46 protein-coding genes and 3 pseudogenes (1 of these 49 only partly in view) are annotated in these 56,696 nt (G+C 74.3%); 24 read left to right on the top strand and 25 right to left on the bottom strand.

The genetic code is table 11. From position 1 onward, the window contains the following. The 4 genes from KSNIM_RS03490 to KSNIM_RS03475 form a co-directional block, all read right to left on the bottom strand. A protein-coding gene (locus tag KSNIM_RS03490) for a hypothetical protein (RefSeq protein WP_263101725.1) crosses the window boundary here: on the bottom strand, positions 1-1,357 show its 5' portion. 65 nt of this gene lie to the left of the window's left edge; only the first 1,357 of its 1,422 coding nucleotides appear in the window; its start codon is at positions 1,355-1,357; its stop codon lies beyond the left edge, outside the window. Beyond that, a complete protein-coding gene (locus KSNIM_RS03485; RefSeq protein ID WP_263101724.1) occupies positions 1,324-1,821 on the bottom strand; it encodes a hypothetical protein in 498 nt (165 codons plus the stop codon). The genes KSNIM_RS03490 and KSNIM_RS03485 overlap by 34 nt, the downstream gene beginning before the upstream one ends. A 118-nt stretch (positions 1,822-1,939) precedes the next feature. Further along, a complete protein-coding gene (locus tag KSNIM_RS03480; RefSeq protein ID WP_263101723.1) occupies positions 1,940-3,577 on the bottom strand; it encodes an amidohydrolase in 1,638 nt (545 codons plus the stop codon). A 92-nt stretch (positions 3,578-3,669) separates the two neighbouring features. Next, positions 3,670-5,124 carry an APC family permease gene (locus KSNIM_RS03475; RefSeq protein ID WP_263107817.1) on the bottom strand — a complete coding sequence of 485 codons (1,455 nt, stop codon included), beginning with the start codon at positions 5,122-5,124 and terminating at the stop codon, positions 3,670-3,672. Positions 5,125-5,309: 185 nt separating this feature from the next. Between KSNIM_RS03475 and KSNIM_RS03470 the strand changes: the two genes are divergently transcribed. Next, positions 5,310-6,017, top strand: a complete 708-nt coding sequence (locus tag KSNIM_RS03470; protein ID WP_263101722.1) for a TetR/AcrR family transcriptional regulator — start codon at positions 5,310-5,312, stop codon at positions 6,015-6,017. Here the strand turns inward: KSNIM_RS03470 and KSNIM_RS03465 are convergent. From KSNIM_RS03465 to KSNIM_RS03455, 3 genes are all read right to left on the bottom strand, one after another. After that, on the bottom strand, positions 5,951-6,781 hold the full coding sequence (locus KSNIM_RS03465; RefSeq protein WP_263101721.1) for a class I SAM-dependent methyltransferase: 831 nt from the start codon (positions 6,779-6,781) through the stop codon (positions 5,951-5,953). The genes KSNIM_RS03470 and KSNIM_RS03465 overlap by 67 nt on opposite strands. A gap of 259 nt (positions 6,782-7,040) precedes the next feature. Next, on the bottom strand, positions 7,041-7,694 hold the full coding sequence (locus KSNIM_RS03460) for an HAD family hydrolase (protein ID WP_263101720.1): 654 nt from the start codon (positions 7,692-7,694) through the stop codon (positions 7,041-7,043). A 141-nt stretch (positions 7,695-7,835) separates the two neighbouring features. After that, positions 7,836-8,507, bottom strand: a complete 672-nt coding sequence (locus KSNIM_RS03455) for an enoyl-CoA hydratase-related protein (protein WP_263101719.1) — start codon at positions 8,505-8,507, stop codon at positions 7,836-7,838. Between the two features lie 178 nt (positions 8,508-8,685). Between KSNIM_RS03455 and KSNIM_RS03450 the strand changes: the two genes are divergently transcribed. Then, positions 8,686-9,345, top strand: a complete 660-nt coding sequence (locus KSNIM_RS03450) for an ankyrin repeat domain-containing protein (RefSeq protein ID WP_263101718.1) — start codon at positions 8,686-8,688, stop codon at positions 9,343-9,345. A gap of 15 nt (positions 9,346-9,360) precedes the next feature. On the opposite strand, the gene KSNIM_RS03445 is transcribed toward KSNIM_RS03450, so the two are convergent. Further along, on the bottom strand, positions 9,361-10,248 hold the full coding sequence (locus tag KSNIM_RS03445; RefSeq protein WP_263101717.1) for a LysR family transcriptional regulator: 888 nt from the start codon (positions 10,246-10,248) through the stop codon (positions 9,361-9,363). A 127-nt stretch (positions 10,249-10,375) separates the two neighbouring features. On the opposite strand from KSNIM_RS03445, the gene KSNIM_RS03440 reads away from it, so the two are divergent. After that, positions 10,376-10,780, top strand: a complete 405-nt coding sequence (locus tag KSNIM_RS03440) for a YybH family protein (RefSeq protein ID WP_263101716.1) — start codon at positions 10,376-10,378, stop codon at positions 10,778-10,780. Between the two features lie 382 nt (positions 10,781-11,162). After that, positions 11,163-11,687: a hypothetical protein gene (locus KSNIM_RS03435; RefSeq protein WP_411543650.1), complete on the top strand. Its 525-nt coding sequence runs from the start codon at positions 11,163-11,165 to the stop codon at positions 11,685-11,687. A gap of 21 nt (positions 11,688-11,708) precedes the next feature. Here the strand turns inward: KSNIM_RS03435 and KSNIM_RS03430 are convergent, their stop codons facing one another. Next, on the bottom strand, positions 11,709-13,040 hold the full coding sequence (locus tag KSNIM_RS03430; RefSeq protein WP_263101715.1) for a diacylglycerol/lipid kinase family protein: 1,332 nt from the start codon (positions 13,038-13,040) through the stop codon (positions 11,709-11,711). Positions 13,041-13,340: 300 nt separating this feature from the next. Here KSNIM_RS03430 and KSNIM_RS03425 point away from each other — a divergent pair, with 300 nt between their 5' ends. The 3 genes from KSNIM_RS03425 to KSNIM_RS03415 all read left to right on the top strand — a co-directional run bounded on the left by KSNIM_RS03425 (position 13,341) and on the right by KSNIM_RS03415 (position 19,035). Beyond that, positions 13,341-15,560 carry an NADP-dependent isocitrate dehydrogenase gene (locus KSNIM_RS03425; RefSeq protein ID WP_263101714.1) on the top strand — a complete coding sequence of 740 codons (2,220 nt, stop codon included), beginning with the start codon at positions 13,341-13,343 and terminating at the stop codon, positions 15,558-15,560. A 454-nt stretch (positions 15,561-16,014) separates the two neighbouring features. Beyond that, the gene (locus KSNIM_RS03420) at positions 16,015-16,653 is read left to right on the top strand and encodes a TetR/AcrR family transcriptional regulator (protein WP_263101713.1); all 639 of its coding nucleotides are present in this window, start codon (positions 16,015-16,017) and stop codon (positions 16,651-16,653) included. Between the two features lie 132 nt (positions 16,654-16,785). Continuing rightward, positions 16,786-19,035: a molybdopterin oxidoreductase family protein gene (locus tag KSNIM_RS03415; protein ID WP_263101712.1), complete on the top strand. Its 2,250-nt coding sequence runs from the start codon at positions 16,786-16,788 to the stop codon at positions 19,033-19,035. Here KSNIM_RS03415 and KSNIM_RS03410 read toward each other — a convergent pair. After that, positions 19,023-19,607 carry a Uma2 family endonuclease gene (locus KSNIM_RS03410; RefSeq protein ID WP_263101711.1) on the bottom strand — a complete coding sequence of 195 codons (585 nt, stop codon included), beginning with the start codon at positions 19,605-19,607 and terminating at the stop codon, positions 19,023-19,025. The two genes, KSNIM_RS03415 and KSNIM_RS03410, sit on opposite strands and share 13 nt — an antisense overlap. 131 nt (positions 19,608-19,738) lie before the next feature. Between KSNIM_RS03410 and KSNIM_RS03405 the strand changes: the two genes are divergently transcribed. Continuing rightward, positions 19,739-21,397, top strand: coding sequence for a serine/threonine-protein kinase (locus KSNIM_RS03405; RefSeq protein ID WP_263101710.1), 1,659 nt, complete (start codon positions 19,739-19,741; stop codon positions 21,395-21,397). Positions 21,398-21,488: 91 nt separating this feature from the next. Here KSNIM_RS03405 and KSNIM_RS03400 read toward each other — a convergent pair whose 3' ends face one another. Then, entirely contained in the window at positions 21,489-21,704 is a 216-nt protein-coding gene (locus KSNIM_RS03400) for a heavy-metal-associated domain-containing protein (RefSeq protein WP_263101709.1), read from the bottom strand. A 500-nt stretch (positions 21,705-22,204) separates the two neighbouring features. Between KSNIM_RS03400 and KSNIM_RS03395 the strand changes: the two genes are divergently transcribed. Then, positions 22,205-22,981, top strand: a complete 777-nt coding sequence (locus tag KSNIM_RS03395; RefSeq protein WP_263101708.1) for a DUF6193 family natural product biosynthesis protein — start codon at positions 22,205-22,207, stop codon at positions 22,979-22,981. A gap of 524 nt (positions 22,982-23,505) precedes the next feature. Here KSNIM_RS03395 and meaB read toward each other — a convergent pair. The 3 genes from meaB to mutA are packed head-to-tail and all read right to left on the bottom strand — an operon-like array spanning position 23,506 to position 28,585. Beyond that, on the bottom strand, positions 23,506-24,495 hold the full coding sequence (gene meaB / locus KSNIM_RS03390; RefSeq protein ID WP_263101707.1) for a methylmalonyl Co-A mutase-associated GTPase MeaB: 990 nt from the start codon (positions 24,493-24,495) through the stop codon (positions 23,506-23,508). An 11-nt stretch (positions 24,496-24,506) separates the two neighbouring features. Continuing rightward, entirely contained in the window at positions 24,507-26,705 is a 2,199-nt protein-coding gene (gene scpA, locus KSNIM_RS03385; protein ID WP_263101706.1) for a methylmalonyl-CoA mutase, read from the bottom strand. After that, positions 26,702-28,585 carry a methylmalonyl-CoA mutase small subunit gene (gene mutA, locus KSNIM_RS03380; protein WP_263101705.1) on the bottom strand — a complete coding sequence of 628 codons (1,884 nt, stop codon included), beginning with the start codon at positions 28,583-28,585 and terminating at the stop codon, positions 26,702-26,704. Before mutA ends, scpA begins: the two co-directional genes overlap by 4 nt. 454 nt (positions 28,586-29,039) lie before the next feature. Here mutA and KSNIM_RS03375 point away from each other — a divergent pair. From KSNIM_RS03375 to KSNIM_RS03350, 6 genes and pseudogenes are all read left to right on the top strand, one after another. After that, positions 29,040-29,588 (top strand): annotated as a pseudogene (locus KSNIM_RS03375) (hypothetical protein); the annotation flags it as partial. A 118-nt stretch (positions 29,589-29,706) separates the two neighbouring features. Next, the gene (locus tag KSNIM_RS03370) at positions 29,707-30,216 is read left to right on the top strand and encodes a hypothetical protein (protein WP_263107815.1); all 510 of its coding nucleotides are present in this window, start codon (positions 29,707-29,709) and stop codon (positions 30,214-30,216) included. 87 nt (positions 30,217-30,303) lie between these two features. Beyond that, on the top strand, positions 30,304-30,903 hold the full coding sequence (locus KSNIM_RS03365; RefSeq protein WP_263101704.1) for a superoxide dismutase: 600 nt from the start codon (positions 30,304-30,306) through the stop codon (positions 30,901-30,903). Positions 30,904-31,117: 214 nt separating this feature from the next. Next, positions 31,118-33,673 (top strand): sensor histidine kinase, encoded by a 2,556-nt coding sequence (locus KSNIM_RS03360; RefSeq protein WP_263101702.1) that lies wholly within the window; start codon positions 31,118-31,120, stop codon positions 33,671-33,673. Between the two features lie 76 nt (positions 33,674-33,749). After that, entirely contained in the window at positions 33,750-34,433 is a 684-nt protein-coding gene (locus KSNIM_RS03355) for a response regulator (protein WP_263101701.1), read from the top strand. Positions 34,434-34,628: 195 nt separating this feature from the next. Next, entirely contained in the window at positions 34,629-34,829 is a 201-nt protein-coding gene (locus KSNIM_RS03350; protein WP_263101700.1) for a hypothetical protein, read from the top strand. Between the two features lie 13 nt (positions 34,830-34,842). On the opposite strand, the gene KSNIM_RS03345 is transcribed toward KSNIM_RS03350, so the two are convergent. Further along, positions 34,843-35,832, bottom strand: a complete 990-nt coding sequence (locus tag KSNIM_RS03345) for a TetR/AcrR family transcriptional regulator (RefSeq protein WP_263101699.1) — start codon at positions 35,830-35,832, stop codon at positions 34,843-34,845. Between the two features lie 180 nt (positions 35,833-36,012). On the opposite strand from KSNIM_RS03345, the gene KSNIM_RS03340 reads away from it, so the two are divergent. Together KSNIM_RS03340 and KSNIM_RS03335 are read left to right on the top strand one after the other, a co-directional pair. Then, the gene (locus KSNIM_RS03340) at positions 36,013-37,221 is read left to right on the top strand and encodes an FAD-dependent monooxygenase (RefSeq protein ID WP_263101698.1); all 1,209 of its coding nucleotides are present in this window, start codon (positions 36,013-36,015) and stop codon (positions 37,219-37,221) included. 283 nt (positions 37,222-37,504) lie between these two features. Continuing rightward, the gene (locus tag KSNIM_RS03335; RefSeq protein ID WP_263101697.1) at positions 37,505-38,512 is read left to right on the top strand and encodes a YdcF family protein; all 1,008 of its coding nucleotides are present in this window, start codon (positions 37,505-37,507) and stop codon (positions 38,510-38,512) included. 31 nt (positions 38,513-38,543) lie between these two features. Here the strand turns inward: KSNIM_RS03335 and KSNIM_RS03330 are convergent, their stop codons facing one another. Further along, complete coding sequence (locus tag KSNIM_RS03330; protein WP_263101696.1) at positions 38,544-38,987, bottom strand: nitroreductase family deazaflavin-dependent oxidoreductase; 444 nt, start codon at positions 38,985-38,987, stop codon at positions 38,544-38,546. 209 nt (positions 38,988-39,196) lie between these two features. Here KSNIM_RS03330 and KSNIM_RS03325 point away from each other — a divergent pair, with 209 nt between their 5' ends. Continuing rightward, on the top strand, positions 39,197-39,976 hold the full coding sequence (locus KSNIM_RS03325) for a polysaccharide deacetylase family protein (protein WP_263101695.1): 780 nt from the start codon (positions 39,197-39,199) through the stop codon (positions 39,974-39,976). A 91-nt stretch (positions 39,977-40,067) separates the two neighbouring features. Beyond that, positions 40,068-40,832: an SOS response-associated peptidase gene (locus KSNIM_RS03320; RefSeq protein ID WP_263101694.1), complete on the top strand. Its 765-nt coding sequence runs from the start codon at positions 40,068-40,070 to the stop codon at positions 40,830-40,832. A 21-nt stretch (positions 40,833-40,853) separates the two neighbouring features. On the opposite strand, the gene KSNIM_RS03315 is transcribed toward KSNIM_RS03320, so the two are convergent. The 3 genes from KSNIM_RS03315 to KSNIM_RS03305 form a co-directional block, all read right to left on the bottom strand. Continuing rightward, complete coding sequence (locus KSNIM_RS03315; protein ID WP_263101693.1) at positions 40,854-43,256, bottom strand: excinuclease ABC subunit UvrA; 2,403 nt, start codon at positions 43,254-43,256, stop codon at positions 40,854-40,856. 160 nt (positions 43,257-43,416) lie between these two features. After that, complete coding sequence (locus KSNIM_RS03310) at positions 43,417-43,827, bottom strand: VOC family protein (protein WP_263101692.1); 411 nt, start codon at positions 43,825-43,827, stop codon at positions 43,417-43,419. Positions 43,828-44,108: 281 nt separating this feature from the next. Beyond that, a complete protein-coding gene (locus tag KSNIM_RS03305) occupies positions 44,109-45,095 on the bottom strand; it encodes a winged helix-turn-helix domain-containing protein (protein WP_263107814.1) in 987 nt (328 codons plus the stop codon). A gap of 83 nt (positions 45,096-45,178) precedes the next feature. Between KSNIM_RS03305 and KSNIM_RS03300 the strand changes: the two genes are divergently transcribed. The 3 genes from KSNIM_RS03300 to gap all read left to right on the top strand — a co-directional run bounded on the left by KSNIM_RS03300 (position 45,179) and on the right by gap (position 48,379). After that, the gene (locus KSNIM_RS03300; RefSeq protein ID WP_263101691.1) at positions 45,179-46,087 is read left to right on the top strand and encodes an aldo/keto reductase; all 909 of its coding nucleotides are present in this window, start codon (positions 45,179-45,181) and stop codon (positions 46,085-46,087) included. 116 nt (positions 46,088-46,203) lie between these two features. After that, positions 46,204-47,151 (top strand): GlxA family transcriptional regulator, encoded by a 948-nt coding sequence (locus KSNIM_RS03295; protein ID WP_263101690.1) that lies wholly within the window; start codon positions 46,204-46,206, stop codon positions 47,149-47,151. Between the two features lie 229 nt (positions 47,152-47,380). Further along, positions 47,381-48,379, top strand: coding sequence for a type I glyceraldehyde-3-phosphate dehydrogenase (gene gap, locus KSNIM_RS03290; protein ID WP_263101689.1), 999 nt, complete (start codon positions 47,381-47,383; stop codon positions 48,377-48,379). A gap of 97 nt (positions 48,380-48,476) precedes the next feature. Here gap and KSNIM_RS03285 read toward each other — a convergent pair whose 3' ends face one another. The 3 genes and pseudogenes from KSNIM_RS03285 to KSNIM_RS03275 form a co-directional block, all read right to left on the bottom strand. Continuing rightward, positions 48,477-48,878: a PPOX class F420-dependent oxidoreductase gene (locus KSNIM_RS03285; protein ID WP_263101688.1), complete on the bottom strand. Its 402-nt coding sequence runs from the start codon at positions 48,876-48,878 to the stop codon at positions 48,477-48,479. A 127-nt stretch (positions 48,879-49,005) separates the two neighbouring features. After that, positions 49,006-49,239, bottom strand: a pseudogene (locus KSNIM_RS03280) (hypothetical protein); the annotation flags it as partial. Next, positions 49,226-49,501 (bottom strand): DUF6400 family protein, encoded by a 276-nt coding sequence (locus tag KSNIM_RS03275; RefSeq protein ID WP_263101687.1) that lies wholly within the window; start codon positions 49,499-49,501, stop codon positions 49,226-49,228. The pseudogene KSNIM_RS03280 and the gene KSNIM_RS03275, both read right to left, overlap by 14 nt. Positions 49,502-49,822: 321 nt before the next feature. Here KSNIM_RS03275 and KSNIM_RS03270 point away from each other — a divergent pair, with 321 nt between their 5' ends. Further along, positions 49,823-50,878: a serine hydrolase domain-containing protein gene (locus KSNIM_RS03270; protein ID WP_263101686.1), complete on the top strand. Its 1,056-nt coding sequence runs from the start codon at positions 49,823-49,825 to the stop codon at positions 50,876-50,878. Here KSNIM_RS03270 and KSNIM_RS03265 read toward each other — a convergent pair. The 3 genes and pseudogenes from KSNIM_RS03265 to KSNIM_RS03255 form a co-directional block, all read right to left on the bottom strand. Continuing rightward, positions 50,872-52,110 carry a branched-chain amino acid ABC transporter substrate-binding protein gene (locus tag KSNIM_RS03265; protein ID WP_411543840.1) on the bottom strand — a complete coding sequence of 413 codons (1,239 nt, stop codon included), beginning with the start codon at positions 52,108-52,110 and terminating at the stop codon, positions 50,872-50,874. The genes KSNIM_RS03270 and KSNIM_RS03265 overlap by 7 nt on opposite strands. 516 nt (positions 52,111-52,626) lie before the next feature. Continuing rightward, positions 52,627-53,403 (bottom strand): annotated as a pseudogene (locus KSNIM_RS03260) (serine/threonine-protein kinase); the annotation flags it as partial. A 100-nt stretch (positions 53,404-53,503) separates the two neighbouring features. Further along, the gene (locus KSNIM_RS03255; protein ID WP_263101685.1) at positions 53,504-54,244 is read right to left on the bottom strand and encodes a TetR/AcrR family transcriptional regulator; all 741 of its coding nucleotides are present in this window, start codon (positions 54,242-54,244) and stop codon (positions 53,504-53,506) included. A 130-nt stretch (positions 54,245-54,374) separates the two neighbouring features. Here KSNIM_RS03255 and KSNIM_RS03250 point away from each other — a divergent pair, with 130 nt between their 5' ends. Continuing rightward, positions 54,375-56,660: an MMPL family transporter gene (locus KSNIM_RS03250; RefSeq protein WP_263101684.1), complete on the top strand. Its 2,286-nt coding sequence runs from the start codon at positions 54,375-54,377 to the stop codon at positions 56,658-56,660. The last annotated feature ends 36 nt before the right edge of the window (positions 56,661-56,696 follow it).

Here is a 56,696-nt window from a genome sequence, read left to right as displayed (position 1 = left end):
CGGCCTTGACGCCCAGTTTGTCGGTGGTGCCGCCGGCCCAGGCCCCGGCGTGCAGGGCGACGGCCTTCTTCCGCACCGTCGTCTCGACGGCGAGCGGCTGCAGCAGGTACCGGCCGGCGTCCCAGCGGAGCAGCCCGATGCACGCGCCGGAGGTCGCGACGGCCTCCGGGGTGAGCGGGCCCGCCGCCGGGATGCGGTCGGTGTCGACGGCGAGCGGCTGCCCGGCGAGGTCGAAGACCGTGCCGTCCTCGTCCTGACGGACGGTGTAGCCCTCCAGCAGCACCGGCACCGCGATGCCCGCCGGGTGCCGGTCCAGCGGCGCGGTCGCGGCGGCCTCCGCCGTGGCCAGCACGACTCGCGCGGTGGCGAAGGCGTCGGCGGGCTCGCCCGGGCGGGCGTGCCCGTCGTTCCAGAGCAGGTCGCCCGCGGCGGTGGCCGGCATGTCGGCGAGCTCCATCGAGCGGCCCTCGCCGACGGCGGCGAGCAGCGCCGAGTGCGGGCGGAGCAGCTGCCAGACGCCCGCCCCGACGACCGTGTCCGGCTTGGGTACGGAGACGGAGGCGCGCACCAGCCGGGGCGTGCCGCCGCCGGCGGGCTCCAGGACGGCGTGCACCTGGGCCTGGACGGCCGTCGCGTGCTCCTGCAGGTCGATGCCCAGCGGCAGCAGACGGCCCGTCACGCCCGTGGCGGGCGGTACGGCGGCCGCGCCCGGCACGGTGAGCACCAGGGCCCGCGACCACAGGTCGGCCCAGCGGCGCAGCGGCACCCGCTCCAGGGTGGCGCCGGGGCAGGAGGCGGCGAGTTCGGCGGCGAAGCCGTCCAGCAGGGTGGCGAGGCGGCGCAGCGCCGGGTCGGGCAGCATCGCGGTGACCACCGGCGCGGCGCCGGCGACGAGTTCGTGGTCGATGCCCTGCCAGCCGGCCCGGGCGAGGTCGGTGAGCCAGGCGCGGGCGGCGGCGAGCAGGTTGGCGGCCTGCGGGGTGCCGGGCCCGGTGGGCGGAGCGGCGGCGCGGCCGCGGCCGGTCGCCTCGTCGATCCGGGCGGTGAGCGCGTCGTGGACGGAGCCGAGCAGGGCGCAGCGGGCGGCGGCCAGGGCGGTGAGGTGGTCCTCGTCCCCGACACCGGCGGCGGTCTTCTCGGCGGCCTCTGCGGCCCGGGCGGCGAGCGGCGAGCCGGCGACGGCCCCGGCCAGGGCGAGCAGCCCGGCGGCCTGGGCGGGCTGCGGCCGCAGCACTCCGGCGGCGAGCACGCGGTCGAAGGCGTCGACGGCGGCGAGCGCCTCGTCGAGGCCGTCGACCGGATCGGTGAGCAGGTCGGCGCGCATCAGGCCACCGCCGCCCGGGTCGGCGGGAACCACTGCATCTCCGGCAGCGGCGCGGTGGTCGGCGCGAGCTCCAGGTACGCCAGGTGGCGCAGGAAGCGGCTGAACACCTGCGCGGCGGCCGCCCGGTCGGCGGCCGGGGGCCGGGTGGCCCGCATCGCACCGGCGATGGCCGCCGCGTCGTCGGCGGTCTCGACCCGCAGGTAGCGGGCGACCCGCTCGGCGCCGTACTGCAGCACCGCCTCGGTGACCAGGGCGCCGATGTGGTTGCAGAACGAGCCGCGGGCGCCGCCGCAGGGCCTGTTGTTGTTGGTGCTGCAGGCGAACGCGAAGTCGCCGGCGGCGACGGACGACACGTAGACCCGCTCGATGTCGGAGCCGCTGGACACCACGCCCTGCAGCCGGCCGTCGGCCAGTTCGACGAACGGGACCTTGGCGAGCTTGCGCGGCCGCGCGGGCGGCACCACGCGCGCCGTGCTCGACTCCTCCCAGGCAGACAATGCACCTTCTCCTTGCGTCCGGGGGTGTGCCGCGCCGGATCGGCGGGACGCTGAGAAAGGTAGTGGCGATCACTGACAGCCCCCGGTGCGCCGGCCGCGCGCACCGGGGCGGCCGGGGTCAGCCGGCCAGGTGGACGAGTTCCCCGCCGACGTAGGTCCGTTCGACCCGGGCGTCGGCGATCTCCGCGGGCGGCGCGGTGAGGATGTCCCGGTCCAGGACGACCAGGTCGGCGAGGTGGCCGGGGCGCAGGCTGCCGGCGTCGTCATGGCCGTTCACGTGGGCCGAGCCGGCGGTGTACGCGGCGAGGGCGGTGGCCACATCGAGGCGCTGCTCGGGCAGGAAGACCCGGCCGTCGGTGGCGCCGGGTTCGACGCGGTTCACGGCGACGTGCAGTCCGGCGATCGGGTCGGGGCTGCTGACCGGCCAGTCGCTGCCCGCGGCGAGGGTGGCGCCGGCGCGCAGCAGCGAGCCGAACGGGTACTGCCAGGCTGCGCGTTCGGGGCCGAGGAAGGGGATGGTGAGGTCGTCCATCTGCGGCTCGTGGGCGGCCCACAGCGGCTGGATGTTGGCGATCGCGCCGAGCCGGGCGAAGCGCGGGACGTCGTCGGGGTGGACGACCTGGAGGTGGGCGAGGTGGTGCCGGTTGCCGCGCCGGCCGTTGGCGGCGACGGCGGCCTCGACCGCGTCCAGCGCCTCGCGCACGGCGCGGTCGCCGAGGGCGTGGAAGTGCACCTGGAAGTCCAGGGCGTCGAGGGCGGTGACGTGCTCGCGCAGCCGCTGGGGGTCGACGAAGCTGATCCCGCTGTTCGCGGTGGCGCAGCCGCACCGGTCGAGGTAGGGGCTGGTCATGGCGGCGGTGAAGTTCTCCGCGATGCCGTCCTGCATGATCTTGACCGCGCGGGCATGGAACCGCCCGTGGCTCAACTCCCGGCGTCGTGCGACCAGTTCGGGGATCTGTTCGGCGCCGCGTTCGCGGTCCCACCAGAGGGCGCCGGTGACCCGGGCGGTGAGCGTGCCGTCGAGGGCGGCCGTCCGGTAGGCGTCCGAGACGTCGGGCTGTCCGTTGAAGACACCGAGCAGGGCGTCCTGCCAGCCGGTGATGCCGAGCGAGTGCAGCAGCCGCTGGGCGCGCAGCAGGCCGGCCAGCCGGTCGGCCGCGGTGCTCGGCGGGACGAGGCGGGAGACCAGGCCGGTCGCGCCCTCCTGCAGCACGCCGCTGGGGGTGCCGTCGGGCTCGCGTTCGATCCGGCCGTCGGCCGGGTCCGGGGTGTCGGCGGTGAGCCCGGCGAGCTCCAGGGCGCGGGTGTTGGCCCAGGCGCCGTGGTGGTCGCGGTTCAGCAGGAAGACCGGACGGTCCGCGCAGACGGCGTCGAGCAGCTGCCGGCTCGGCAGGCCGCCCTCGAAGCTCTCCATCGACCAGCCGCTGCCGGTGATCCACTCCCGGTCGGGGTGGGCCGCCCCGAACTCGCGGACACGGCGCAGGTATTCGTCGACGCCGGTGGTGCCGGACAGGTCGCACTCGGCGAGCTCGGCGCCGCCGTACACCGCGTGGACGTGCGCGTCCTGGAAGCCGGGGATCAGCAACCTGCCGTGCAGGTCGACGACGTGGGTGCGCGGTCCGATCAGCTCGCGGACCTCGTCGTGGCCGACGGCGGTGATCCGTCCGGCGGTGACGGCGAGGCCGGTGGCCCGGCTGCGGGCCGGGTCGTTGGTGTGGACGGGGCCGTTCGTGAAGACCAGATCGGCCTGGGCCATGGGTGGTGCTCCAGTGCTCGGGCGGCGGTGGCGCCGCGGATCGGTGGGTTCGTCGGGCCCGGGCCCAGCGGTGGGCGGGCCCGGGCCGGGGATCAGACGGTCGGTTCGAGGGCCGGCTCGGCGGAGCGGGCCGGGGATCTGCGGTCGAAGTACGGGGATCGGCGCACCCAGCGGGCCCAGGCCGCCGCCAGCAGGCCGGAGCCGGCCATCAGCGCGGGCACCAGCAGCTGGAACCAGCCGTTGTCGGCGCTGAGTTCGAAGTGATCGGCGGAGGACCAGAAGGTCCACACCAGGTACCCGCCGACGGCGAGCAGGACGAGCGCGCCGAGCAGCGGCGCCACCACCGCCCGCAGCCCCTCCCACGGCGCGGTGCGCAGCAGGCCGCGGAAGCGCACCGCGGCGGCGAGCGCGGTGAGCGCGTAGTAGAAGGCGACCAGGATGCCGCTGGCGTTGACCGCGGCCGAGATCAGGTCGCCGACGGTGGGGATCGCCAGTGAGAGCAGGGCGAGCACGGTGGCAGCCGCGGCGATCAGCACGGTGCCGACGGCGGGGGTGCCGTGCCGGGGGTGCAGCCGCATCCACACCGGGCCGAGGGTGCCGTCCCGTCCCATCGCGAACATGCCGCGGGCGGTGGGGATGATGCCGGCCTGCAGCGAGGCCGCGGCGGAGAACAGCAGCGCCACCAGCGGCAGCGCGGCCAGCGGCTGGTCGGCGAGCTTCGCACCGAAGTACGTCAGCCCCTGGGCACCGTTGTCGGCGAGCTCGGAGAGCGGCAGTACGCGCTGGAAGGCCGTCCCGGCAAGCAGGAAGAGCAGCATGATGACGGTCAGTGCGATGAATCCGCCGCGGGAGGCGTCCCGCGGGTCGCGGACCTCCTCGCCGATGCTGAACACCGACTCGAAGCCCCAGTAGCAGAAGACCGCGAGCACCATGCCCTGGGCCAGCGCGGAGAGCGAGGGGATCGTGAAAGGGTTGTACCAGTCGAGCGAGAACGGCTGGTCGCCGGCGAACAGGCCGTAGCCGCAGAAGACCAGCAGCACCGCGTACTCGAAGACCAGCAGGTACTTCTGCAGCCGGGCGGAGAGGTCCAGCCCGCGGACCGCGACGGCGGTGGCGGCGCCGAGCACGGCCAGGCCGATGGCCGTGGTCTGCAGCGTGGAGTCCGGGTCGAGGGTCAGACCGCCGAGCCGGTGCAGGCCCGCCAGGCCGAGCAGTTGCAGCACCGCCGAGCCGGTCACGGCGGTGGTGTAGGCGAGGAAGACGACCGTGCCCACGATGCCGACCCAGCCGGACAGGAAGCCCAGCCACGGGTTGAGGGTGCGGCCGACCCAGCTGTAGCTGTTGCCCGCGTTCGGCTCGACCCGGTTGAGTCGGCCGTAGCCGCCCGCGATGGCGAGCACCGGCAGGAAGGCCAGCAGCATCAGTGCCGGCAGGTGCAGGCCGACCACGCCCGCCATCAGGCCGAGACCGATGCCGATGCTGGTGGTCGCCGCGGTCGTCGAGGCGGCGATGACGACGCCGCCCTCGATGCCGACCGACTTGCGCATCGTCGTCAGGGGGGCGGCCGCGGCGGCGGAGTCCGCGGTGCGGCCGGGGGGCTTGAGCGGTGATGCCAAGGGAGTACCGCCTCGCTGTGGGGGAGTGGCCGGCGGGGAGGGAGGGCGCCGGTGGCTGGGAATGAAACCGTCGGGCCGCTTCACACGTCAATGCTGTTGTCATAAGCTCACCGGCCATGACCGAACGCGTGGTACCGGAAGACCTCCGCCGGCGCAGGCGCCCGACCAGGCAGGGCACCGTGCTGTCGGAGCGGACGATCGTCGAGACGGCCCTGCACCTCGTCGCCCAGCAGGGTGCCCGGGCACTCACCGTGCGCAAGCTCGGCGCCGCCCTCGGCGCCGACCCCAGCGCGATCTACCGCTACTTCCACAGCGCCGACGACCTGCTGCTCGCACTCACCGACGAGATGATCGGCCGCGCCCAGGAGGGCTTCCGGGCCACCGGCGACTGGCGGGCCGACCTGCAGGAGATCGGCCTGCGCATCCACGCCTGCTACCAGGCCCACCCGCAGGCCGCCCTGCTCGCCGCCCACCGCACCACCGGCCGCGAGCACGAGGTCCGGGTGGTCGAGGCGATCCTCGGAGTGCTGCGCGCGGCCGGCCTGCCGGACGGCGAGGCGGTGCGGATCTACCACGCCTTCGTCGACCAGGCGCTCGGGTTCGCCGCCCTGGACGCCGCCGCACTCGCCCTCCCGGCGGCGGCCCAGGCCGCCGACCTCGCGGTCTGGCGGGCCAGCTACGGAACCCTGTCTCCGGACACCCACCCCAACATCGCGGCGACCGCACGGCTGCTCGCCGTCGACATGCGGCGCAGCGGCTACCCCGTCGCGCTCGAACTCCTCCTCGACGCGATCGCCGCCCGGGTCGCCGCCGCCGACGGGTGAGATCCGTCCCCCTCGCCCGCCTGTGCCACTCGCGCTTCCCGGCGGAACAGCGCCGTCCACAGGAACGCCTCGCCGAACAGCGCCGACCCGGCCGGTTCGTCGTTCATCCGGCGCAGCTCGACCTCCGTCAGGTCCGAGAAGATCCCGCGCAGCGACTCCGCGCTGTAGGCGAGCCCGCCCTGCAGCCGCCCCTCCCGGTAGAGGTCCGCGTCGGAGAGTTCCGAGCCCATCGCACCGGTGGCGAAGCAGGTCAGCGCGAGGTGGCCGCCGGGTGCCAACACCCGGTCGAGGAGCGCCAGATAGCTGACGCGGCGGTGCGGCGGCAGGTGGTGGAAGCAGCCCGAGTCGACGACCAGGTCGTACGGGCCGGTCAGCTCCGTGCCGGCGAGCCGGAACGCGTCGCCGCAGAGGAGGCGCACTTCGACGCCCACCTCCCGAGCCCGGTCCCCGGCCCAGGCGAGAGCCGTCGGCGAGAGGTCCACCGCGTCCACCTCGAACCCCCGGGACGCCAGGAAGAGAGCATTGCGCCCCGGACCGCACCCGAGGTCCAGCGCCCGGCCGGGACGGATCAGACCGCGGTCGATGTGACCGGCCAGGCCCTCGTCGGGCTTGGCCACGAAGAACGGGACGGGCTTCGACCGGTCGGCGTAGAAGCGGTCCCAGTAGCCCGCCCCGTCACCGGTGGCCCAGCGGCCGTCCCGGCTGGCGAACAGCCCGTCAAGAAGCTCGAAGACGTCATCGACAGTGCGTACGGTCCGGTCCATCCGGCCCCCCTTCCGACGGACCGTCAGACTATGACGGGAAGCGGTAAACGGCCAGGTGGGGGCCGGGTCGCCGGTCCCTTGTGGGCGCCCCTGAGGGGTCGTGCAAGCCCTGGCCGGGGCGACACTCCGGTCGGTGTCCCCGCGGTGGCTCCCGGCCCTGTGACGGGCCCGTCAAGGGGGTTTTCAGGGACGGGTAGGACGAGCTTTCTTCATGAATTTTCCGGCGGCCCGGGCGGCTTCACCAAGAGGTGGCGCCGGCTCAGGCCACGTGGTCGAGGACCTGCCGCAGCTCGCGGATCAGCGCGGTAGCCCCGGCGGCCGCGAGGCGGTCGGCCGGCATCAGTGCGGTGTAGCCCAGGACGTCCATCCCGGCGGCCCGCGCGGCGAGGACGCCGTTGGGGCTGTCCTCGACGACCAGGCAGTCCCGGGGCGCCACATCCATCGCCCGTGCGGCGTGCAGGAAGAGGTCCGGGGCGGGCTTGCCGATGCCGGCGACGTCCTCGGCGCTGAAGACCACCGGCGCGGGCAGGTACGTGCGCAGGCCCGACCGGTCCAGGGTGAGGTCGATCCAAGCGTGGTCGGAGGACGAGGCCAGGCAGTAGCCCAGTCCGCGCCGTCCGAGCTCGGCGAGGACCTCGGCCGCGCCGGGCGTGGCGTCGACGCCCTGCTGGAACGCGGCGAAGACGCGGTCGTGGCAGCGGGCGGTGAAGTCCTCGGGCAGGGTGCCGCCGTAGCGGTCGGCGACGACGGCGTGCACATTGCGCCCGGCATTGCCGAGGAAGTGGTGGAAGGACTCCTCGAGCGTGGTCGGGTACCCGAGCTCGGTCAGGTAGCCCGAGAGCACGCGGTGCGCCGTGTGCTCGCTGTCGACGAGCGTCCCGTCGTTGTCGAAGATCACCATCTGGTAGGCCATCCCGGCAGGCTACCCGGCGTGTTGCGGCCGCTGCCGTCCCTTTCCGCCCGCCACAACGCCGATCGGTCACCGGCAGCAGGACCCGGATCCGCCGTGCCCGAGCCGCCGGGGGGTGTTCGGGCACGGCGGCGGGGCGCGGGTTCAGCCGAGGGGGATGTCCTTCTCACGGAGGGCGGCCAGGGCGGGGCCGTACATCCGGGTCTTGATGGTGCCGACGGTCGGGCCGGCCTTGGTGGTGTGGGCGGCGGCGAGTTCGAGGGCGGTGCGGCGGAGGGTGTCCTCGTCGGAGACGCGGTCGACGATGCCGGCGGTGAGGGCGTCGTGGCCGCCGTAGCGGCGGGCGGTGACCATGGCCTCGTGGGCGGCCTGCGGGTGGAGCCGGGCCTGGATGAGCGCCGACATGCCCGCCGTGAACGGGATGTTGATCTCGGCCTCGGGCAGGCACCAGTAGCCCCGGTCCCCGCGCATCACCCGGAAGTCGTGCGCCAGCGAGAACATCGCCCCGGCCGCGTAGGTGTGCCCCTGCAGCGCGGCGACGGTGACCACGGGCAGGGTCAGCATCCGGGCCAGCAGTTCCTGGACGGAGGACACGTACTCGACTGCCCGGTCGGTGTTGGCGAACAGCCAGTCCAGGTCGAGGCCGTTGGACCAGAACTTGCCGGTGGCCGTGGTCACCAGGGCGCGCGGGCCCTCGGCCTTCTCCACCTCGTCCAGCAGGCCGTTGACGGCGGCGACCCAGTCGGGGTGGAAGCGGTTCTCGGTGTCGCCGAGGTCGAGGACGAAGACGTCGTCCTGGCGGTCCAGTGCGGGCATGGCATCTCCTTCGGGACGGCTGTGGCGGACCGAGCCGCGCGGGGTCACCGCCGTGCGCCACCGGGCGGTCGATGCCGGCGCGCGGGGCCGGACCGAAAGCTACCGGCGGGTAACTACGGTGTGGGGGATAGTACCCGGCGGCCGACCCGCTGTCTGCCCCCGCGGCTACGATGATCGAATGGCGATCCGTGAGAACTCGGCCTGGGACGGCGTGACCACCCGTGACGTTTACGGCGCCGAGGCGGTCGCCGAACGCGACGCGCTCGCCGACGCCGCCCGGGACGGCTCATGGAGCCGGGTGTTCGAACTGCTCGACGAGCAGCCGGAGTGGGCCAACGCCACCCGCATCGGCGGCCCCAGCGGCTTCGCCCCGCTCCACCAAGCGGCCTGGCACGGCGCCCCGGTCGTCACGGCCACCCGGCTGCTCGTCGCCGGTGCCTGGCGCACCCTGCGCACCTCCGACGGCCGGCGGGCCTCGGACATCGCGGCGTCCCGCGGCCACACCCACCTGCTGGACGTGCTGCGGCCCGTCGTGCGTCACCCGCTGCCGCCGGCCCTGCTGGCCGCCCTGGAGGGCCACCTGCACACCCTCGTCCGCGAGGACGGCCACGGGCTGGTCGAGAAGCACCGGCTCGCCCTGCCGCAGCTCGAGGTGCTCACCGAACTTACCGTCCCGCACATGGGCTTCCGGATCCCCGGCATGTACGGCGGCTTCAACTACCGGCTGGAGGGCGAGTCCCTCATCGTCGAGAGCTGGAGCCGGGTGGTGGGCGGATCGGGCCGCCGGCACCGCGTCACCGCGGACGGCGCGACGCTGATCGCCGAGGGCTTCGTGTAGCCGTCCGGGGGCGGTTCAGGCCGGGCCGGCCGCGAACGCCCGGCGGCACCGGCGGACGGCCTCGCGGACGGCGGGGCCGTGCGCCGGGCGCCACACCAGTGCGAGCAGGGCCGGCTCGGTGGCGTCCTCGATCGCCAGGGCGGTCAGCCGGTCCGCGTACGCCGCGGCCATCGACGCGCTGAACACGGCCACCCCGAGCCCCCGCGCGGCGAGGTCGGCCACGGCGTCCGCCGCCCCGGCCTCCAGCGCGATCACGGGCCGGACCCCGGCGGCGGCGCACGCCCCGTCCAGCACCGTGCGGATGCCGGTGCCGCGGGGCATGCAGACCAGTGGATGCTCCGCCAGGGCGGCCAGCGCGACCCGGCCCCGGCCGGCCAGCGGATGGCCCGCCGGGACGGCCGCGACCAGCGGCTCGCTGACGATCGTCAGCGCCTCCAGGCCCTCGGGCGCGGCAGTGGCCGTGCCGACCAGGGCGAGGTCGACGGCGCCGCTGCGCACCGCCTCCGCGAGCCGGTCCGAGTTGTCCTCCAGCAGGGAGATCTCCACCCCCGGGTGGGCCCGGTGGAAGGCGGCGAGCGCCTCGAAGAGCGGAGTGACCGTGCAGCCGAGGACCATCCCCACCGTGAGCCGCCCGCGGATCAGCCCGGTCACCTCGCCCACCGCCTCCCGGACGGCCGCTGCCGAGGCCAGCGCGGCCCGGGCGTGCTCCAGGGCGGCCTTGCCCGCCACGGTGAGCGTCGCGGCCCGCGCGGAACGGTCGAAGAGCTCCGCGCCGAGCGCCCGCTCCAGCTGCCGGATCTGGGCGCTGACCCCGGACTGGCTGATGTGCACCCGCTCCGCCGCACGGGTGAAACTCTGCTCCTCCGCCACCGCGACGAAGTACTCCAGCTGCCGCAATTCCATGACTGCTGATTCTAGTTCCCAGCAGATCCAGCTGTTGGACTTCTGATCGCCGCGGGGCGAGGCTGGAAGCACCGGGCCGGAGGACGGTCGCGGAATCCAGCAACGGACCGATCGCCGGGAGGGCGTCATGCCGGAGAGCGAGCAGCAGCGGACCGGCTCCGCGGAGTACGAGAAGTACGGGAAGGCCCTGAAGCCCGAGGACATCACCCGCCTGTTCGTGGAGCGCTCCAACGCGGGCGACGCGGCCGGGGTCGCTGCGCTGTACACGGAGGATGCCGTGATGGCCTATCCGCCGGGCCGGTTCACGGTTGGCCGGGAGGCGATCCGGGCATTGTGGGAGAAGGTTCTGGCGAACCGCCCGCACTTCGAGCCGGAGGCGCCGCTGCCGACCCTGGTCAGCGGGGACGTCGCGATGACCTCGACCCCGCCGCGGGACGGCGCGGGCGCCCGCGCCCAGGTGGTGCTCCGCCAGCCGGACGGGAGCTGGCTGCGCGTCCTCGACCAGCCGGAGTTCGTCGCCCTGGCCGGCTGAGCGGCCCGCCACCGCGGTCTGTTCCGGTGATCGGCCGCGACCCTCTGTCAGAAGTGTTGACCGTCCGTCACAGTAGTGCTCTGATCGGCGCAACACTCCCGGGAGGATGCAATGGACCTGAAGGACACCTGGTGGGCCTGGACGCTGGCGCTCATCGGACTCGTGGTACTGGCAATTCTCGGTTCGACGAGCTGACCCCGGCGGCCCGGCGCCGAGCGGGGCGGCGCCGGCCCACGACCGCACGCGTCCCGCACGTCGGACGGACGTGGCACACCTCGCGCACCGGAACCCCGCACACCGCACGCCCCGGCCGTCGCCCGGGCCGTCCGGCCGACGGCGTCGCTCACCGGAATGTCCGGTTCGGGCCCCTATGTTGGGTCGGGTGACCAGTACTCCCGCCCCGACCGGGCGGCCCGTGCACAAGGAGCGGCTCCACGCCGGACGGACGGACTACGCCGGGGCGGTGTACGGCTCGCTGCTCGCCGCGTCCGTCGTCGCCACCGCCGGTACGGCGGGCGAGTTCCCGCGGCTCCAGCTGATCGGACTGCTGCTGATCACCGGCGTGGTGTTCTGGGCGGCCCACGTCTACGCGCAGGTCGCCGGCGAGCGGATCGTCGGCCAGGCCATCGACCTCCGGGAGCTGCGGCGGGTCGCCGGGCACGAGTGGTCCATCGTGGAGGCCGCCGTGCTGCCCGCGGTGGCGGTGGCGGTCAGTCCGCTGTTCGGTCTCGACCTCGCCGGGACGGCCTGGCTCGCGCTGGCGGTGGCGGTGGCGCAGCAGGTCACCTGGGCGACGCTCGGTGCTGTCCGCGCGGGCGCGTCCCGCCGGATGGCCGTCGGCGAGGGCGTGGCGAACCTGCTGCTCGGTCTGGTCATCGTCGCGGCCAAGGCGGCCCTCGGGCACTGACCGGACAACGGGGGCCGGGGGTCAGGCGACGGTGTCCCGCGGCGGGAAGGCGATCTCCCGCAGGCGCCGCCAGTCCAGCGGCGGCCGGGCGCTCGGCACCCCGGGCCGGTGCCGCGGCACCCGCACCCGCAGCGCGGCGGGGCGGATCCGGCAGACCACCGGTGTCGGCAGGACGAGCGCCTCGCCGTCCACACCGACCGGGATCTCGGGGGCGTCGGCGTCGATCACCACCTCGCGCGCGGCGAGCGCCGTCAGCCCGGTCGCGCTGCCGCCGCGCAGCAGTCCGACCGCCTGGGCCGCGTTGTCCACCTTGACCCCGAGCACCCCGAGCGCCCCGGTGTCGAGACGCGGCCGGCGGCCCAGCCCGCCCGCGTCGCCCGGCGCGTACGGGTTGTTGCTGACCAGGACGGCCTGCGGGGCGTCCACCTCGGTGCCCGCGGCGCGCAGCGCCAGCCGCGGGCCGCGCTGGTGGGTCAGCAGGTCGGGCAGCATCTCGAGGATGGTGCGCACCTTGTCGTCCCGGTACGCCGGGCTCTGCACCACGGCCGCGTACGTGCCGAAGGACGCGTTGTTGACGAAGACCCGGTCGCCGATCGTGCCGAGGTCGATCCGCAGCTCCACGCCGTCGGTGAGGGCGTCCAGGCAGGTGCCCGGGTCGGTGCGGTCCAGGCCGAGGTCCATCGCGAAGTGGTTGCGCGTCCCGGCGGAGATCACCAGGAAGGGCACACCGTGCTCGGCGGCCACGCCCGCGACCAGTGCCTGGGTGCCGTCGCCGCCCGCGACCCCGAGCAGGTCGGCGCCACGGGTCACCGCGGCCCGGGCCAGCTCGGCGACGTCCTGGTGGTGCTCCGGGTCGAGCAGGACGACCTCCGCGCCGAGCGCCCGGGCCCGTGCGGCCAGCCCGAACCGCTCGACCTTGCCGCCGCCGGACCGCGGATTCATGATCAGGAACGGTCGGGCGGGCGCCGGTGTGCGGTGTTCGACCGGCTTGCTGGTGCCGTGCGAGAGGGCGGACCGGCCGGCGGCCACCGCGACCGCCCACAGGGCCAGTACGAGCAGCACGGCCCAGAGCAGGTCGACCAGGGCGTACCCGACGAGGACGGCGGCCACCGCGCCCGCGGCCAGGCCGATCGCCAGCAGGCGCCGGGTGCCGCGGTGGGTGAGCGCCCACCAGAGGCCGGCGACGGCCACGGCGAGCGCGGCCAGACCGGCGATCATCAGCGCCAGCGACTTCAGCCCGCCGACGATCAGCAGCACCACCGCAGCGCCTCCCGCGGCGGCGAAGGCGAGGCGCGCCGCCCACTGCCGCCGGGTGCCGTCCCCCTGCCCGAACGCGTCCGGTGATCCCGTCATGACCCGATGATGGCACCGCCCGGCGCCGGAAGGGCGCACTCCGCCCCGGCGGCGCCGCGCCGACGCGCGTGCGGCCACGCCAGCCGGGGCGCGCGGCGGGGCCGAACTGCGGCGGCATCCGGACCGCGGCGCGGCCACGGCGCGGTCGGCGCGGAACGGTCATAGGGTGGCGGCGGATTCCTCGTGCGGCCGGCCGCCTCCGGCGCCGCGGGACAACTCGATGCGGGGGGCGGTGTCGGATAGGGTCCCGGACGAGATATCTTGACGTCGAGACGTTGTACACGTGAAGCGGAGTACCCGGTGACTGACTCGACCATCATCTACACGCACACTGACGAGGCCCCGGCCCTGGCAACGTATTCCTTCCTGCCCGTGGTCCAGGCGTACGCCTCGACGGCGGGCGTCAAGGTGGAGACGCGCGACATCTCCCTCGCCGGGCGCATCATCGCGAGCTTCCCGGAGCGTCTCGAGGAGGGCCAGCGCATCGCCGACGCCCTCGCCGAGCTCGGCGAGCTGGCCAAGACCCCCAGTGCCAACATCATCAAGCTGCCGAACATCTCGGCGTCCATCCCGCAGCTCAAGGCCGCGATCGCCGAGCTGCAGGCCCAGGGCTACGCCCTGCCGGACTACCCGGACGACCCGAAGACCGACGAGGAGCGTGAGACCCGCGCCCGGTACGACAAGGTCAAGGGCAGCGCCGTCAACCCCGTCCTGCGCGAGGGCAACTCGGACCGCCGCGCCCCCGCCTCGGTGAAGAACTACGCCAAGGCCCACCCGCACCGCATGGGCGCCTGGAGCTCCGACTCCAAGACCAACGTCGCCACCATGGGCGTCGACGACTTCCGCTCCACCGAGAAGTCCGCGGTCGTCGCCGAGGCCGGCAGCCTCCGCATCGAGCTGCACGGCGACGACGGCTCCACCGCCGTGCTGCGCGAGAAGGTGCCGGTGCTGGCCGGCGAGGTCGTCGACGCCTCGGTGATGCGCGTCGCCGCGCTCCGCGAGTTCCTGACCGCGCAGGTCGCCCGTGCCAAGGCCGAGGGCGTGCTGTTCTCGGTGCACCTCAAGGCCACCATGATGAAGGTCTCCGACCCGATCGTCTTCGGCCACGTCGTCCGCGCGTTCTTCCCGAACACCTTCGCGCAGTACGGTGCCGACCTCGCCGCGGCCGGCCTGACCCCGAACGACGGCCTCGGCGGCATCTTCAAGGGCCTGGAGTCGCTGGCCAACGGTGCCGAGATCAAGGCTTCCTTCGACGCCGAGATGGCCGAGGGCCCGGCCCTGGCCATGGTCGACTCCGACCGCGGCATCACCAACCTGCACGTGCCGTCCGACGTCATCGTCGACGCCTCGATGCCGGCCATGATCCGCACCTCGGGCCACATGTGGGGCCCGGACGGCCAGGAGGCCGACACCCTCGCCGTGCTGCCGGACAGCAGCTACGCGGGCGTCTACCAGGTCGTCATCGACGACTGCCGCGCCCGCGGAGCCTTCGACCCGTCGACCATGGGCTCGGTGCCCAACGTCGGCCTGATGGCGCAGAAGGCCGAGGAGTACGGCAGCCACGACAAGACCTTCGAGATCGCCACCACCGGCACCGTGCGCGTCGTCGACGCCTCCGGCGCCGTGGTGCTGGAGCAGGCCGTCGGCGCCGGCGACATCTTCCGGATGTGCCAGACCAAGGACCTGCCGATCCGCGACTGGGTCAAGCTCGCCGTCACCCGCGCCCGCGCCACCGGCGTCCCGGCCGTCTTCTGGCTGGACGAGGGCCGCGCCCACGACGCGCAGCTGATCGCCAAGGTGAAGGCGTACCTGCCGGAGCACGACACCGAGGGCCTGCAGATCGAGATCCTCTCGCCGGTCGAGGCCACCGCGTTCTCGCTGGAGCGCATCCGCCGCGGCGAGGACACCATCTCGGTGACCGGCAACGTGCTGCGCGACTACCTGACCGACCTCTTCCCGATCCTGGAGCTGGGCACCAGCGCCAAGATGCTGTCGGTCGTCCCGCTGATGAACGGCGGCGGCCTCTTCGAGACCGGCGCCGGCGGCTCCGCCCCGAAGCACGTCCAGCAGCTGGTCAAGGAGAACTACCTGCGCTGGGACAGCCTCGGCGAGTTCCTCGCCCTGGCCGTCAGCTTCGAGCACCTCGCCACCACCACCGGCAACGCCCGCGCCCAGGTGCTCGCCGACACCCTGGACCGCGCCACCGGCACCTTCCTCAACGAGGACAAGTCGCCGAGCCGCCGCCTCGGCGGCATCGACAACCGCGGCAGCCACTTCTACCTGGCCCTGTACTGGGCCCAGGAGCTCGCCCAGCAGACCGCCGACGCCGAGCTCGCCCAGGCGTTCGCCGGCCTCGCCAAGACGCTGTCCGAGCAGGAGCAGACGATCGTCGACGAGCTGATCGCCGTCCAGGGCTCGCCGGCCGACATCGGTGGCTACTACCGGCCCGACACCACCAAGGCCGCGGCCGTGATGCGCCCGTCGAAGACCTTCAACGACGCCATCGCCGCCCTCGGCTGAACCACCCCGCACTCCCAGGAGTGACCGAAGGCCCCGCCGTTCCGACGGCGGGGCCTTCGCCGTGGAGGCGGTCGGCGCGCACGGGGACGGGCCCGGAGGCGTCCGCACCGGCGAGTGGTCCGCGACCGAGTGGCCGCACGTCCGAGGAGAGCAGTGCTGCAGCGAGTCGGCCCGCGCACGGCGGTACCGAGCTCATCCCCCGTCCCGAGAGGAACCCGGCGGCGCTCGAGGCCGCCCCGGCCGTGGTCGCCGCCGACCGCCTGCCCGACATGATCGACGGTCAGACCCGGGCCCTGGCGGAGGCCGTCGAGGCGGGAGGCGTCGAACCGATCCGTTCGTTGGTGTCCCACCGGCGATCGACGCCCACCGCCGGGAGAGCGGACCGAGGCCGTAGAGTCGTCGGCGCAGGCCGCGCCGGTGGCAGCGGCGCCGAACCCACCCGCGGAGGCACCCGGTGAGCACCCCACGGACGCCGCAGCGCACCCGCTCGTCCCACGACCGGGCGGCGACCGAGGAGGCCCTGCGCACCGCAGCCCTGGACCTCCTGCAGCAGCAGGGCGTGCTCGCCGGCCTCAACCTCCGCGAGGTGGCGGACGAGGCCGGCGTCAACCGCGGCCTCGTCTACCAGTACTTCGGCTCCCGCCGCGACCTGCTGCGCTCCGCCCTGTGGGCCCAGGGCCAGGAGAGCGTGCAGGACGCGGCAGCCGCCGCCTCCGAAGAACTGCCGCTCCGCAAGCGGCTCTCCCGGTTCTTCTGGACGGCGCTGCGCCGCCCCGGCCCGATCCGGCTGATGGCCCTGCTCGTCCTGGACGGCGACGAGCGCCCCCGCCCGCTGCCCGGCCGGGCTCACGAGCACCGGCTGCTGGAGGCCGAGGCCGCGCGCGGCGAACTGCCCGTCGACGACACCGACGCCCTGCAGGCGGCCGTCGCCTCCGCCGTCTACGGGTACGCACTGTTCCGCGAGCACCTCGCCCGGGAGATCGACGTCCCGGTGGAGGAGCTGGACGGACGGGTGGCCCGCTGCCTGGACGCCATGGTGACCCGGCAGCCCCGCCGCACCTCGGCGGATGTTGACGCCGCACGGGATTTCTAGCAGAACGCTGAAACCGGCGCGATCATCTCCCGCACGGGATTCGCCGCCACGGGCGACAAGCGGCCCGCCGTGGTTTATCGTTCCGCTAAACCCTGCAGGGCGGGGGCGAGAACCGCGGCGATGGGAGTCGGCATGACCGAGAAGGCGTACCGCGTCTGCCCGCTGTGCGAGGCGACCTGCGGACTCGAACTCACCGTGGACACCGGCCGGATCACCGCCGCCCGCGGCGACCGGGCCGACGTGTTCAGCCGCGGGTTCGTCTGCCCCAAGGGCGCCGCCCTCGGCCAGCTCGACAACGACCCCGACCGGATCCGCCGCCCGCTGCTGCGCACCGCCACCGGGCACCGCGAGGTCGACTGGGAGGAGGCCTTCGCCGCGGTGGAGGCCGGCCTCACGGCGGTGATCGGCCAGCACGGCCGGCAGGCCGTCGCCACCTACCTCGGCAACCCGAACGTCCACACCCTCGCCGGCGGCCTCTACGCCGGCGCGCTCGCCAAGGCCGTCGGCAGCACCCAGGTCTACAGCGCCAGCACCGTCGACCAGATGCCCAAGCACGTCTCCTCCGGCCTGCTCTTCGGCGACCCGCTGGCCATCCCCGTCCCCGACCTCGACCGCACCGACTACCTGCTGATGCTCGGCGCCAACCCCGTCGAGTCCAACGGCAGCCTGTGCACCGCCGCCGACTTCCCCGGCAAGCTCAAGGCGCTGCGCCGGCGCGGCGGCCGCCTCGTCGTGGTCGACCCGCGCCGCACCCGCACCGCCGCCCTCGCCGACCGCCACCTGCCGATCCGCCCCGGCGCCGACGCCTACCTGCTGGCCGCCCTGGTGCACACCCTCTTCGCCGAGGAGCTCACCGCACCCGGCCCCCACCTCACCGGCACCGAAGAAGTTCGCCGGCTCGTCGAACCCTTCCCGCCCGAGGCCGTCTCCGACGCCTGCGGCATCCCCGCCGAGTCCATCAGGACCCTCGCCCGCGAACTCGCCGCCGCCCCCACCGCCGCCGTCTACGCCCGGATCGGCACCAGCACCGTCGAGTTCGGCACCCTCGCGAGCTGGCTCGTCGACGTGCTCAACGCCCTCACCGGCAACCTCGACCGCCCGGGCGGCGCGATGTTCCCGCTCGCCGCCCGGCGCCGCCGCGGTACCGGCCGCGGCCGCGGCTTCACCACCGGCCGCTGGCACAGCCGGGTCCGCGGCCTGCCCGAGATCAAGGGCGAACTGCCCGCCGTCACCCTCGCCGAGGAGATCACCACCCCGGGCGAGGGCCAGGTCCGAGCCCTGATCACCGTGGCCGGCAACCCGGTACTCTCCACCCCCGGCGGCCACCGCCTCGACGACGCCCTCACCGGACTCGACTTCATGGTCAGCGTCGACCCCTACCTCAACGAGACCACCCGGCACGCCCACGTCGTTCTGCCGCCCCCGCCGCCCGGCCGCGCCCCGCACTTCGACCTCGCCTTCGGCGACCTCGCGATCCGCAACACCGCCCGCTGGTCGCCGGCGCCCCTCCCGCTCGAGGACGGCGAACTCGACGAGTGCCGCATCCTCTCCCGGCTCACCATGATCGTCGCCGGCCACGGCGCCGCGGCCGCCGCGAACCCGTACGCCCTCGACGAGACGGCGATCGCCGGCGTCCTCGCCAAGGCCGTCGCCGACCCGTCCTCGCCCGTCCACGGCCGCGACCCGGCCGAACTCGCCGCCGCCCTGCACGGCGACAGCGGCAGCGAGCGCCAGGTCGACCTGATGCTCCGTCTCGGCGCCTACGGCGACGGCTTCGGTGCCGACCCGGACGGCCTCACCCTCGCCCGGCTGCTCGCCGCACCGCACGGCATCGACCTCGGCCCGCTCGAACCCCGGCTGCCCGAGGTGCTGCGCACCCCGTCCGGCACCGTCGAACTCTGCCCCGCACCGCTCGCCGCGGACCTCGACCGGCTGCGCGCCGCCCTCGCCGAACGCGGTGACGGCCTCGTCCTGGTCGGCCGCCGCCACCTGCGCTCCAACAACAGCTGGCTGCACAACCTGCCCGCGCTGACCCGCGGCAGCAACCGGTGCACCCTGCACGTCCACCCCGCCGACGCCGCCGTCCTCGGGCTCGCCGACGGCGACAGCGCCCTCGTCCGCAGCCGTACCGGCGAGCTCACCGCCCCCGTCGAGATCACCGAGGACGTCATGCCCGGCGTCGTCAGCCTGCCGCACGGCTGGGGTCACGACCGCCCCGGCACCCGGCTGACCACCGCCGCCGGCGACCCCGGCGTCAACGTCAACCGGCTCACCGACCCCGACGCCCTCGACCCGCTCTCCGGCACCGCCGTCCTCAACGGCGTCCCGGTCCGCGTCCACGCGGCCCCCGCAACCGCCCTGGCGGTCACTCAGGCCGGGTAGCGGATCAGGTCACCCGTCACCAGCCCGAACGAGAAGGGCGCCGGAACGGGCACGGTGTCACCGAACACGCCGCGCCACTGCCGGTGGTAGACACCGTTGTCCGGCTCGGCGTACAGCACGACCGTCCCCTCGCGCGGGTCGATCAGCAGGTACAGCGGGATCCGCATGAGCGGGTAGTCGCGGACCTTGCCGACCAGGTCGTTCTCGGGGTTGGACGGAGAGACGACCTCCACGGCGATCTCGGCGAGCTCCGCGGGCACCTCGTCGCCGCCCAGCTCGACCACGGAGAGCGGGATGTAGGTGAGATCCGGATTGCACAGCTGCCGACGTTCGGCGATGCGAGGTCGGTGTTCTCGCTCGGCATCGGCCCGGCCGGTCGGTGGGCGTCGAACTGCTCGCGGACGACCAGCAGGTTGCGCTGGTGGATCACCGAGGGCCCGGCCATCATGATGATCTCGTCCCCGGACACTTCGATCTTCCAGCCGGAGGGCGGGGTCAGGCTCTGCGCGTACTGGAGCAACTGGGTGTGGCGCTCGGAGCTCTCGAAGTCCGACATGCCGCCATCCTTCCATCCCCTGCGGTGTGCCGGGCGGAGCGCGGGGCCCGGTGACGACGCCCGGGCCGGGTGGTCGTCCCGGTAGAGTGCCGGGGCGGTGGGGGTGTCCGGACGGGTCGTGCCCCTGGGCACCTGACGGGGGTGGGGATGCAGGGCGAGCGGCTGGACGGCCGGTACCGGCTGGAGACGGTGCTCGGCACCGGGGGCATGGGACAGGTGTGGCGGGCGTACGACGAGCGGGTCGGCCGGCCGGTGGCGGTGAAGCTGCTCACAGGCGCCGACAGCTCCTCCTCGGGCGTCGAGCGGTTCGCCGCCGAGGCCCGGGCCGCCGGCAACCTCAGCAGCCCGCACATCGTCACCGTCCACGACTTCGGCCGGGCCGGCCCGGAGCACGGCGGCGCACCCTTCCTGGTCATGGAACACCTCGACGGGCGCGCCCTGGAGGACGTCCTCGACGAGGGGCCGCTGCCCGCGGTGCCGGACGCCCTCGGCTGGACGCAGCAGGTCTGCACCGGCCTGGCCGCCGCCCACCGGGCCGGCCTCGTCCACCGGGACATCAAACCGGCCAACGCCATGCTGCTGCCCGGCGGAACGGTCAAGATCCTCGACTTCGGGATCGTCAAGCACCTGTACGAGAATCACTCGTTCACCGGTACCGGTACCGCCATGGGCACCGCCGCCTACATGTCCCCCGAACAGGCCCGCGGCGACCGCGGCATCGGCCCGGCCGCCGACCTGTACGCCGTCGGCTGCCTGCTGCACGCCCTCCTGACGGGTCGTCCGCCGTTCACCGGCGCACCGCTCGCCGTCCTCCACCAGCACCTCACCCGGCAGCCCGAGGCGCCCAGCGGCGTACGGCCCGGTGTCCCGGCCGGGGTCGACGCCCTCGTCCTCGCGCTGCTGGCCAAGGACCCGGGGGAGCGGCCGGGCAGCGCCGAGCAGGTCGCCGAGCACATCGGCGCGCTGCTGACGGCGCCCGCACCCGCGCAGGCCGGTCCGAGCACCACGGCCCCGCAGGCGGGAGCGCATCCGTCCGGACCCCTCGACGGCTCCCCGACCCGGGGCGACGCCCCCGGCGTCCGGACCACCGGAGCGGGCGGCACCACCGGCGGGGCCGCCACCGCGGGCCCGGCCGGCACCACGGACCCGCGGAGCGCGCCCCCGCCGGCGCCCGGGGCAGACCCGCACCCGCACCCCGCCCTGCCAGGCGATGCACCCGCCGAGCCCGGACGGCCGATGACCGCCCGGGCCTCCGCGCTGCGCCGCAGCGCGCTCGCGGGCAGCGCTGCCGTCGCCGTTCAGCTGGTCGCCTTCGACTCCTGGACGCCGTGGGCCGCTGCGCTGGCCGGGGTCGGTGCCTTCCTCGTGGTCGCCGCACTGCTGTGGATCGACAAGCCCTCGCCGCAGCTCGACCGGGGCACCGGCGGGCTCTTCGCCGCGGTGGCGGTGACCCTGGTCTCCGGTGTCCTGCTGCTGTTCTCCTCGAAGACGGCCTGGTGGGTGGCGCTCGTCCTGACGGTGGCGATGTGCCCCGTCGTGCTGGTGCTGCAGAAGCCGCTGGCCCGCGGCCTCGGCCGGCTGTTCGGCCGCCACGAGGCCGAGGCGCAGATGGCGGTCAGCGCAGCCCTGGTGAACGCGGCGTTCGCGACCGGGTTCTACGTCGAGGCCGCGGGCCTCGGGATCCTGAAGGCCAACGGTCTCGGCCTGCTGACCTGGTGCGGCCTGGCCGCGGTGCTGACGCCCCTGCTCCCCGGCCGCGCCGCCGGACCGGAACCGGCCCCCGAGGCACTGAACACGCCCGCCTGAACACGCCCGCCTGAACACGCCGGTCAGGGAACGCCGGTCAGGGAACGCCGGTCAGGGAACGCCGGTCAGGGAATGCCGGTACGGCCGTGCCTCAGACCCGGCCGACGAGGGTGAAGCCGGCCTCGCCGACCACGCTGCGCACCATGGACTCGTCGAGGTCGCCGGCCGACTCCACGGTGACCTGGCCCGTGGCGGCGTGGGCGTTGACGCCGGTGACACCCGGCAGTGCGGCGAGGCCCGCGGTGACGGTCCGCTCGCAGTGGCCGCAGCTCATGCCTTCGACACTGAAGACGGCGGTCGTGGACATCGGGGAACCTCCGGGTGGGGACGGGTCGGCGGCGGAGTACCGCCTTCGGTGCCGACCAGAACAGCGCAGCCGGAGGCGGACGTCCGAGGGACACGCCGCGGATGTGCCCCCATCGAGTGGTTCCGCCCCGAACGGAGTGCCGTGCGCCCCGGCGGCGCGCCCCCGGGCGGGAACGGGGGGTGAGACTGGTGGGCTCGCATGTTGAGGTGTCGCGTATCCGCCAGTATCAGTTGGCTTGGTCACGGTGAGTTGCCTTGGTGCTCTGCTGATCAGTCTGTGCGTTCACAAGCCCGCTCCGCTGCTCACGCGCGGCCGAGCGGTGGGCCACCATCGGGCCGCGCCGGTGCCGCTCTTGCCGGGCATCCCCCGACCGCCGGGACCAGCGACGCTGCCGGTCCCGGACTTTCCGCAATTGCGCCTCCCGTCACCGGGGATCGCCGGCCCCAATCCCCCTGTGTCGACCTGGTAGGCCGGGCGCTGCCACGCGGCACACTGAGCGGGTGAGCTTCGGGGCGGGGGCAGGCGGGCGTGAGTTGGTCAACGGGGTGCTCGGGGAGGTGTTGAGGTGTACGGCGGAGGGCCTCGGGGTCGTCCTGCCCGAGCCGGACGGTGAGCTTCCGGGCATCGCGAGGTATGGCGTTGAGGGGCCCGGCCGACGGGTGACGGTGTATCCGCCCTACGAGCAGACTGAGGGCTCGCGGCGGTTGTCGGTGTATCCGCCCGGCGAGCAGTGCGGGGGCTTCTGGATGACCCTCCAGAGCCACGGCGTGACCATGGCCGGTGGGTGGATCGCGGGGCCGGCCGAAGTGGTCAGGGCAACAGCGGCGTGGATGAGTGGTGCGGGACTGACAGAGACCAGGGCCCAGGCCCCGTGCATCGCGTTCCACCCGTGGGCTTTGGCGCACGAGCAGGAGCCGTTCGGCGCGGTCGAGTTGGCGTGGCACGTCAAGCTCGACCGCTTTCACACATCGTCGTGGGGCCGGCTCCCTCGCACGCACGCGCTGTTGGTGGCGGCGTACGCCCAGCCGGCGCTCCGCAGGCTGACGCCGATCACCAGCCACTTCAACGTATGGTTCTCCACCACAATCAAGCCTTCTGAGAAGAGGCAGGTCGGGTACGGCCTCTGGGAGGGGCAGGTCGGGTACGGCCTGCTCCCGCACGACGAGCGGCTGTACGGGGTGCGGCGCCGAGGCGGGGAGTTGGTCGCGCGCACCGAGACTCCGGAGGAAGCCGTCGCCCTCGTGGTGGCCGGCCTCCCGGGGGGCTCGGGCTGGTGAGCTGACGCTGGAGGAGGGGGTGCGGGGGTCATCCTGCCCACGACGAGGGGCTGCTGTCGGTGTTGGGGTGCTTGCGCGAGGCCGGGAGAGCCCGGCGAACGTGTACCGGAAGTCTCGGCACACTGCGGGCTCGGCAACGGCGGCAGCCGCGCAGGTGCTGGAGCGGCGGGGGCGGCCTTCGGTAGGAACATCGGAACGAGAACCGGCGCTGCGCCTCGATCGTTGCTGGTGGGCGGCTGACGGGTCATCGGGGCCGGTGCGGTGGTGAAGTTGTCCCTCGGATAACGACCTTATTACCTGCGGTACTACTGAGCGCGACCTGCGGAGAGGTTCTCCGCACGCTGCATGAAGCGCCCCTGTTGTCCGCGGCGAGGGAGAGACGGTGCCCGCGGTCCTGCTGCTGCCGACCGGGAAGGCGATGACCGTCCGGACGGTGGCCGACGTCGTCCGCCACCGCGGCGGCTCCAGCCGCCGGACCGGCCGGCGGGGCGCGTGCCGCGCTCCCACCGGCCGTTGCCGCGGGGTCAGTTCGCCGAGCCGAAGCCGTCGAGGATGCGCTGGGCGGCCAGGGTGGCGGTCAGCGTGCCCTGCCGGACCTGCTGCTCCACGACGGGGACGAGCCGCCGCACCTCGGGGTGCTCGCGGAGCCTGGCGAGCAACTGGTCGTGGACCATCGCCCACGTCCAGTCGACCTGCTGGTCGCGCCGCTTGGCGTCCAGTGCGCCGGTGGCGTCGAGCAGGCTGCGGTGCTGCCGCAGGCGGTCCCACAGCTCGTCCAGCCCGTTGCCGGACAGGCCGCTGCAGGTGAGCACCGGCGGCGTCCAGGCGGCGTCCGGCGGCTGGAGCAGCCGCAGGGCGCCGGCCAGTTCGCGGGCGGCGGCCTTGGCGTCCCGCTCGTGCGGGCCGTCCGCCTTGTTGACGGCGACCAGGTCGGCCAGCTCCAGGACGCCCTTCTTGATGCCCTGGAGCTGGTCGCCGGTGCGCGCGAGGGTGAGCAGCAGGAAGGAGTCCACCATGCCCGCGACGGTGGTCTCCGACTGCCCGACGCCGACCGTCTCCACCAGGACGACGTCGTACCCGGCGGCCTCCATCACCACCATGGACTCGCGGGTGGCGCGGGCCACGCCGCCGAGCGTCCCGGAGGTGGGGGAGGGCCGGACGAAGGCGTTCGGGTCGACGGAGAGCTTCTCCATCCGCGTCTTGTCGCCGAGGATGGAGCCGCCCGTCCGGCTGGAGGTCGGGTCGACGGCGAGCACCGCGACCCTGTGCCCCAGGCCGGTGAGCATGGTGCCGAGGGCCTCGATGAAGGTCGACTTGCCCACACCGGGCACGCCGGTGATGCCCACCCGGACCGCCCGGCCGGAGTGCGGCAGCAGGTCGACCAGCAGCCGCTGGGCGAGCTCGCGGTGGTCGGGCCGGATGGACTCGACGAGGGTGATGGCCCGCGCGATCCAGGCGCGCGAGCCGTCCAGGACACCCTGCCGGTACTGGTCGAGGTCGATCGTCCGGGCCACGGCTCAGCGGCTCACAGCTCGTGGCCGAGGTCGGCGGCGAGCGAGGTGAGCAGATCGTGGGCGGCGTCCGGGATCACGGTGCCGGGCGGGAAGACCGCGGCGGCGCCCATGTCGAGGAGCGTCGGGATGTCCTGCGGCGGGATGACGCCGCCGACCACGATGGTGATGTCCTCGCGTCCGGCCTCGGCGAGTTCGGCCTTCAGCGCGGGCACCAGGGTGAGGTGGCCGGCCGCCAGCGAGGAGACGCCGACGATGTGCACGTCGGCCTCGACGGCCTGCCGGGCGACCTCCGCCGGGGTCTGGAACAGCGGGCCGACGTCGACGGTGAAGCCCAGGTCGGCGAAGGCCGTGGCGATCACCTTCTGGCCGCGGTCGTGGCCGTCCTGGCCCATCTTGGCGACCAGGATGCGGGGGCGGCGGCCCTCGGCCTCCTCGAAGCGCTCGACGAGGTCGCGGGTGCGCTGCAGCGAGGTGGAGGGGCCTGCTTCGTCTCGGTACACACCGGAGATGGTACGGATCTGCCCGGAGTGCCGGCCGTACACCTTCTCGAGTGCGTCGGAGATCTCGCCGACGGTGGCCTTGGCACGGGCGGCGTTCACCGCGAGCGCCAGCAGGTTGCCGTCCAGCGAGGCGCCCTGCGGCCCGGCCTCGGCGGCCCGGGTCAGCGCGTGCAGGGCGTCCTGGCAGACCTGCTCGTCCCGCTCGGCGCGCAGCCGGCGGAGCTTCGCGATCTGCTGGGCGCGCACCGAGGAGTTGTCGACCTTGAGGACGTCGATCTGTTCGTCGTTGGCGACCCGGTACTTGTTGACGCCGATCACCGGCTGGCGGCCGGAGTCGATCCGCGCCTGGGTGCGGGCGGCGGCCTCCTCGACGCGCAGCTTGGGGATGCCCGCGTCGATCGCCTTGGCCATGCCGCCGGCCGCCTCGACCTCCTGGATGTGCTGCCAGGCGCGGCGGGCCAGGTCGTGGGTGAGCTTCTCGACGTACGCCGAGCCGCCCCACGGGTCGATGACCCGGCAGGTGCCGGACTCCTGCTGCAGCATCAGCTGGGTGTTGCGGGCGATCCGGGCGGAGAAGTCGGTCGGCAGGGCGAGCGCCTCGTCGAGGGCGTTGGTGTGCAGCGACTGGGTGTGGCCCTGGGTCGCGGCCATCGCCTCCACACAGGTGCGGGTGACGTTGTTGAACACGTCCTGCGCGGTGAGCGACCAGCCGGAGGTCTGCGAATGGGTGCGCAGCGACAGCGACTTGGCGTTCTGCGGGTCGAACTGCTTGACCAGCTTGGCCCACAGCAGCCGGGCCGCGCGCAGCTTGGCGACCTCCATGAAGAAGTTCATGCCGATGGCCCAGAAGAACGACAGCCGCGGCGCGAACGCGTCCACGTCCAGCCCGGCACCGAGGCCGGCCCGCAGGTACTCCACACCGTCCGCGAGGGTGTACGCCAGCTCCAGGTCGGCCGTCGCGCCGGCCTCCTGGATGTGGTAGCCCGAGATCGAGATCGAGTTGTACCGCGGCATCTTCTGCGAGGTGTACGCGAAGATGTCCGAGATGATCCGCATCGAGGGCTGCGGCGGGTAGATGTACGTGTTGCGGACCATGAACTCCTTGAGGATGTCGTTCTGGATGGTCCCCGCCAGCTTCTCGGGCGGCACCCCCTGCTCCTCGGCGGCCACGATGTACAGCGCCAGCACGGGCAGCACCGCGCCGTTCATGGTCATCGACACCGACATCCGGTCCAGCGGGATGCCGTCGAAGAGCTGGCGCATGTCGTAGATGGAGTCGATGGCCACGCCGGCCATGCCGACGTCGCCGGTGACCCGCGGGTGGTCGCTGTCGTAACCGCGGTGGGTCGGCAGGTCGAAGGCGACCGAGAGGCCCTTCTGGCCGGCCGCGAGGTTGCGGCGGTAGAAGGCGTTGGACTCCTCGGCGGTGGAGAAGCCCGCATACTGGCGGACCGTCCACGGCTGGTTGACGTACATGGTCGGGTAGGGGCCGCGCAGGAACGGGGCCACGCCCGGGTAGGTGCCGAGGAAGTCCAGGCCGGCCAGGTCCTCCGCGGTGTACAGCGGCTTGACGCCGATGCCCTCCGGGGTCTCCCAGAGCTGCTCGTCGACGTCCTTGCCGGTGGCCTGCTGCCAGGCGGCGCGCCACTGCTCACCGTCGCCGGCGGGGGCGCCGGAGCCCAGCCCGATGGTGGTGAAGTCGGGGATCATCGGGCGACTCCGATCTCGTCCAGCAGGGAGGTCAGGACCTCGACGGCGTTGCAGCCGGCGAACACGTACGCGTCCACGCCCGCCCGCTCCAAGGCTTCGCGCAGCTCGCCGGGGCGTCCGGCCAGCAGCACCTTCGCGGCGCCCGCGGTCTTCAGCGCCCTGGCGACCGCCTCGCCGTGCTCCGCGTACTGCGCGTCGCCGGAGCACAGGCAGGCGACGGTCGCGCCGCTCGCCGCGAAGGCCTCGGCCAGCGCGGCCGGGTCCGTGCCCTCCACGGAGGTGGTCTCGATACCGCCGGCCTGGAAGAGGTTGGCGGCGAAGGTGGTGCGCGCGGTGTGCGCCGCGGCGGTGCCGATCGAGGCCAGGAAGATCTTCGGCCGGGTGCCGGCGGCGGCCAGGTGCGCGTCCGAGCGGTCGCGCAGCGCCTCGTACGCCTCGGCGCGGCGGACCTGCGGCAGGCCGCCGCCGCGGCGGGCGGGCGCGGGCTCGCGGACGAGCGGCTGCTCGCCCAGGTTCGGGAACTCGCTGACGCCGGTGACCGGCTCGCGCCGCTTGGCCAGGCGGGCCGTGCGCTCGGCCCAGGTCGCGGCGATCCGCTCGCCGACCAGGCCGGAGACGAGGGCCTCGCGCAGGCCGCCGGCCCGCTCGATCTCCTGGAAGAACGCCCAGGCGGCCCCTGCCAGCTCGTCGGTGAGCGTCTCGACGTACCAGGAGCCGCCGGCCGGGTCGATGACCTTCGCCAGGTTCGACTCCTCCAGCAGGATCGCCTGGGTGTTGCGGGCGATCCGGCGGGCGAAGGCGTCCGACAGGCCGGCCTCGGCGTCGAAGGGCTGCACGGTGACGGCGTCGGCGCCGCCGACGCCTGCGGCCAGGCAGGCGACGGTGGTGCGCAGCATGTTCACCCACGGGTCGCGGGCGGTCATCATCACCGAGGAGGTGACGGCGTGCTGGCGCTGGGCGGCGGCCGGGCCGGTCACCCCGGAGACCTCGGCGACGCGGGCCCACAGGCGCCGTGCGGCACGGAACTTGGCGATGCCGAGGAACTGGTCCTCGGTGGCCGCGTAGCGGAACTCCAGCTGGCCGGCGGCCTCGTCGACGGTCAGCCCGGCGGCGGTCAGCGCGCGCAGGTAGGCGACGCCCGCGGCCAGCGAGGCGCCGAGCTCCTGGGCGGCGGAGGCGCCGGCGTCGTGGAAGACCAGCGCGTCGACGGCCAGGGCGCGGACGTTCGGGTAGGTGCGGCCGCAGTGCGCGGCCAGGTCGGCGGCCTCGGCGAGCTGCGCGGTGGTGGCGGAGTCGTCGCCGGTGCGGGCGAGCAGACCCAGCGGGTCGGCGCCGAGGTTGCCCGACGCCACGTCGGAGGGCACCGCACGCTCGGCCAGCAGGGCGAACAACTGCTCGGCTGCGGGCCGGAATTCGGCGCCCGCGTCGAGAACGACGGAGGCCAGGTCGAGGTACACGCCCTGCAGCGCGGTGGGCAGCGCGGCCACCGGCAGGCCGCCGTCGCCGACGGTCAGCCAGAGCGAGGTGACGCCGTTCTCGAGGTCGGCGAGGACCGCCTCGTTGGCGCGCGCGGCGTCCGGGTCGGCGTGGCGCTGCCGTACGTCCCAGCCGTTGACGGCGGAGCCGTGCGGCCGGCCGCCCCGCAGGTACGGGGCGAAGCCGGGGAGGCCGGCGTCGGCCGGCGCCTCCTCGGCGGTGTACAGCGGGCGGGCGCTGAGCCCGTCCTGGAGCTTGGTGGTGAGCGCTTCCTCCGCCTGAACGCCGCTCGCGTCCTGCACACCCGACTTGCGCAGCACGCCTTCGACGAGGCGCTGCCACTGCTCGCGGGTCGCATCCGGGAACTCGGCGGCCAGGGGAAGCCCTTCGGGCTGGACCGTCATGAGTGCAGGTTAGTGCCCGTTAGCAGGCCGGCAGCAGATCAATCCAGTGTGACCTTTCCCTCGCTGCACTCCAGGTGGCGGGGAGTGCAGCCGCTTCCGGGAGCGTGCCGCGACCGCCCGGGCGGCCGTCGTCCTGGCCGCCGGCTGCGCCGCCCGGGACCGCCGGTCGCGATGAAGAAGCCCGCCCTGTTGACACCCGCGCGCCCTGTTGACACCCGTGCCGGTCACCGCGCCCGCCGGACCTCGGACCGCACCGGCCGTCGCCACCCGCCCAGCCGCCGCACCCGGCGCCCTCGCCGGCCGGCTGCGCGGCCGGCTCCAGCGCCAGGCCGTGCCCGCCGTGCTCGTCCTGCCGGTGCTGGTCTCCTCGGTGCTGTTCCCGTCCTTCGGGACGCTGGACAACGCCCGCAGCATCGCCGTGCAGACCTCGTTCCCCGCGATCGTCGCCCTCGGCATGACCCTGGTGATCCTCCCCGGCGGCATCGACCTGTCGGTGGGCTCGGTCTTCGCCCTCGGCGGCGTGCCGGCCGCCTGGGCCTCCCAGTGGGGGATCGTCCCGGCCCTGCCGCCGCCGCTCCCGGACGGCTTCCACCGCCGCATCTGGCGAGCCGTGCCGACCGCCGACGGCGCCGGGGTCGGGCTGCACCTGTACAGCCCGCACGGCGACATGGGCTTCCCCGGCGCGCTCGACCTCACCGCCACCTACCGGCTGGCCGGTCCCGGCACGCTGGCGGTCGACTGCCGGGCCGTCACCGACCGCCCGACGGTGGTCAACCCGACCAACCGCGCCTGCTTCAACCTGGCCGGGCACGGCGCCGTCCACGACCACGTGCGGGAGCTGTCCGCCGACCGCGACCTGCCGGTCACCGCCGAGGGCATCCCGTACGGCCCGCCCGAACCGGTGGCCGGCACGCCCTTCGACCTCGCCCGGCCCGTCCGGCTCGGCGGCCGGATCGCCGCCGGACACCCGCAGGTCCGCGCCGTGGGCGGGCTCGGCCACTGCGGGGTGCTGCGTTCCGCCGGCCCGGGGGAGCTGCGGCACGCGGCCACCCTCGCCGAGCCGGCCGTCGGCGACCGAGCCGGGCGTACAGGTCTACACGGGCAACAACCTCGACGGCACCCTGCCCGGTGCCGACGGCCGGCCGCTGCCGCAGCACGCCGGGATCTGCCCGGAGACCCAGCACCTGCCGGACTCGCCCAACCGCCCCGAGTGCCCGAGCACGGTGCTGCGGCCCGGCGCGGTCTTCCGCATTAGGCCGAGTTCCGTTTCGGTGCGCGGAGTCGACGGATCATCGGACAGCGCCCCCGGTGGTGCAGTTCGGGGACAACGGCACGGCCGACCACCTGTGGGACCGGCGCCCTGCTCGCCCTCGCCGACACCACCTGATCCCGTCGAGGCCCCCGGGTGCCCCGACCCGACAGTGCGCCTCGACCCGGAAGGCCGGCCGGCGGTCCCACCCACCCGTGGGCGACCGCTGGCCGGCTGTCTTCGGGCGCGCCTCCTGGGCGGACGCCGTGACGCGGGGTCGGCCGCGTCCCGGCGGGCGCCGGTTGGGAAGACGATCGTCGGTCAGGAAGGACGCAGGGCGCCCCGGACGGCCGACCGGCCGACCTCGCATGCAACATGCTGATGCATGAGTTTCGTTCTTGCAAGGTATGCGCAATAGTGTGGCCCCGGCACGATCCACACCGTCCGTCGAAAGGGGCCGTGTCCCGCCATGGGCACCTACTCGCTTCCCGACCTGCCGTACGACTACTCCGCCCTCGAGCGCGCGATGTCCGCCGAGGTTCTGGAACTGCACCACTCCAAGCACCACGCCGCCTACGTCAAGGGCGCCAACGACACCCTCGAGCAGCTCGCCGAGGCGCGCGACAAGGAGCAGTACGGCGGCCTGGTCGGCCTGCAGAAGACGCTCGCCTTCCACCTCTCCGGCCACGTCCTGCACTCGCTGTTCTGGCAGAACCTCTCCCCGGACGGCGGTGACCGCCCCGACGGCGCCCTCGGTGACGCCGTCAGCGAGCACTTCGGCTCCTTCGAGGCCTTCCGCAGGCAGCTGACCACCGCCACCGTCGGCGTCCAGGGCAGCGGCTGGGGCATCCTCTCCTGGGAGCCGCTCGGCAAGCGCCTGATCGTCGAGCAGGTCTACGACCACCACGGCAACGTCGGCCAGGGCACCACCCCGCTGCTCGCCTTCGACGCCTGGGAGCACGCCTACTACCTGCAGTACCGCAACGTCCGCCCGGACTACGTCGAGCGCCTGTGGTCCGTCGTGAACTGGCAGGACGTCGCCGACCGCTTCGCCGCCGCGCAGGTCTGATCCGCCCCGCGGGCCCCACCCCGGCCGGCGCGGTCCCGGGCCGCGCCGGCCGCCGGCAGCGGCCGCATGCCGCCGTACGCGTCAAGAAAGCGCCAGGATCCACCCCGCGAAGCGGGCGAACGGGGCAACCCGCCCAGCCGTGGATCTAGGCTCGGAGGCGCGAACAGGCGTCCGAACCACCGGTGGGCGCGACGGCGGAACGAGAATGGTGCACATGGCGCGCGGCAGGCTGCGGATCTACCTCGGGGCGGCCCCCGGGGTCGGGAAGACGTACGCCATGCTCGGCGAGGCGCACCGCAGGGCCGCCCGCGGCACCGACGTCGTCATCGCCCTCGTCGAGGACCACGGCCGTGCCCGCACCGCCGAACTGGTCACCGGCCTGGAGACCGTCCCGCGCCGCGCCCTCGACCACCGAGGTGCCCGCTTCACCGAGATGGACCTCGACGCGGTGCTCGCCCGCCGCCCCGAGGTCGCCCTGGTGGACGAACTCGCCCACACCAACGTCCCCGGCAGCCACCACGCCAAGCGCTGGGAGGACGTCGAGGTACTGCTCGCCGCCGGGATCGACGTCGTCTCCACCGTCAACATCCAGCACCTCGAATCGCTCGGCGACGTCGTCGAGGGCATCACCGGCGTCCGCCAGCGCGAGACCGTGCCCGACGAGATCGTCCGCCGTGCCGACCAGATCGAACTGGTCGACATGTCGCCCCAGGCGCTGCGCCGCCGTCTCGCCCACGGCAACGTCTACCCTCCCGACCGGGTCGACGCCGCCCTCTCGCACTACTTCCGCCCCGGCAACCTCACCGCCCTGCGCGAACTCGCCCTGCTCTGGACGGCCGACCGGGTCGACGAATACCTCCAGCGCTACCGCACCGAGCAGGGCATCGCCGCCACCTGGCAGGCCCGCGAACGGATCGTCGTCGGCCTCACAGGTGGTCCCGAGGGCGGCACCCTGATCCGCCGCGCCGCCCGGATCGCCGCCCGCGGCTCCGGCAGCGAACTGCTCGCCGTGCACATCGTCCGCCCCGAGGGCCCCGCCGCACCCGCCGCGCCCGGCGACCTCGCCGCCCAGCGCCGCCTGGTCGAGGAGCTCGGCGGCAGTTACCACGCCGTGCTCGCCGAGGACGTCCCCGCCGGCCTGCTCGACTTCGCCCGCGGCGTCAACGCCACCCAGATCGTCGTCGGCACCAGCCGGCGGCGCGCCTGGCGCTCCCTGCTCTACCCCGGCGTCGGCGCCACCGTCATCCGCGAGTCCGGCGACGTCGACGTGCACGTCGTCACCCACGAGCACGCCGCCCGCGGCCGACCCGGCCTGCCCGGTCGACTGCCCGTCAAGCTCGGCCGACTGCGCACCGTCGCCGGCTGGCTGCTCGGCTGCCTCGGCCCCGTCCTGCTCACCGTGCTGCTGCTCGCCCTCGGCCCCGGCGTCGGCCTGCCCACCGCCGTCCTGCTCTTCCTCACTCTCACCGTCGGCGCCGCCCTGGTCGGCGGCGTCTTCCCGGCGATCGGCTCCGCCCTGGTCGGCTCGGCGCTGCTGAACTACTACTTCGCCCCGCCCACCCACACCTTCACGATCACCGACCGGGCCAACATCCTCGCCCTCGGCGTCTTCGTCGGCGTCGGCATCGCCGTCGCCTCGGTGGTCGACCTCGCCGCCCGCCGCTCCCAGCAGGCCGCCCGCAGCCGGGCCGAGGCCGAGACCCTCGCCTTCCTGGCCGGCAGCGCGCTGCGCGGCGAGGACGGGCCCGAGGACCTGCTCGAACGCGTCCGGGAGACCTTCCAGATGGAGTCGGTCGCCCTGCTGGAACGCCCCGGCGACCGCGGCCCCTGGCAGACCCGCGCCGCCGTCGGCCACCGCCCGGCCTCCCGGCCCGAGGACGCCACCGTCGACGTCCCGGTCGGCGACCGGCTCGCCCTCGTCCTCACCGGCCGGGTGCTGCCGGCCGGCGACCGCCGGATGCTCGGCGCCTTCGCCGCCCAGGCCGTCGCCGTGCTCGAACGGCAGCGGCTCGCCGAGGAGGCCGCCGAGGCCCGCCGGCTCGCCGACTCCAACCGGATCCGCACCGCACTGCTCGCCGCCGTCTCGCACGACCTCCGCACCCCGCTCGCCGGGATCAAGGCCGCCGTCACCTCACTGCGCTCGGAGGACGTCGCCTGGAGCCCCGAGGACGAGGCCGAACTGCTGGAGGGCATCGAGGAGGGCGCCGACCGGCTCAACCAGCTGATCAACAACCTCCTCGACATGAGCCGGCTGCAGACCGGCAGCGTCACGCCGCTGCGGCGGGACGTCGACCTGGACGAGGTCGTCCCGCTGGCCCTCGCCGGGGTGCCCGCCGGAGCCGTCCGGCTGGACGTCGCGGAGGACCTGCCGCTGGTGCGCGCCGACGCCGGACTGCTGGAACGGGTGGTCGCCAACCTGGTCGAGAACGCCGTCAAGTACAGCCCGCCCGAGCTACCGGTCACCGTCCGGGCCGACGCCCTCCGACTGCCCGACGGCGACCGGGTCGAACTGCGGGTCGTCGACCGCGGCCCCGGCGTCCCCGAGGAGGCCCGGGAGCGGATCTTCGCGCCCTTCCAGCGCCACGGCGACGCCCCGCGCGGCAACGGCGTCGGCCTCGGCCTCGCCGTCGCCCGCGGCTTCGCCGAGGCCATGGACGGCAGCCTCACCGCCGAGGACACCCCCGGCGGCGGCCTCACCATGGTGGTCTCCCTGCCCGCAGCCGCCCGCACCGCCCGGAAGTCCCGCGAGCCCACGGCCACCATGCCCTGAACGTCCCGACCACCCCCCTGCCCCGGCCGCCGCCGGGGCTCAGCACAGGCAAACCGCAGAAAGGCGGCGCACATCCATGACCCGGGTCCTCGTGGTCGACGACGAACCCCAGCTCGTCCGCGCCCTGGTGATCAACCTCAAGGCACGGAAGTACGAGGTGGACGCCGCCCACGACGGCGCCTCGGCCCTCGCCGCGGCTGCCGCCAGGCCGCCGGACGTCGTCGTCCTCGACCTCGGCCTGCCCGACATGGACGGCACCGAGGTGATCCGCGGCCTGCGCGGCTGGACCCGCGTCCCGATCATCGTGCTCTCCGCCCGCCAGGCCTCCGACGAGAAGGTCGAGGCACTGGACGCCGGCGCCGACGACTACGTCACCAAGCCCTTCGGCATGGACGAGTTCCTGGCCCGGCTCCGGGCCGCCGTCCGCCGCGCCGAACCGGTGACGGCCGGCGGCACCGAGGCCGTCCTCACCACCGGGTCCTTCACCGTCGACCTCGCCGCCAAGAAGGTCAACCGCGGTGGCGCCGACGTCCGGCTCACGCCCACCGAGTGGCACCTGCTGGAGGTGCTCGCCCGCAACGCAGGCCGACTCGTCAGCCAGAAGCAACTGCTGCAGGAGGTGTGGGGCCCGGCCTACCGCACCGAGACCAACTACCTGCGGGTCTACATGGCCCAACTCCGCCGCAAACTGGAGGACGACCCCTCCAACCCCCGCCACTTCGTCACCGAACCGGGCATGGGGTACCGCTTCGAGCCGTAGCGGTGCACGCACCAAGCCGCGAGAGGTGAATCGGGGGCGCGGGGATCTGCGCAATCCGGCGGTGGTGCACGCGGCAAGGCGGGCGAGGTGAATCAGGGGCCGCGCCTCCCGTCCGGTCGGTCTTCACAGCATCTGCGCGGACTCCCGCGGCAATCCCGTTGCCCGGCGAGGGTCCGATGGGCCAGGCTGCCGCCCGTGACCGATGATCGCCGCCCGCTGGGCCTACCCGTCTTCTCGGCGCCGCACACCGACGCGCCGGCCGTCCCCGACCGGCGGCCGCTGCCGCCGATCGACCGTGCCCTCTTCCTGCCCCCGCCCGGCCAGGAGGCCCCGGCCGCCGCGGACCGCCGCCCCCTCGCCACCGGCGGCCTCACCTTCTCCGAGCCGACCGCCTGATCCGCACCCGCCGTCAGCCCGCCGCGGGCCCACCCGCCGCCGGGCCGTCGATCAGCACGGCGATGCCGTCGAGGATGCGCTGCAGGCCGAACTCGAAGAGGCGGTCGAGGTCGAAGTCGTAGCCCCCGGTGACGTGCCGCTCCAGCATCGGGAACCGGCCGGTGGCCATCAGGGCCAGCAGGGCGGGCTCCTGAGTGGCCATCCACTCCTCGGCGTCCAGGCCGCTGTCGGCCATCGCCGTGCTCTCCGCCTCGACGTTGATCGCGGTGCCGCGCACGTAGTTGAAGAGCGTCAGGTGGGTGGTGAAGGCCGTCCAGGGGTCGAGGCCGCGGCCGTCCAGTGCATCGAGCACCCATTCCGTCAACGGCAGGGCGGAGGCGACGACCTGGGGCCGCGTCATGGAGAGCGCGGGGGCGAGCCAGGGATGGCGGCGGAAGGTATCCCAGAGCATCCGGGCGGCGAGGGCGAGCGGCTCGCGCCAGCCGTCGGGCCGCTCGTCGGGGAAGGTCCAGCGGACGAAGGCGGCGTCCATCATCCGCACAAGCAGGTCGTCCTTGTCGGCCACGTGCCGGTAGAGCGACATGGTGGCGACGCCGAGTTCGGCCGCGACCCGGCGCATGGAGAGCGCGGCGAGGCCCTCCGCGTCGGCGACCGCCGTTGCGGCGGTCACGATCCGCTCGGCCGTCAGGGCGGGGTCCTGGCCGCCCCGGGGCTCCGGCGCCGCGGCGCGCACGGGAGCCTTCACGGGGCCGGGGGGAGGGGTCGCCGACGTCGGCGGTTCCGGTGCGGCCACCACGGTGCCGACGCCTGGGACGGCGCGGACCAGCCCCGTCCGGCGGAGTTCGGTGAGCGCCTTGGTCGCGGTCGCCATGGCCACGCCCCACTGCCGGGTGATCTCCCGGGTGGAGGGCACCCGGTCGCCCGGTGCCAGTTCTCCCTGCTCGATCCTGGCCCGCAGCTCGTCGACGATCCTGCGGTACCGCGCTCCGTCGGTCCGGTCCACGACATCCCCTCCGCACTAGTGCACCTTGCCCTGCCGGTCAGCCTAGCCACACCTGCGCCCGAACCGCCGGAGGGCAGTGCACCGCACCCCAGGAGCACTAGTGCACCAGGAGCAAATTCCCTGTTGGGAAGGCGATTTCCGGCTTGCGGGGCTAGCTGCGTACAGCGTACATTCGACGGCATGGGGAACACAGACATCCTGATCTCCGGCGGCGGCATCGCCGGCCCGGCACTCGCCCACTGGCTGCACGCGGCCGGCTTCACGGTCACCGTCGTGGAGCGCGCCCCGGCCCCGCGCCCGGGCGGCCAGACCGTCGACCTGCGCGGCGCCGGACGCACCGTGATCACGCGCATGGGCCTGATGGACCGGGCCCGCGAGCTGAGCCTCGACCAGAAGGGCATCGCCACCGTCGACTCCACCGGCCGGATCACCTCCCGGCTGCCGGCCGACGCCTTCGGCGGCGAGGGCATCGTCTCCGAGATCGAGATCCTCCGCGGCGACCTCGCCGGCCTGCTGTACGAGGACACCGCGCCGTACACCGAGTACCTCTTCGACGACACCGTCACCGCCCTCGCCCAGGACGCCGACGGCGTCACCGTCGACTTCGAACGGGCCGGCACGAGGCGGTTCGCCGCCGTCATCGGCGCCGACGGAATGCACTCGGTGGTCCGCAGCCTGGCCTTCGGCCCGGAGTCGGAGTGCGTCCGGCCGCTCGACCTGTACCTCGCCTGGTTCACCGCCGAGACCGACCTCGACCTCGACGGCTGGTACCTGATGCACAACGCCCCGGGCGGGCTGGTCGCCTCGGCCCGTCCCGGCCGGCTGCCCGGCGAGGTCAAGGCGGGCTTCGGCTTCCGCTCGGCGCCGCTCGCCTTCGACCGCCGCGACACCGCCGCCCAGCAGGAGATCGTGGCCCGGCGGTTCGCCGGCGTCGGCTGGGAGACCCCGAGGCTGCTGGACGCGATGCACCGCTCCACCGACTTCCACCTGGACTCGCTCGGCCAGGTCCACCTGGACGGCTGGTCACGCGGCCGGGTCGCGCTGCTCGGCGACGCGGGCCACTGCCCCTCGCCGCTCACCGGACTCGGCACCAGCCTCGCCCTGGTCGGCGCCTACGTCCTGGCCGGGGAGGCGGCCGCCGCCGACGGCGACCTCGCCGCCGCGTTCCGGCGCTACGACCGGGTGATGCGTCCGTACGTCACCAAGGCCCAGGAACTGCCGCCCGGCGGAGCCGGCGGATTCGCACCGAACAGTGCGCTGGCGATCCGGCTGCGCACGATGTCGATGCGGTCGATGAACCGCTGGCCGATGCGGCAGCTGCTGGCCGCCCAGTTCGCCAAAGCCGGCGACATCGCCCTCCCCGACTACGCCCTCCCGGCCACCCGCTAGGAGTCGTCTCCCAGGGTGCTCAGTGGCTGAGTCAGAGGCGCGTGGGGGCAGCTCCCGGCCCGAAGACCTGGGGGAGAACTGCGCAGTCCGGAGTGGTGGTCCTGAGGTTCGGCTCGCCCCCGGCCCACACGGTGACTCGCATCCGAATTGCGCAGTTCCGCCCCCGGCCTTCGGCCGGGAGGTGCCCCCAGCGCCCCTACGAGGCACCGCACGGCCCCGGCGCCCGCCGACGCGGGGCCCCGGCCGGCGCCGCCGTTCGGGTGCGGGCGCCTACCATCGCGGCATGGTCGCCTACCTGCTCGCCGCCGTCCTGCTGGTGCTGTTCGCGATCGGTGCCGCGCGGGACCTGCGGCGGCTGAGCAACGCGGTGCTGCTCGGACTGGCCGTGGCGGCAACGGCGGCGGGTCTGCTGGGCGAACTGGACCGGCTGCCGCCGGGCACCGCCCGGGGCGTCGCCGACGCGCTGCCGGTCGCCGCCCTGCTCGCTGCATCGGCCGTGGCCGTACTGCTCCTCGGCAACGGCGTGCTGATGGTCCGCCGGGCGGGCGGCAGCCCCGTCCACCTGCTGCCGCTGCTCGCCGGGTCGGCCGGGCTCGCCCTGATCGGGGTGCTGTGGGCGGCGGCCCGGGTCGACTCGCGGCCGCTGCACGCCGCCGCCGCGGCCGCCCTGCTGGTCGCCGGCTACCTGGCGTTCCTGCTGCTGTGCTGCCTCGGCTACTCGGCGCTGTACGGCCGGATCCCGCCGCCGCGGCAGGTCGACTTCGTGGTGGCGCTCGGCGCCGGACTGGACGACGACGACCGGGTGCCGCCCCTGCTCGCCGCCCGGCTCGACCGGGCCCTCGGACTCCGCGCCGACCAGGAGCGCAACGGGCCGCCCGCACCCGTCCTGGTGGTGTCCGGCGGCAAGGGCACCGGCGAACAGCTCAGCGAGGCCGAGGCGATGGCCCGGTACGCCGCCGACCGGGGCGTGCCCGCCGCCGCGGTGCTGCGGGAGGACCGCTCCCGCAACACCGCGGAGAACCTGAGATTCAGTGACCGGCTGATGCGCCAGCACCGCCCGGACTACCGCTGCACCGTCGTCACCAGCAACTTCCACGTGCTGCGCACCGCCGTCGAGGCCCGCCGGGCCGGCGTGCCGGGACAGGTCGTCGGCGCCCCGACGGCAGGGGTGCTCTGGCCCGGCGCCGTCCTGCGCGAGCTCGGCGCCCTGCTGCTCTGCTACCCGCGGACGAACGCGGGCGCGGTGCTGCTGCTCGCCGTCCTCGGCGCCACCGCCGGCTGGCGGCCGTGACCACCCGGCCGCCGTCCCGCGCCACGGCTGCTCAGCGACCGCCGACCGGCTCCAGTACGAAGACCGGGATCTCCCGCTCCGTCCGCTTCTGGTACTGCGCGTAGTCGGGGAAGGCCGCCACCGCCCGCTCCCACCACTCGGCCTTCTCCGCGCCGCCGAGTTCACGGGCGGCCATCTCCTGCCGGACGGGTCCGTCCTGCAGCTCGACCAGCGGATTCGCCACCACGTTGTGGTACCAGACCGGGTGGCGCGGAGCACCGCCCATCGAGGCGACCAGCGCGTACCGGCCGTCGTGCTCGACCCGCATCAGCGGGGTCTTGCGGATCTTGCCGCTGCGCGCGCCGAGCGTGGTGAGGACGACCACCGGCATGCCCCGCAGGGTCGTGCCCCGCGTGCCGCCGGAGCTCTCGTACAGCTCCACCTGGTCCCGCACCCACTGCTCCGGACTCGGCTCGTACTCGCCCTCCAGAGGCATGCGCCATCCCGTCTGCCGTCGGACCCGGTCGGTGTCGGACACCGACCGGTCGGGGAGCACCTCCCCGTACGCCTCCGGCCTACCACCCGCCGCCCACCGAGTCACGCCCCGGCGGCCCGCCCAGCGTGTCGCCCACCGGCGGCGGCCAGCCGGAGGCGGCGCGGGCGTGTCGGATGCCGCACGGCCGGAGACGACCGGATACTGCGCTGATGACGCACCCTCAGCACCGGCTCCCGCGGCGCACGTTCCTCGCGGCGGGCGCCGCCCTCGCCCTCCCGCTCGGCAGCCCGGCGGGCTTCCGGCGCCCCGCCGCCCCCGGCCCGGTCGCCGTCCGGGCGGCGGGGCCCCGCCGCGGACTGGCCGACCTCTTCGGCGAGGAGATCCGGCTGATCCCCACCGACGACCCGGTGGTGGCCCTCACCTTCAACGCGGCCTGGAACGACGACGGCATCGACGCCGTCCTCGACGAGCTGCGCAGCCGAGGCGTCCCCGCCACCTTCTTCCTGACCGGGCAGTTCGCGGAGGCGAACCCGGAGGCGGCCGAGGCGCTCGCCGCCGAACACGGCGTCGCCAGCCACTCCTACGACCACCCCGAACTCGCCGACCTGGACGCGGCCGGGCTGCGGGAGCAGGTGGAGCGCGCCGACGAGGCGATCCGCAGGGCCACCGGCACCGACCCGCTGCCGTTCTACCGCTTCCCCTACAGCGAGACCAGCCCGTCCGCGATCGCCCAGGTCAACGCGCTCGGCTATGCCGACATCGAGTTCACCGACGACACCCTCGGCTACCTCGGCGAGGGCGGCGGTGTGAGCGTCGAGGACGCGGTGGACCGGGCCGTCCGGACGATCCGACCCGGAATGATCCTCCAGATGCACCTCGGCTCCACCGAGACCTCCGGCCCGAACGTCGACTCCCGCGCACTGCCCGCCGTCGTCGACGCCGTCGAGTCCCGCGGGTACACCGTCATCGACCTGGCCTCGCTCGTCTGACGGCCCGTGGTCCGCCGCCCGCGGCGCCCGGCCCGGCGCGGGATCCGGCAGGTTGACCGCTGCGGACGGACCGGCGTGGCAGGGTGGACGCATGTGCGGTCGCTTCGTCTCCACCACCACCCCGGTCGACCTGGTCGGCCTGCTCGGCGAGATGCGCTGGGACCCGGCCGAGGCACTCGCCCCGAGCTGGAACGTGGCGCCCACCGATCCGGTGCCCGCCGTCCTGGAACGGGTCGACCGCGAGACCGGCGAGGTGGTGCGCCAGCTGCGGCCGCTGCGCTGGGGCCTCGTCCCGTCCTGGTCCAAGGACCCGGCCGGCGGAGCCCGGATGATCAACGCCAGGTCGGAGACCGTCCACGAGAAGCCGGCCTTCCGCAAGGCGTTCGCCGCCCGCCGCTGCGTGATCCCGGCCGACGGCTACTTCGAGTGGCGGCCGGTCGAGGCCGCCGCCGGCCGCAGGGCGTTCAAGCAGCCGTACTACCTCAGCACCGGCTCGGTGCTGCTGATGGCGGGCCTGTACGAGTTCTGGCGCGACCGCTCCGTCCCGGACGACGACCCCGCGGCCTGGCTCACCACGACCACGATCATCACCACCGACGCCACCGACAGCGCGGGCCGCATCCACGACCGGATGCCGCTGACCATCGCCCCCGCCGACCTGGACGCCTGGCTGGACCCGGACCGCTCCGACGCCGCCGACCTGCACCACCTGCTGCACACCCCGGCCGGCGGCGAGCTGACCGTCCGGGCGGTGTCCACCGCGGTGAACAGCGTGCGGTCCAACGGACCGGAACTCCTCGACCGGGTGGACGACCCGCTCGGCCTCGCGGACCCCGCCGGCCCGCCCGCCCGCTGACGGCGGGCGGCCCGACGGCGATCAGGCGCCGACGTAGGCCGCGAGGTGCTCGCCGGTGAGGGTGGAACGGGCGGCGACCAGGTCCGCCGGCGTGCCCTCGAAGACGATCCGGCCGCCGTCGTGGCCCGCGCCGGGGCCGAGGTCGATGATCCAGTCGGCGTGCGCCATCACCGCCTGGTGGTGCTCGACGACGACGACCGACTTGCCGGAGTCGACCAGCCGGTCGAGCAGACCGAGCAGCTGCTCCACGTCGGCGAGGTGCAGCCCGGTGGTCGGCTCGTCGAGGACGTAGACACCGCCCTTCTCCGCCATGTGGGTGGCCAGCTTGAGCCGCTGCCGCTCGCCGCCGGACAGCGTGGTGAGCGGCTGGCCGATGGCCAGGTAGCCGAGCCCGACGTCGGCGAGCCGCTGGAGGATCCGGTGCGCCGCCGGGGTGCGTGCCTCGCCGGTGCCGAAGAACTCCTCGGCCTCGGTCACCGGCATCGCCAGCACCTCGCTGATGTCGCGGCCGCCGAGGCGGTACTCCAGAACCGAGGCGTCGAACCGCCTGCCCTCGCAGTCCTCGCAGGTGCTGGACACGCCGGCCATCATCGCCAGGTCCGTGTAGACGACGCCGGCGCCGTTGCAGGTCGGGCAGGCGCCCTCCGAGTTCGCGCTGAACAGCGCCGGCTTCACGTCGTTCGCCTTCGCGAAGGCCTTGCGGATCGGGTCGAGCAGCCCGGTGTACGTCGCCGGATTGCTCCGTCGGGAGCCGCGGATCGGTGCCTGGTCGACCGAGACCACACCGTCCGCCCCGGCCCACCGACCCGGGATCAACGACCCGCGGACCAGCGAGCTCTTGCCCGAGCCGGCGACCCCGGTGATCACGGTCAGCACCCCGAGCGGGACGTCCACGTCGACGTCGCGCAGGTTGTGCGTGGACGCGCCGCGGATCTCCAGCCGGCCGCTGGGCGCCCGGAACGCCTTCTTGAGCGCGGCCCGGTCGTCGAAGTGCCGGCCGGTGACGGTGCCGCTCGCCCGCAGGCCGTCCAGGGTGCCCTCGAAGCAGACGCTGCCGCCCGCCGTGCCCGCGCCCGGACCGAGGTCGACGACGTAGTCGGCGATCGCGATCGTCTCCGGCTTGTGCTCCACGACGAGCACCGTGTTGCCCTTGTCCCGCAGCCTCAGCAGCAGCTCGTTCATCCGCTGGATGTCGTGCGGGTGCAGGCCCGCGGTGGGCTCGTCGAAGACGTAGGTGACGTCGGTGAGCGCCGAACCGAGGTGGCGGATCATCTTGACCCGCTGTGCCTCGCCGCCGGACAGCGTGCCCGAGGCCCGGTCGAGCGAGAGGTAACCGAGTCCGATCTCCACGAACGAGTCCAGGGTCTGCTGCAGCGAGGCGAGCAGCGGTGCCACCGAGGGCTCGTCGAGGCCGCGGACCCACTCGGCGAGGTCCCGGATCTCCATCGTGCAGGCGTCGGCGATGCTGATCCGCCCGATCCTCGACGCCCGGGCGCCCTCGCTGAGCCGGGTGCCCTCGCACGCGGGGCAGGTGGTGAAGGTGACCGCGCGGTCCACGAACTCCCGGACGTGCGGCTGCATCCCCTCCCGGTCCTTGGAGAGCATCGACTTCTGGATCCGCGGGATCAGCCCCTCGTAGGTCATGTTGATGCCCGCGATCTTCATCCTGACCGGCTCGTGGTGCAGGAAGGCGTGCAGCTCCTTCTCCGTGTAGTCGCGGATCGGCTTGTCGGGGTCGTAGAAGCCCGACTCGCTGTACAGCCGGTAGTTCCAGCCGCCTGCCTTGTAACCGGGCACGGTGATCGCACCCTCGGCGAGCGACTTGCTGTCGTCGTACAGCTCCGCGAGGTCGATGTCGGAGACCGAGCCGCGGCCCTCGCAGCGCGGACACATGCCGCCGGTACGGCTGAAGGTCGCCTTCACCGCCTTCCGGTCGCCGCGCTCGACGGTGATCGCCCCGCTGGCCCGAACGGACGGCACGTTGAAGGCGTAGGCGCTGGGCGGGCCGATGTGCGGTTCGCCGAGCCGGCTGAAGAGGATGCGCAGCATCGCATTGGCGTCGGTGGCGGTGCCGACGGTGGAGCGCGGGTCGGCACCCATCCGCTGCTGGTCGACGGTGATCACGGTGGTCAGCCCCTCGAGGACGTCGACCTCGGGCCGTGCCAGCGTCGGCATGAAGCCCTGCACGAAGGCGCTGTACGTCTCGTTGATCAGCCGCTGCGACTCCGCGGCGATGGTGTCGAACACCAGTGAGCTCTTGCCCGAGCCGGAGACGCCCGTGAAGACCGTCAGCCGGCGCTTCGGGATCTCGATGCTGACGTCCTTGAGGTTGTTCTCGCGCGCGCCGTGCACGCGGATCAGGTGGTGGCTGTCGGCACCGTGCGGCGCAGGCTGCCGCCCGTCCGTCCCCGTGGCCCCGCTCATCGTCTCTCCGTCCGTCGGGCGGGCCGCGTCCGCGGTCACCGCCGGCATTGCCTGGTCCGATCCAACCAGTCCGGGGGCTCTGCCCGGTGGTCTTCCGCCGGTACGGCCGCGGCCCGTCCGCCGCCCCGCGGACGGGGACGGGCCGCGGCCGCCGGGCGGCTCAGCCGGTCTGGTTGAGGCGGACCAGGTTGCCCGCGGGGTCCCGGAAGGCGCAGTCGCGCAGCCCGTACGGCTGATCGGTCGGCTCCTGGACGAGCTCGGCGCCGCCCGCCTTCAACGTGTCGAAGACGCCGTCCAGGTCGGCGGTCGCCAGGGTGATCCGGGCGTAGGTGCCCTTGGCCATCATCTCGGTGATGGTGCGGCGCTCGTCCTCCGTGATGCCCGGGTCCATGCCCGGCGGCTCCAGGACGATCGACATGCCGGGCTGCCCGGCCGGGCCGACGGTGATCCAGCGCATCGCGCCGTTGCCGACGTCGTTGCGGACCTCGAAGCCGAGGAGGTCGCGGTAGAAGGCCAGCGAGGCCTCCGGGTCGGTGTGCGGGAGGAAGGTCCACTGAAGGGTGATGTCCATGGCTGCCACGCTAGCCGCGCTGCGGTGGCCGGGGCTTCTCCGTTCCTGACCGGTCGGTGGCGGCACCGCCCGGGGCGGGGGCGCTGCGGGATCGTCATCCGCCCGCGGTCCGCCGGCCCGACCGCACGCACCGGCCGTTCACCCCGACGGGCCGGGGCCGGGAGACGGATCCGGGACGGACGGAGGACGGCCGCGGCGCAGCAGGGGCGGGGCGCTAAGGACGGGCGGGACGCGCCGGACGGGCAGGGCATGCCCGACCGGCGCAGTGTGCTGAGCGCGGCTCAGCGGCCCGCCGCCGCAGCCGCCGCGAGGACGGCGTCCGCCGCCGCCGTGCGGGCGTACAGGACGGCGCGGCCGGCGCGGTGGGCCGTGGTCAGACCGGCGGAGCGCAGCGCGGTCAGGCTCTCCGACACGGCGGCCGGCGACAGGCCCGTACGGCGGGCCAGTTCGGTGGTCGAGGCGGGCGTGTCCAGCTCGGTCAGCAGACGGGCGCGGGTGCGCCCCAGCACGGCCGCCAGCGCCTCACCACCGTCGCCGGACGGCGTCTCCCAGAGCGAGCCGATGCCCCGGGCGGGGTAGGCGAGTTGCGGCGGGTCCGGCGGGGTCACCCGGGTGAACGGGACCGGGCCGGTGAAGACCGACGGGATCAGCAGCAGCCCCCGGCCCGCCGTCGGCCGCGACAGCGCGCTCGGCCGGCGCGGCAGCCGCAGGGTGTCCTCGTCCCACCGCACCGAGGCGTGCAACCCGCCCAGCAGGTGCGCCGCGCCGCGCTCCGCGACCTGCCGGGCCCGGTGCGCCACGTCCGCGTCCAGCACCGCGCGGATCCGCGCCCAGTACGGCGCGAGTGCCAACTCCCAGTACGACCGGATCTCCTCGGCCACCCCGGCGAGCCGGGCCTCCGGCCGGGCGTACAGCGCCTCGGTGCGCGGCCCGAGGCCGCCCTGCTCGCGCCGCAGCCGGTCCAGGTCGCGGCGGACCCGCTCCGGCGGGGTGGCCAGGATGCCGTCCACCTCCTCGGCCAGGTCGGCGACCGGCGCCGCGGGCGTCGGATTGAGGAAGTCCGGGACGTAGCCCGACGGCGGGACCAACTCGGCCAGCCGCCCCCGGTCCAGGCCCGCCGCCGCCAACCGCGGCCGCACCTGCTCGGCCCACCTCCGGTGCACCGGGTGCACCACCCCCGAGCGCAGCAGCCGCAGACTCGGCCCCACCTCCCACATCGGCGAGACGGCGAACCGCATCTGCGCCAGGTCCCGCACCGAGAAGACCAGCTCCGCCACCCGCGCCCCCGCCCGGATTCGCCCCCGCCCGAATCAATGGCGGCCACTCTACGGCCCCGCGGATGATGCCGGGCATGACCTCACCGACCATCACCGCGGCCGCGGCCGGCACCTGGACCCTCGGGGACCTGACGGTCAACCGCCTCGGCTTCGGCGCCATGCGCCTGCCGCAGACCGGCCCCGCCCTGGTGCGCCGCGCCGTGCCCCGCGACCGCGAGCAGGCGATCGCCGTGCTGCGCCGCGCCGTCGACCTCGGCGTCGACCACATCGACACCGCCGCCTTCTACTTCTCACCACTCCGCTCCGCGAACGAGCTGATCAACCGTGCCCTGGCGCCCTATCCGGACGACCTAGTCCTCGCGACCAAGGTCGGCCCCGGCCGGGACCGCTCCGGCCGGTGGCTGCCGCACGCCACCCCCGATCAGCTGCGCGGCCAGGTCGAGGAGAACCTGCGCCAGCTCGGCCGCGACCACCTGGACCTGGTGAACCTGCGGATCGTCGGCACCGACCCGGTCGCCGAACGCTTCGGTGCCCTCGCCGACCTCCGCGAGGCCGGCCTCGTCCGCCACCTCGGCCTCTCCAACGTCACCGCCGACCACCTCGCCGAGGCCGCGGCGATCGCCCCGGTGGTCTGCGTGCAGAACCCGTACGGGATCGGCAGTCCGCCCGAGCAGGACGCGCTGCTGCGCGCCTGCGGCGAGCGGGGCACCGCCTTCGTGCCGTTCTACGCGATCGCCGGGCCGGGACGGCAGGCCGGCACCACCGGGGAGGAACCGCCGGAGGTCCTCGCCGTCGCCCGCCGCCACGGCGCGAGTCCCGCCCAGGTCCGGATCGCCTGGACCCTGCACCGCGGCCCGCACGTCCTCGCCATCCCCGGCACCGGCGACCCGGACCACCTGACCGCCAACGTGGCGGCCGCCGCCCTGCGGCTCACGCCCGAGGACCTGGCCGTCCTCGACGCACTGCACCACCGCGCGGGCTGAGGCGTGCCGGGACTCGCGCCACCCGCAGGTGGCAGGATGCTTGCGACAGCAGTCGTTCGGGCCACCCGTGGGGGAGCGGACGACCGGTGGCCGCGGAGCGCGCAGGAGGAGGCCCGATGGGGCGGAGGAACCACCAGGTCGCGGTGCTCGTGCTGGAAGGCGCGAAGCCGCTCGACGTGGGCATCCCCGCCCAGGTGTTCTCCAACCGGCCGAGCATGCCCTACGACGTGCGGGTCTGCGGAGCCTCGCCGGGGCTGGTGACGGGCGGCGACGGCCTCTCGTACCACGTGGCGGACGGCCTGGAGGCGTTCGAACAGGCCGACACCGTCTTCATCCCCGGCTATCGCGAGCCGGCGACCACCGAGCCGCCGGCCGAGGTCGTCGCCGCGCTCACCGCCGCCCACGGCCGGGGCACCCGGCTCGCCGCGATCTCGACGGGCGCGTTCGCGCTCGCGGCGACCGGTCTCCTCGACGGCAAGCGGGCGACCACCCACTGGCACTACACCAAGGCCCTCGCCGAACGTCACCCGCTGGTGCGGGTCGACGCGAACGTGCTGTTCGTGGACGAGGGGGACGTGCTCACCTCGGCGGGCGCCGCCTCCGGCATCGACCTGTGCCTGCACCTGCTGCGCCGCGACCACGGCGTGGGGCTCTCCAACCATGTGGCGCGGCGGCTGGTGGCGGCGCCCTACCGCAGCGGCGGACAGGCGCAGTACGTGCCGCGGAGCGTCCCCGAGCCGCTCGGCGACCTGTTCGCGGGCACCCGGGAGTGGGCCCTCGCCCACCTCGCCGAACCGCTGACCCTGGAGGACCTGGCCCGCAACGCCAAGGTCTCCGCCCGGACCTTCTCCCGGCGCTTCGTCGAGGACACCGGCTACACGCCGATGCAGTGGGTGCTGCGGGCCCGCGTCGACCTGGCACGCGAACTGCTCGAACGCACCGACCTGGGCGTGGAGCAGATCGCCGACCGGGTCGGGCTCGGCACCGGGGCCAACCTGCGCCTGCACTTCCACCGGATCCTCGGCACCTCCCCGACGGAGTACCGGCACACCTTCTCGGCCTGACGGCCGGCCGAGCACCGCTGGATCCGGCCACCCCCTTCCGTCGCGGTTTCCGCCCCCTGACCGGGACGTTCCGGGCCGGCGCGCCCGCAGGACGGACGTGCTGGCGGGATCCTTGCGATCGTTGGCGAAGGATCTGGCGAGATCCTTGCGCACGCTGTCATCCGGGCCACTGTCTGCCGGGGGCCGCGATGCCGACCATGGATGGCGGGACGACACGAGAGGAACCTCCATGACCCGCATCGCCGTCAACGGATTCGGCCGCATCGGACGCAACACGCTGCGCGCCCTGCTGGAGCGCGACAGCAAGCTGGAGGTCGTCGCCATCAACGACCTCACCGCCCCGGACGCGCTCGCCCACCTGCTCAAGTACGACAGCGCGCTCGGCCGCCTCGGCCGCCCCGTCGAGGTCGACGGCACCGACCTGGTCGTGGACGGCCGCCGCATCAAGGTGCTCGCCGAGCGCGAGCCGGCCAACCTGCCCTGGGCCGAGCTCGGCGTCGACATCGTGCTGGAGGCGACCGGCCGCTTCACCGCGGCGGACGCCGCCCGCGCCCACATCACCGCCGGCGCCCGGCGCGTGCTGGTCAGCGCCCCCTCCGACGGCGCCGACGTCACCCTGGCCTACGGCGTGAACACCGACGCCTACGACCCGGCCCGGCACGTGATCGTCTCGAACGCCTCGTGCACCACCAACGCGCTGGCCCCGCTGGCCTCCGTCCTCGACGACCTGGCCGGCATCGAGCACGGCTTCATGACCACCGTGCACGCCTACACCCAGGAGCAGAACCTCCAGGACGGCCCGCACCGCGACATGCGCCGCGCCCGCGCCGCCGGCGTCAACATCGTGCCGACCACCACCGGCGCCGCCAAGGCGATCGGCCTGGTGCTGCCGCAGCTGGACGGCAAGCTGTCCGGCGACTCGATCCGCGTGCCCGTGCCGGTCGGCTCGATCGTCGAGCTGAACACCACGGTCTCCCGCGAGGTCACCCGCGACGAGGTGCTCGCCGCCTACCGCGCCGCCGCCGACGGCCCGCTCAAGGGCATCCTCGACTACGCGGACGAGCCGCTCGTCTCCGGCGACATCACCGGCCAGCCCGCCTCGTCCATCTTCGACGCCGCCCTCACCCGGGTCGACGGCAAGCACGTCAAGGTGGTCGCCTGGTACGACAACGAGTGGGGCTTCTCCAACCGCGTCATCGACACCCTCGAACTGCTCGCGGAGAACTGAGCACCCGCCGAACGCAGCTGCGCCCGACGGCGCGACCGGGCCGAACCGGTCGCGCCGTCGGGCGCTCTGCGTCCGCCCGCCGCCGTGGTGCCGCGGGTCAGGTGAGGGTGATCCGGATGCCGACCGTGCCGCGGTCGCCGCGGCGGACCCGGCTGCCGAGCAGGGTGAGCACGCCGAGCAGGCCGTACTTCTGCCGCAACAGGGTGCGGTAGGCGGCGGTCCGCTCCGGCGGGCAGATCTCGGCGGTGCCGGGCACCTGCTCGCCGGTCGGCCGGCCGCGGACGTCGCACGGGCCGACCAGCACGTCCGCCCGGTTGCGGATCCGGCGGACCTTCCAGGAGTCGGCGACCGTCCAGATGCCCAGCGCGTCGCCGTCCCGCACCACCCACACCGGGGTGGGGACCGCCGTGCCGTCCTTCTTGAAGGTGGTGACCAGCAGGTAGCTGCCCGCGGCGAGGCTGACGAGGCGTTCGAGCCGGTCATCCGGTGTGGCGTTCATGCCGCGCAGTCTAGGGCCTGATCCACATGCCGTCGGATCACGGCGCCTCGTACGGCTCCCGGTCGCTAGCCTGCGGGCCCTCCTCCGGCAGGACGCCGGCGGCCGGCTCGGACCGGCGCGGGCCGGGCACCCGGCCGAGGGCGGAGCGGGTGGCGCCGAAGCCGGTCTCGTGGTCCCACACGTGGGTGCAGCCGGGGCACTGCAGGTGCAGCAGGCTGCCGGTGTTGGAGATCAGGTAGCGCCAGTGCTCGGAGCAGGAGCGGCGCTCCCCGCAGGGCGTGCAGTCGCGGGCGTCGTCGCAGTTGGGGCAGGCGATCCACGCGCGGCGACCGATGTCGGCCTGTGGGTCAATGGGCAGCATCGGCCCGCTCCTCCACGGGCAGTACGCCCGCTGTGACGAGTTCGTCGTAGAGGCGCTGCTGCTCGGCGTCGAGGCCGGAGTACAGCAGGGCGTAGGCCTCGGCCTCGCGGCGCTCCTCCTCGGCGATGTCCCGGGTGGGCCCGAGCGAGGCGGCCGCCAGCGACCGGCGGCGGATCTCGTCGGCGGTGATGTCGAAGACGAAGGTCGTCGACGGCTCGGGGCGGTCGGCGTCCTCGGTGCGGTGGTGCGACTGCGGAGACATGCCAGCAGAACTTAGGTAACCCTTCCTTCGCTGTCAAGGTGAGGTGTGCAACCCGTTCACCAGCTGAGATGCTTCCGAGACAAGGGCCGTCCGTGGACGAAGCTCCTGCGTGGGGGCCGCCGCGGGTGTCGGCCCGTCATGGCGCCGACCGGGCACCGGACCTGAGGGCGCGTCGGCGGTCCCGGTCGGGTCCGCCCTCGGTCGCAGCGGCGCCACTGCCGGATCCGTCCGGCGGAGTACGCCTGGCGGACGATGCGGGCCGGGTGAGATTCCTCATGTGGGCGGACGGGCCGGCCGCGGGCCGCGCATAGGGTTGCGGACATGGCAGCGCTCGGGGAACTCGTCCGCCGCACCGCCGACCGCCTGGCAGAGCAGCAGGTCGGCGCGGTGGTGGTCGGCATCGCGGACGGCACGACGGAGATCCGCGGTGCCGGGCGGGCCGGCGGCGCGACGAGCGGCCCGCCCGGACCGGACACCCTCTTCGAGATCGGCTCGGTCACCAAGGTCTTCACCGCCCTGGTCCTGGCCCGGACGGTGCTCGCCGGCGCCGCCTCCCTCGACGAGCTGCTCGCCGGGCTACTGCCCGGCCGCACCGTCCCCGAACGCGACGGCCGGCGGATCACCCTCCAGCAACTGGCCACCCATACCTCCGGCCTGCCCCGCCTGCCGAAGGGCATGCTGCTGCCCGCCCTGCTCAACCCCCGCGCCGCGGACCCGTACGCCGACTGCACCGCCGAACGGCTGCTCGACGGGCTCGCCCGGACGAAGCTCCGCTCGGCGCCCGGCCGCACCTTCCGCTACTCCAACCTCGGCGCCGGGCTCCTCGGCCTCGCCCTCGCCCGGCGCGCCGGCACCGACTACGAGCAGCTCGTCCGGAGCGAGGTCTGCCTGCCGCTCGGGCTCACGGACACCACCGTCACACCCGGCCCGGACGCCGCCCGCCGGCTCGCCGGCGGCCACACCGCCGGACGCCGGCCCACCGCCGCGTGGAACCTCGCCGATCTCGCCGGCGCGGGCGCCCTGCGCTCCACCGGCAACGACCTCGCCGCCTTCCTGCGTGCCCAGCTCGGCGGGGCGCCGGCCGGCACGGCCGAGGCGATCGCCCTCACCCGGCAGGTGGAGCACCGCACCGGCCCGTCCTCCTGGACGCACCTCGGCTGGTCGGCGCACCGGCTGCACCCGCGGCTGGGAGGCCACCTGCAGATCTGGCACAACGGCCGCACCGGCGGCTTCGCCTCGTACACCGGCTTCGACCCGGAGACCGGCACGGCCGTCGCCGTCCTCGGCAACACCGGCCGCTCGGTGGACGCCCCGGCCGTGGCCCTGCTGCGCGCCCTGCAGGACGCCGCCGCCGGCCGGGCGCCCGGTGGTCAGTAGCTGTCCGTCTTGACGGAGTGCCAGGCGCCGCCCTGCACCGTGTAGACGGTGAGCTGCCGGTTCTTCGTGTCGCCGTAGCCGTCGAAGGAGACCGGCCCGGTCGTGCCGTCGAAGGACACCCCCGCCATGGCGCTGGCCACCTCGGCCCGTGCGTTCGACGGCAGGGTGCCGCCGTGCGAGGCCGTGGCGGCCCTGACCGCCTCGATGACGGCCCAGGCCGCGTCGTACGCGTAGGCGCCGTACTGGCCGGCGTCCTCGGTGTACCCGGCGGCCTTGTAGTCGGCCAAGAAGGCGTTCCCGCCGCTGAGCTCGGTCGTCGGCGCGCCCACCGAGGTGGCCAGGTCGCCCTCGGCCCGGCCGTTCAGACGGGTGTACTCGGTGTCGAAGATGCCGTCGCCGCCCACCAGCGGCACCGTCGCACCGCCCTCCTTGAGCTGCTGGGAGAGCGGCGCCGCGTCCGGGTACTCGCCGCCGTAGTAGACCGCCTCGGCGCCGCTGGCGCGGACCCTGGCCGCGAGGGTGCCGAAGTCGTGGTCGCCGGGGTCCACGTGCTCCGACCCGACGACCGTGCCGCCGAGCGCGGCGACCTCGTTGGTGAACTCGCCGGCGAGGCCGGCACCGTAGGTCTTCCTGTCGTCGATCACGAAGAACTTCGTCTTCTTCGCGACCTTGACGAGGTACCGGGCGGCGAACGGTCCCTGCAGGGCGTCCGTGGCGGTGGTGCGGTAGTAGGCGGGGTACGGGCGCGCCTTGACGCCCTTCTGCCAGTCGCTGCCCAGGGTGAGCACGGGATTGGTGTTGGCCGGCGACACGTCGACCAGCCCGGCCGACGCGAACACGGGCAGCATCGACTGCGCGACGGCGGAGTTCAGCGGACCGACCACGCCGAGCACCCGGCGGTCGGCGACGAGCGCGGTGGCGTTCTGCTGGCCGACCTGCGGCTGGCCCTGGTCGTCCAGCGCCTTGACCTCGAAGGTGACACCCGGCACGTACTTCCGTCGGTTCGCCGTCCTCGCGGCGAGGTCGGCCGAGTTCTTGATGCCGCTGCCGAAGACCGCCAGGCCGCCGGTGAGCGGCGCGTCCACGCCGATCACCACGGTGGTGGTGGCCGTGCCGTTCGACGAGCCGCCGCCGTCGGCGCTGCTGCCGCCGGCGCCGCGGCCGGAGTCCGGCATGAGGGTCCAGGTCAGGATGCCGCCGACGGCCAGGGTCGCGAGCGCCACCGCCAGCACGGTGGCCTTCCGTCCGACCGGCCGCCGCACCGGCCGATCGGCCGTCGGCCCCTGGAGCGTGTGGGCCCCCGAGGTCCCGGCCGGCACCCCGTCGGTCGGCACCCCGTCGGTCGGCACCCCGTCGGTCGGCACCCCGCGGGTGGGCGGCCCGTCGGCGGGTGTCCGCGGGACCTCGGCAGGCGGGCGAGTGGCGTACGGGTTGTCCGGCACCGGGCGGCCCTGCGGCACGTGCGGCGGCACGGCCGGGGGAGTGGCGGGCGGCGCCGGGACGGGGACGGCCGGCCCCGCTGCGGAGCCTTCGAGGGGCTGCTCCGCGGGCGCTGCGCCGGACTGCTCGGCCGACGGCGCCTCCTGCGGCGGGGGCGGCGGCTGCCGGTCCGCCGGATCGGTGACGGCGTCCAGCGCCGTCGGCGTCCACAGCACCGGCGCCGCCGGATCCGGTGCTGCCCCGGCCGCCGCGGCGGTGTCGCCGACCCGCAGCACCACTGCCAGCAGCTCCTCCGCCCGTGCGACGGTCGCCCGCTCCACCGGGTCCTTGGTGAGCAGTGCCTCCAGCACTGGGGCGAGGGGGCCGGCCAGGACCGGCGGCCGGTGCGGCTGCGTGAAAATGGCGATGGCCAGGGCGTGCAGGCCCTCGGCGTCGAACGGCGTCCGGCCCTCCACCGCGTGGTACAGCGTGGCGCCGAGCGCCCACAGGTCGTTGGCGGCGGTCGGCCGCTTGCCCTCGAGCTGCTCCGGCGGCATGTAGTGCGGGGTGCCGATGACGGTGCCGCTGTGGCTCAGCTTGGTGGTGGCGTCCGCGAGGTGCGCGATGCCGAAGTCGGTGAGGACGACCCGGTCCTTCGTCAGCAGGACGTTGTCCGGCTTGATGTCCCGGTGGACGATCCCGGCGTCGTGCGCCTCGGCGAGCGCGCCGAGCATGGCCGCGCCGATCTCGGCGACCCGGTGCACCGGCAGCGGCCCCTGCTCGCGGATCTCGGCGGCGAGCGACCGGCCGCGGACGAACTCCATGACGATGGCCGGCGACCCGTTGTGCTCGACCACGTCGTGGATGGTGATGATGCCGGGGTGGTTGAGGATGACCGCGGCCCGCGCCTCGCTGGTGAACCGCCTGAGCAGCATGGCCCGCTCGGTGTCCTCCAGCCCGGGTGGGAAGAGGATCTCCTTGACCGCGACCTCGCGACCGAACAGGTGCCGGTCCGTCCCGCGCCAGACGCGGCCCATGCCGCCCTGCCCGATGCGTTCGATCAGCTCGTAGCGGCCGGCGATGAGTTCCGCGTCGTCCTGGGTCACGGCGCATACTCTAGGGGCCCCGGTGGCCGTCCCGGGAAGCGATCGTGCACGCTGTGATCGATCTGCGCCCGGACGTACACGGACCGGACATGTGCCCTGGTCAGACGGCGTCCGGCGCGACTGCGGCAGCTTTGCGCGAGTCCGCCTCGGCCGGGTCGCCGTCGGCGGGGGAATGCGGCTCGTCCGGGTGGTCGGGGATCGTCTCGGGGTGGTCGGTGGCGGCGAGCAGGGCGTGGACGGCGGTGGCCATGGTGCGGCGGGCGGCGGCCACGTCGAGGCCGGCGCTGCGCCAGTGGTGCCAGGTGCTCCAGGTGGTGGCGGCGTCCAGTGCGTTGAGCAGGTCGGTGCGGCGGGCCTCGGGCAGCCGGTCCAGCTCCAGGGCGAAGATCTCGGAGATCCGCGTACGGCCGTAGTCCAGCATCATCCGCACCGTCTGCTGGACGCGCTCGGACGGGTTCTCCAGCCGCATCATCGCCAGCCGGGTCGGGGTGAGCCACTCCAGGATCCGGCCGCGTTGCTCGGCCAGCGCGGCGACCCGCAGCTCCCGCGGCCCCTCGGTGGGCAACGGCTTGATCTGGGCGAGCAGTTGGTCGATCCGCCGGGTGACGGCGGTGTCGGTCAGCTGCGCCATGTCTGCGAAGTGATGGAACACCAGGCGCCGTGACACGCCGGCCCGTTCGGCGACCCGCTCGGCGGGGAACTGCACCAGGCCCTCGTCGAGCAGCGAGAGCACCGCGTCGGCGATCTTCTCGCGGGTCAGCCGCCCGCGCTCGGTGCGGCCGTCCGCGGGCTGTTCGGTGCGGCCGTCCGCGGGACGACCGGGGTCGGGGTTCTGCGGCATGCCGGGGGCTCCTTCCGTCGCGTTGACATTATTGCACCGCCAGTGCAACGTACTGATTGCACGGAGAGTGCAATGAGTTCGGCGGGGGGCCCGGCGCCACCCCGTCCCCGTACGGAAGGCCGGTGTGCCGATGTTCACCGCCGTGGGGCGCTGGTGCGCCCGCAGACCGAAACGCGTGCTGGCCGCCTGGCTGCTGCTCCTGGCCGCGGCCCTCGCCGCGGTCGGTGTCCTGGGCAGCGTCACCAACGAGGCGGTGTCCATCCCCGGCAGCGACAGCCAGGCCGCCCGGGACCTCGGCGACACGGCCTTCCCCGGCTCGGCCTCGGGCCGCCAGCCGCTCGTCCTGCACACCGCCGCCGACGGGCCGCTGCTCACCTCGCCCGCGAGCACCGAGGCCGTCAGGAAGGCCGCCACCGCGATCGCCGGCGTCGACCACGTCGTGGCCGTCACCACCCCGTACGACCCGGCCGGCGCCAAGTCGATCGGCGCCGACGGCCACACCGGCTACCTCTCGGTCGAGCTCGACGTCACCGGACGCGAGATCACCCCCGACATCACCGACCGGATCACCGCCGCGGCCGCCCCGGCCACCGCGGCCGGCATCGAGGTCACCCCCGGCGGCTTCCTCGCCGCGGCCGTCGACAAGGGCTCCACCGGCCACAGCGAGGCGATCGGCCTCGCCGCCGCCTTCGTCGTCCTCGCCCTCACCTTCGGCGGCCTGGTCGCGGCCGGGCTCCCGCTGCTCGCCGGCGGCCTCGGCCTCGGCATCTCGCTCTCGGTGCTGGGACTGGTCGGCCACCTGGTCGACATGCCCTCCTCCGGCGAGACCATCGCCGCGATGATCGGCCTGGGCGTCGGCATCGACTACACCCTCTTCGGCCTCACCCGGTTCCGCGAACTCCTTGCCGCCGGGGTGGACCACGAGGAGGCCGCCGTCCGTACCACCGCAGGCTCCGGCAAGGCGGTCGCCTTCGCCGGCAGCGCCGTCGTCGCCGCACTCGCCGGCCTCGCCCTCGGCGGCATCCCGCTGCTGTACGCCCTGGCGCTCGCCCCCGGCATCGCCGTCCTGGTCGCCGTCGGCATCAACCTGACCCTGCTGCCCGCCGTCCTGGTGCTGCTCGGCCCCCGGCTCGCCGCCAGGCCGAGGCGGAAGGCGGAGCGCGAGCGGCCGGCCGGCCCCCGCGGCTGGGGACGGGTCGCCGAGGTCGTCGCCGCCCGGCCCTGGCGCTGCCTGGTCGCCGCGACCGTCCTGGTCGGCGCCCTCGCGCTGCCCGCGGCCCAGCTCACCTTCGGCCAGCTCGACGCGGGCTCGAACGCCACCGGCTCCGCGAGCCGGACCGCCTACGACCGGCTCGCCGCGGCCTTCGGGCCGGGCATCAACGGCACCCTCCAGGTCACCGACACCCTCGCCGCCCCGGCCGGGGGCGTCACCGACGACCGCGTCACCGCCGTGACCAAGGCGCTGCAGGCCACCCCCGGCGTGGCCGCCGCCGGGCAGCCGCAGCTCTCCGCGGACGGGCACTCCGTCCGCTGGCAGGTCACCCCGTCCACCGCCCCGTCCGACCCGGCCACCGCAGACCTCGTCGACCGGCTGCGCAGCGGGACCCTGCCCGCCGCGGCCGGCCCGGGCGACACCACCCACGTCGGCGGCACGCCCGCCGCCCAGGCCGACCTCAACGACCGGCTGGCCCACCGGATGCCGCTGGTCGTCGGCTTCGTCCTCGCCATCGCCGGGATCCTGCTGCTGCTCGCCTTCCGGGCCCCGGTCGTCGCCGTGAAGGCCGCCGTGATGAACCTGGTCTCCGTCGGCGCCGCCTACGGCGTGCTCACCGCCGTCTTCCAGCAGGGCCACGGAGCCGGACTGCTCGGCCTCGACGGGCCGGTGCCGATCCCCGGCTACGTCCCGCTGCTGATGTTCGCGGTGCTGTTCGGACTCTCCATGGACTACGAGGTCTTCCTGCTCACGGCCGTCCGCACCGCCTACCTCCGGCACCGCGACAACCGCCGCGCCGTCGTGGAGGGTCTCGGGGGCACCGGACGGATCATCAGCTCGGCCGCCCTGATCATGGTCAGCGTCTTCCTGAGCTACCTGCTCTCGGACGATCCCGTGGTGAAGATGTTCGGCATGGGTCTGGCCACCGCGGTCGCCCTGGACGCCACGGTCGTGCGCGGCATCCTGGTGCCCTCGACGATGGTGCTGCTCGGCCGCGGCAACTGGTGGCTCCCGCGCCGCCTGGACGCGCTGCTGCCGCACATCGACATCGAGGGCGACGGCACGGAGGCCGCGGACGGCAGTGCGGAGGAGCCGCCCGCCGACGCTGCCGAGCCCGCGGTCGCCGCCGGGCAGCAGGCCGCCGCCCAGGAGCCGATCGCCGCCGAGGGTGTCGCCCTGCCGACCGCGGCCGGTGCACCGTGACGCCCCGGACGGCGGACACGCGCCGCACCCGCGCCG

Source organism: Kitasatospora sp. DSM 101779 (assembly GCF_025655475.1).
In the GTDB taxonomy this organism is placed as follows: Bacteria; Actinomycetota; Actinomycetes; order Streptomycetales; family Streptomycetaceae; genus Kitasatospora.
The sequence above is the reverse complement of the archived record's forward strand: the minus strand, read 5'-3'. Positions and strand labels throughout refer to the sequence as shown.

Bases quoted from the DNA above. Each gene is read 5' to 3' on its own strand.
- KSNIM_RS03480 (WP_263101723.1), bottom strand. From the start codon at position 3,577: ATGGCCCAGGCCGATCTGGTCTTCACGAACGGCCCCGTCCACACCAAC.
- KSNIM_RS03475 (WP_263107817.1), bottom strand. From the start codon at position 5,124: ATGCGCAAGTCGGTCGGCATCGAGGGCGGCGTCGTCATCGCCGCCTCG.
- KSNIM_RS03470 (WP_263101722.1), top strand. From the start codon at position 5,310: ATGACCGAACGCGTGGTACCGGAAGACCTCCGCCGGCGCAGGCGCCCG.
- KSNIM_RS03465 (WP_263101721.1), bottom strand. From the start codon at position 6,781: ATGGACCGGACCGTACGCACTGTCGATGACGTCTTCGAGCTTCTTGAC.
- KSNIM_RS03460 (WP_263101720.1), bottom strand. From the start codon at position 7,694: ATGGCCTACCAGATGGTGATCTTCGACAACGACGGGACGCTCGTCGAC.
- KSNIM_RS03455 (WP_263101719.1), bottom strand. From the start codon at position 8,507: ATGCCCGCACTGGACCGCCAGGACGACGTCTTCGTCCTCGACCTCGGC.
- KSNIM_RS03450 (WP_263101718.1), top strand. From the start codon at position 8,686: ATGGCGATCCGTGAGAACTCGGCCTGGGACGGCGTGACCACCCGTGAC.
- KSNIM_RS03445 (WP_263101717.1), bottom strand. From the start codon at position 10,248: ATGGAATTGCGGCAGCTGGAGTACTTCGTCGCGGTGGCGGAGGAGCAG.
- KSNIM_RS03440 (WP_263101716.1), top strand. From the start codon at position 10,376: ATGCCGGAGAGCGAGCAGCAGCGGACCGGCTCCGCGGAGTACGAGAAG.
- KSNIM_RS03430 (WP_263101715.1), bottom strand. From the start codon at position 13,040: ATGACGGGATCACCGGACGCGTTCGGGCAGGGGGACGGCACCCGGCGG.
- KSNIM_RS03415 (WP_263101712.1), top strand. From the start codon at position 16,786: ATGACCGAGAAGGCGTACCGCGTCTGCCCGCTGTGCGAGGCGACCTGC.
- KSNIM_RS03410 (WP_263101711.1), bottom strand. From the start codon at position 19,607: ATGGAAGGATGGCGGCATGTCGGACTTCGAGAGCTCCGAGCGCCACAC.
- KSNIM_RS03405 (WP_263101710.1), top strand. From the start codon at position 19,739: ATGCAGGGCGAGCGGCTGGACGGCCGGTACCGGCTGGAGACGGTGCTC.
- KSNIM_RS03400 (WP_263101709.1), bottom strand. From the start codon at position 21,704: ATGTCCACGACCGCCGTCTTCAGTGTCGAAGGCATGAGCTGCGGCCAC.
- scpA (WP_263101706.1), bottom strand. From the start codon at position 26,705: ATGATCCCCGACTTCACCACCATCGGGCTGGGCTCCGGCGCCCCCGCC.
- mutA (WP_263101705.1), bottom strand. From the start codon at position 28,585: ATGACGGTCCAGCCCGAAGGGCTTCCCCTGGCCGCCGAGTTCCCGGAT.
- KSNIM_RS03365 (WP_263101704.1), top strand. From the start codon at position 30,304: ATGGGCACCTACTCGCTTCCCGACCTGCCGTACGACTACTCCGCCCTC.
- KSNIM_RS03360 (WP_263101702.1), top strand. From the start codon at position 31,118: ATGGCGCGCGGCAGGCTGCGGATCTACCTCGGGGCGGCCCCCGGGGTC.
- KSNIM_RS03355 (WP_263101701.1), top strand. From the start codon at position 33,750: ATGACCCGGGTCCTCGTGGTCGACGACGAACCCCAGCTCGTCCGCGCC.
- KSNIM_RS03340 (WP_263101698.1), top strand. From the start codon at position 36,013: ATGGGGAACACAGACATCCTGATCTCCGGCGGCGGCATCGCCGGCCCG.
- KSNIM_RS03335 (WP_263101697.1), top strand. From the start codon at position 37,505: ATGGTCGCCTACCTGCTCGCCGCCGTCCTGCTGGTGCTGTTCGCGATC.
- KSNIM_RS03330 (WP_263101696.1), bottom strand. From the start codon at position 38,987: ATGCCTCTGGAGGGCGAGTACGAGCCGAGTCCGGAGCAGTGGGTGCGG.
- KSNIM_RS03325 (WP_263101695.1), top strand. From the start codon at position 39,197: ATGACGCACCCTCAGCACCGGCTCCCGCGGCGCACGTTCCTCGCGGCG.
- KSNIM_RS03320 (WP_263101694.1), top strand. From the start codon at position 40,068: ATGTGCGGTCGCTTCGTCTCCACCACCACCCCGGTCGACCTGGTCGGC.
- KSNIM_RS03315 (WP_263101693.1), bottom strand. From the start codon at position 43,256: ATGAGCGGGGCCACGGGGACGGACGGGCGGCAGCCTGCGCCGCACGGT.
- KSNIM_RS03310 (WP_263101692.1), bottom strand. From the start codon at position 43,827: ATGGACATCACCCTTCAGTGGACCTTCCTCCCGCACACCGACCCGGAG.
- KSNIM_RS03300 (WP_263101691.1), top strand. From the start codon at position 45,179: ATGACCTCACCGACCATCACCGCGGCCGCGGCCGGCACCTGGACCCTC.
- KSNIM_RS03295 (WP_263101690.1), top strand. From the start codon at position 46,204: ATGGGGCGGAGGAACCACCAGGTCGCGGTGCTCGTGCTGGAAGGCGCG.
- gap (WP_263101689.1), top strand. From the start codon at position 47,381: ATGACCCGCATCGCCGTCAACGGATTCGGCCGCATCGGACGCAACACG.
- KSNIM_RS03285 (WP_263101688.1), bottom strand. From the start codon at position 48,878: ATGAACGCCACACCGGATGACCGGCTCGAACGCCTCGTCAGCCTCGCC.
- KSNIM_RS03275 (WP_263101687.1), bottom strand. From the start codon at position 49,501: ATGTCTCCGCAGTCGCACCACCGCACCGAGGACGCCGACCGCCCCGAG.
- KSNIM_RS03270 (WP_263101686.1), top strand. From the start codon at position 49,823: ATGGCAGCGCTCGGGGAACTCGTCCGCCGCACCGCCGACCGCCTGGCA.
- KSNIM_RS03255 (WP_263101685.1), bottom strand. From the start codon at position 54,244: ATGCCGCAGAACCCCGACCCCGGTCGTCCCGCGGACGGCCGCACCGAA.
- KSNIM_RS03250 (WP_263101684.1), top strand. From the start codon at position 54,375: ATGTTCACCGCCGTGGGGCGCTGGTGCGCCCGCAGACCGAAACGCGTG.